Origin of the sequence: Bacillus sp. ISL-57, assembly GCF_018613135.1 — a bacterium.
GTDB classification, from domain to species: domain Bacteria; phylum Bacillota; class Bacilli; order Bacillales; family DSM-1321; genus Peribacillus; species Peribacillus frigoritolerans.
Window position 1 is genome coordinate 1 of sequence record NZ_JAGGQV010000030.1, and the last position, 49334, is coordinate 49334.

The window sequence follows — 49334 nt, forward strand, 5'->3', positions numbered from 1 at the left end:
GCTCCCGCTTCTGATGTCGTAAAGTCGTGGCTATGGGCTCCCGCTTCTGATGTCGTAAAGTCGTGGCTATGGGCTCCCGCCTCAGATGTCGTAAAGTTGTGGGTATGTTCCCCTGCTGGAGATGTGGTATAAATGCCGGAAGTGTTATTGGCTGCTGCTTGATTCCCGCCTGCCGGTTTATTAGTGGTTGTGTCGCCACGATCAACGTATTGGTGTGAATGTATTCCAGAGGGATTTGTCATCCCTGTATGCGTGTGACTTCCAGCTACATTCGTTGTTCCCGTATGCGTGTGGCTTCCAGCTACATTCGTTGTTCCCGTATGCGTATGGTCTCCAGCTACATTCGTTGTTCCCGTATGCACATGGTTTCCTGCTACATTCGTTGTTCCCGTATGCGTGTGGTCTCCACCCACATCCGTCATACCCGTATGCGTATGATTTCCTGCTACATTCGTTGCTCCCGTATGCGTGTGGTCTCCAGCCACATCTGTCGTACCCATATGTGTGTGGTCTCCAGCTACATTCGTTGTTCCCGTATGCGTGTGGCTTCCATTCACATCCGTCGTACCCATATGTGTGTGGTCTCCAGCCTCAGCCGTGTTTCCGGTATGACTATGGGGAGCAAGTTGGGATTTGTCTAGTTTTATTCTTTTATGCCCTCCCCTATCGCCAATTTCCGAATTTTCAGCTGTTCCCAGAACAAAGCGCTCCCTCAAATCCGGCGTTCCTTTCGTTCCATCACATAACAACCATCCTGTTGGAATATTCTTAATGGATCCGCTCCACATTACGATAACCCCACTCGGGATTCGTTCATGATTTGTCAATGTTACCCTCTCCTGAAAGCAATAAATTTTACTATATTTTATGCTAGGTAACACCTTTAGAGCTGGACTTTTTTGGTGAAATAAATAGATTGTTTATTATGGAGCATGAACACTTGGAGACGCCTATCCCTACCATAAGTGGGTGTAGGAGTAATGGAGATTCAGCGGGTTTAGGGCATACAGACATCTACATTCCAATGCACCTTTTTACGTCCCTTATTTTCTTCCAATCACTTTCAGGAGTAAAAAAACAAGGATGTAAAATCGAAAATATAAACAGTCTCCTTCTACATTTTTTAAAATGATCTTTGTAATTTGCAAGAACATGAATACCCACACTGGATACTATTAAATCGTAAACTTCTAAAGAAAAAAAAGGACTTTTATCTTAAAAATCAGGTAGAAAAATCTTTTTATATGTATGGTAACACATAAAAAAGCACCTGTTTAAGGTGCTAAGCTTATAACGTTTTATAAATTTGATTTTATAGACCAATTAGAGATTGCTTAGTATTTGTCAACTAGCGTAGGTTGCTACTCGCGGGGATCTAGCTGCCTTCCTTAATTTACTTAGAAGGCTCCCATTCACCTATAAAAAACGCTATCAGTGTTTAGCCTGCTTGGTCTTGACTACCCTACGAGACATATGTATCCCTTGCCTTGGGGCCTCCTTTTGTCTTAGGCCTTAGCCTTGTTCTCTTTGACTGCTTCTAGGTCTTGTTGTAATGTTCGAGTGATCACAGGTCGCTACTCGAGGCACTTTAGCTGCCTTCAGTACTATCCTAGGTTGTCCCTCATTCACCCCTTTATATATCTTTAGTTCTGAATGGTATGTTCTTCTCAACACATACGCTTTCATTCAAAAGAGATATGGTTCGTCTACTTCCCCATACTCAATACCCCATAAATGTCTTCAATCAAGTTTTTAACTCAATCAACCAGGCTTCCTATCTGAATTCCTTGTTGAAAAACTCAATTGGTCATAATTTTCACCAATGTTTTTACTACATCTTTTAGAACCTTCTAATTTTGTCGATAACTACTCGGAATTTGTAATTATTTCTCGGGAAATTGTTGAAATTTGAAAATAGTGATCCTGAATAGTTGAACAAAGGAATTTCTACTATTGATTTGATTGCCTAGGTTTAAATCGTTATTAACACCACAATATCGTATAAGAGACTAAAAAAAAGTAATGAAACCTTTTTCTTATTGAAGTAATATTTCTTAATGGATTTTTGTTGTTCAGTTTTAAGCTATGACATATCGTTTGTCAGTTAGTTGTTCATTTCACGCGTAGCTGCGAGTTTATTGGTTGAAAAATTTAGCTCTCTTTTAATTGAATGAAAACATGGGTTAAAATATCATATGTATCGGGTATCGCTATCTCTGTTTCTGGTTCCTTCTGATTTTTCCTTTTCTTGATACAAAGGTCTTTAGCTCTATCGTTTAGAGGGGCAGCCCGTATCGCGTAGCGCATTACGCGTTTCGATGTCGGATTGAACGAAGGTATAAAACTTCCATATTTAAACAACGGTTATACATTTCGCTCTAAGTTTTAAACATACTTTCGAACATAGATTTTGCATTTCCACTTCTTTGCCACTTCTTTTGAAGAGGATGCTCATTTATACCGATGTAAATCCTGTTGCATATCGGACTTCCCTTTCTATTTAAAGATGAAGGTTCTGTGGACTTATTTTCATGTTATATCGCCCAGCGATACGTAACATGGTAAAAACCGATAAGCCCTTTTATTGAGGAATACTATTAAGGATATGAATCTTGCGGAGCTGGGAAACCGTTGTTTTAGCTGAGATATATCGTTTGTCAGTGAACGTTCATTTCACGCGTAGCCCTGAGTTCATTGATTAAAACATTAAAGTCTCTTTTATTTGTTTGGAATTAAGGGTTAAGTTGTCATATATATCGGTTTTCGCTATCTCTGTTTCATTAGATTCATTTAATCTATCTTTTTGTAGATATGGCCTTTAGCTGTACCCTCTAGTAACTTGTCCGTATCGCTTAACGCTATCTGCGCTTCGATGTCAGATTGAATAAAGATAGGCAACCATCATCTTTAAAAACATAGCCAGTGGGTATTGCATCACATTCTTCTTCTACTTCCTTAGAAAGGAATACACGTTCATTCGGATGTATATCATGTTTGTATATTGAATTCCACTTTTCTATTAAACCTAAAGGTTTCGAACTTATTTGTAAGTTATATCGCCCAGCGATATGAAACACCAAAAAAATGCCGATCAATTCCTGTCTGGAGCGACTATAGTAAGGATGACACTTGTTTTGGAATACAAGTTCTCAACCGGCTCAACTCTCATTTTATTAAACTGCCTTTTTTGCTTGCGTCAAATTTTGCATTTTATTTTAGATGCATATCAAATATTCTTTCTTCATTCTGTTTTTCAGCTACGTAAATCATATTTGTCACTATGAATTTTTTATTTGTGGATTCGCATCTCAATGCTTTATCCATCATTATTTATTAAAAAAATATTTATCAAATGTTTCTACATCAATAATTCGCTTCCATAAATCAATACACTGCTAGACAAAAAACCTTAACAGGCACCTTATTTTCTGAATATGGAGAAAAGCCCCCGCCATTTTTCGGAACGTTTTTGTATAGTCACTTCTAAACGTCTATTAAATTCATTTTGTGAACTCCATTCTTTTTTCTGTTCGTCCCGCATATTTTGTATTTCTTTTTGTAAGAGTTCACTTTTTTGTTTTTCTTGTTCCAGCAATTTTTCGTAATGGGCATTTTGTTGTTCAGTTAATTGTTCAATTTTAGCATTAGTTCTTTGCGCTGAATTTCCAATACTAGAACTTATAACATGATGATCCTGCTGGAGCCGGGAAACCTTTGTTTTAAGCTCTGACATATCGTTTGTCAGTTGGACATTCATTTCACGTGTGGCTGCGAGTTCATTAGCTAAAAACATTAGGGCCTCGTTTAATTGATTGGGGTCGCGGGACAAATTTTCATATGTATCGGGTAGCGCTACCTGTGTTTCATTGGATCCTTCTAATCTTTCTTTTTGTTGATATACCAGGTCTTTCGCTGTATCGTCTAGGGGCTTGTCCGTATCGCGTAGCGCTATAAGCGCTCCGATGTCAGATTTAACAAAGATACGTCGATCTCCATCTTTCAAAAACTCATATCCATTCCGCTCTAAGATTTGACCATACTTTCGAACAGTTGGAGTTGCAATCCCCACTTCTTCTGCCACTTCCTTGGAAGAGAAAGCTCGTTCATTCAGTTGAATATCACGTCGCATATCGGACCTCTTTTCTATAACTAGTTGTATGTGTAGTCTACCTGACCTTAAATTTTCTGTCTAGATAAGTATAGCCCATCCAGAAGCCATTAGGGATAGCGATATGATTTCCTCTTCCTTTCTTCTGTTTCCATAAAGGATTAGATCATCTATTCGCTTATCTTCCTTCTCTTGCATAGCCTCTATCTACCCTTATCCATTGTGGATGTTACATCTGGTTGGGCCTGGCGCGTGGTCCCTTGCCTTTAAAAAACTGGCCAGCCCACTACTAATATAGCCCGTAACGTTCGATGATTTCCATCACTAGATACATGATATTCTATCATCGCAGGCTTTCTAGAATAACTAAGTTTGGACCGATTCTATTATTTTCCCACTAAAAAAAGCTCGACCCAAATGGCACATTATATGCCTTTGGGTCAGCTCATTCTTTCATTATTTCATCAGCTTTGCAACTGGCTTCGAAAGAAACAACAATACAATACCTAAACCAATTGTTACAAAACCAATCACACTGAAGATTTCCAGGTAACCTAAAGACTGCGTATATGCAGCTAATTGTCCAGCTACCATATTGGCCACTGCGGAACTTGCCAGCCATACTCCCATCAGAAGTGAGGCAAGCTTGATTGGAGCAATTTTACTTACCATTGACAAACCAACTGGTGAAATCATTAGTTCGGCTAATGTATGAAGGAAATACGTTACAATCATGAACAGGATGTTCACTTTCAGGGCTGTATCGTTTCCTGTGTACATGACGGCAGGAAGCAGTACTAAGAAACCTAAACCAACAGTGACTAAACCGAGAGCCATTTTCGTTGGGGTTTTTAAGTCACCACGTTTTGAGCTGCCAAGCTTGTACCATAAAGCAGACATAATTGGCGCTAAAATCACGATGAATAATGGGTTCAATGATTGGAACCAGGCAGTTGGAACCTCAAAGCCAAATACATTCCGATCAATTTGGTCATTAGCATACAATGTCAATGAACTCCCTGCTTGCTCGAAAGCGGCCCAGAACGCAATGACGAAGACTGCCAAAATCACGATTGCCGTTGTACGTTTTTGTTCTCTTTTCGTTAACGGTGCAGCTGATTTTTTACCAGCTGTAACATCCGGTTTGCCAGTAGGTTCTTTACCGATATCACCTAAATAGCGATTGCCTAATAAATTGAAAACCAACTGTCCTACAATCATGCCAATTGCTGCTGTCAAGAACCCATATTTATAGCTCATAAGCCCGACCACTAACGGTGCGAAAAAAGCGCCAACGTTAATACCCATATAGAAGATGGTAAAAGCCCCATCACGACGCGGATCATTGTCTTCATAAAGATCACCAACAATTGTCGAGATGTTTGGCTTGAAGAAACCATTACCGATAATCAATAAACCAAGACCAATGTAAAGCGCTGTCAAACTCTGACTTGCGAATAGCGAAAAGTTACCAAGCGCCATTAAAATACCGCCAATCGTGATCGCCAATCTTCTGCCTATGAAACGGTCAGTCAAGTATCCGCCAATCATTGGCGTAATATAAACGGCACCAGTAAAGAATCCGTATATGCCCATTGCCGCAGATTTGTCGACTCCAAGCCCGCCGTTTACAACCGTTGCCGTTAGGTAAAGAACAAGGATTGCCCTCATTCCGTAGTAGCTGAAGCGCTCCCATGCCTCAGTAGCGAACAGCATATACAGTCCTGGAGGATGCTTTTTCCTGGACTGGTTTGGCTGCTGAACTTCTTCTTTTAATAGTGCTTGCATAATAAAGTCCTCCTCAATATGGTTAACCACCAATCGTTACATTCACAAAATAATTGCATGGTCTTTATTTAATAGACAATTGATTGGTACAATGATGGCCACTCATGCCATCCAACTCACCATCGGTAAGCGTTTACATTTTCAAACTTTACACTGGTGCAAAAAGAATCTGATATCAAAATCTACATGAGCATTAACTTATAAATTCATTCATTTAACTTGAAGACATTCAATGAAGGCATTTATATTAGAATCTTTAGTGTTGTAAAATAATTTTATATTATCAGAATATATAAAAATACAGAAAAAAAAGAGAAAAAGTCTTGTTGCATTAACGGTCTGTGCAGCAACGGCGCTCCCCCCTTCATAATAAAAAAAAACTGCCTTGTATTAAGGCAGTTTCAGACTGTTGACAAACTCGATTTTAGTTAAGATGGCCTACATTTTTTTGAGAGATTAAAAATATGAACGTTGATTTTCACTCCAGGCACTCGCTTTCCGCGGGGGTCCGGGAGCCTCCTCGGCGCTCTTGGCGCCTGTGGGGTCTCCCTTCGACGCGTTTTTCCCGCAGGAGTCTCGTACCTTCCGTTCCAATAAATTTGTTGAAATATCAATTGGAAACCCTTTTGTTTACAAACTCAAACTGCCTTGTATTAAGGCAGTTTATTAATCAACAATCCATTGATATAAATTTTTCGGTCTTCCTATTTTTTGATAACTCACAATGGTTTCCACTTTTCCTTCATCAAGTAAGTGCATAATATATCGATAGACGGTCGGATAAGCCAAACCAACTTCTTTAGAAATTGTATCAACAGAAAAAGGTTCACGATTAGATTGTAGAAAATCACTAACGTGACTAAGTGTTCTCTTACTAATTCCCTTTGTTACAAAAACATCCTTTTCTTCACTGGATTTTTGCTGCGGAGCTGATTGAGTTAATTTTGCAAGGCGAGCATGCAGTTGAATTCTTGAAATCAAATCAGGTGCTTTTACTGGCTTTAAGGCAAAATCCGTTGCGCCTGCTTCAAGAAAGCGATCAGCGATTTCCTGTCGTTCATCGACTGTTAATACAAGAATCGGAACATCAGCATTAAGTTTACGAAGCTCACCCACTGTTTTTATTCCGTCCATTTCCGGCATATGATAATCAACTAAAACAACACCCGCCCCTTCTTCTGCAAATACATTTAACCCTTCTTTTCCGTTGTTAGCCGTATTTACATTCCAGCCGGCAAATTCACAAATTTCACTTAGCATATATTGAATTGATGCATCATCATCAATGACTAAAATGTTCACCTTGACACACTCCTCTCAGCAAGTTTAATCCAAATTATTGTCCCGTGCCCAAGCTTGCTGTCAACTTCTAAAGAGGCACCATGTCCTTCAGCAACTTGTCGTACGAAAGCTAATCCCATCCCTGGATGAGATTTCGTACTGAACCCAGCTTTCCATATTTTCTCCTGATCTTTAGGTGAAATCCCTTTCCCGTTATCTGATACCCCCAACCAAAGTTCATTTTCATAGGTTTTAACCTTAAGCAGAATCTTTCCATCTTCCACTCCATTCACTGCATCGTAGGCATTGTCAATTAAATTCACCAATGCCCTTGTCATTCGGATTTTATTAATGAAAATTTTAATTTCAGGATCTGTTTGAAAGTCTACCTTCAGATTAAGATTTGTCCCGCTCAGTCTGCTTGCTTCAACATATTCAACTAAATCTTTTATACGGCACCAATGTTTTTTATCATCATATAAAATCTCGGAAATCATGTCGCTAACGGATTGAATCGATGATGAAATCCTTTGACAATATTCCTTAATTTTAGAATCGTCCACTTTCAAACTAATTAAAGAATTCAGCCCCTCAATTGCTGTAAGAGGCGTTTTTAAATCATGGACCAGATATAATGCTTCCCTTCCTGATCTTGACTGCATTGCTTCCAACTGCGCATAATGAAGCTCTTGCTTTATCCGCCACTTTTGTTCAGCCAATGAAAAATACACAGCTAAAATAACAGCATTAATAACAAAAATTAAACACAAAGTTAAACTGTACAATGTTAAAGATTGCTCAAATCCAATTTGAACCGCTATATCCTTTAATTCCTTTGAAATCGACCCTTGTCCAAATCCATATTTAGACAAAGAAGGAATCTCATTCAGCCATTCGATCCCAAAGATTAATTGAGAACAAATAATCGTTTTAATAAAGGGCTTTAGCCTATCCTTTTCAAAGGCTTGCAATAATAAGATGGCTAACAACAATAACAACGCATATGCGCTAAATGAATATGTTAAAGAATAATAAGCATTTATCACGATATAGTCGAGGGGAATAACAATAAGAGGAATGACGATTTTTAACCATGGACGGTTTAAACGAACAGCGATTTCGTCCCCCAACAGCAGTGCACCAATATAATGAAACAAAGCTAAAACTGTATTTAAAGAAATTAACAAAAAAACGGCAAGCATTAGCTTATTTCCCGTTTCTTCACCTTCCCTTAATGAAATAAGCAAATCAGTAAGACCTATTTCGTCAGGACCCAACCACGACAGTAAGAATACCCCGAATAAAATTACGCCAATTTTCATCCATATTGTCCAAGACTTCATAAGACCAGCCATCATAATCATTTCACCTTTGATAGATTATTTGCTTAGAATAGAATGATAAAAAAATTTTCCCTATGTATTTAAAGTTATGTATACCCTTCCATATTCCATAATCTCATTATACGTAATTCATCGTCATTATGAAAATTATAAAAAAATGGGTTCTGGCGCAAAGATTCGATTTATCTTGCAAGTAATATCTAAATCTTGAACAAAGCATTATGTACTTGAATTGTTTTGTAACGTCATTTTTAACTGAGGTTTTATATCATTCACGGATGGCTAATATCCTATAGGTATGTCCCGTTTCAACGACCTAAGTTTTTCAAAAAAATTGCGCGTTCTGGGGTAAGAAATGCGCTCTAAGAGCCGGTGCCTTTGCATTAGGAAGATAATCGAAGGTAAACAAGAAATAATAAAAATTAATATACTTATCCCAAGCCTTCTCAATCAATAGAGGAAGGCTTTTTCGATGTCGCTAGGAAAACAAATTTATAGTAAATTTTATTTGTCAAATGGTAGAGAATACTACTGCTGATTGGCATGATCTTTTTTAAAATGAAAGAGATTTGCGTTGTGTACAATCTCTGTTATATAGTTCATGGTGATTTTTGCAGCCGTTTGAAAATCGTAGCTTTTGCGATTATTTAAAACATTTGTAAACATTCCCTGCCATACTAAAATGGTCAATTCATTAATCGCATCAACGTTTTCCTCTTTAATGTAGCCCTCTCTTAATGCAATTTCTAAAAAGGATCGGCCTCTTTTTGACACATTACGTTCGAATAGGATAGTCTTTAATTCTTCAGGAATGTTAATCAAATCAGACGGATAGATTTTATAATAGTCTTCAAGCAGCTTTTCAGGTTGATCGGCTAGGTCCATAATAAAAACCGCATGGAAAATTTGTGGTTGCTGAAAAGAGTGATTACAAAAACATTCCCATGCTAATAAGTACTTTTCAATTGGATCTTTTCCTTTTTCAATATAAACAGCTACCTCATCTGTGTAGCATTTCAAGAATTTCATTGAAGCGAAAAAAATCAAATGGGAGACCTCAGAAAAATAGTTATAAATGGTTGCGCTATTATAGCCCGCTTTATCCGCAACTTTCCTTATTGTTACATTCTCTAAACCTTCTTCTTCGATAATTTCAGCTGTTGCGTCCACAAAGTATTTCCACATGCGGCCCATTTGTATTTCTTTTTTTTTCATATCTATTCCCCTCACATTTTTAAAAGGATATAGGTCCATTTCAATCACTGAACCCTATAAAACAAAGCTTTCTGTATTCTTATCTATATATTATAGCGGCATGCTAATCAATAAAGTGCTGATGGATAAATTATACCAAACTATGGCATGGAAGCCGAAAGAACATTAGCCCACTATAGAAACGTATAAAAATAAAAAGCTGGCAAAAAACAAAACGTTTATCGCCAGCCTCTTTACATTTTTGGGGATCTATAAGAAAACCTCATTATTCTATCACTTGGCAACCTTTTAATCCTCTTGTTTTTGCTAACTTGCTTTCATTTCTCTCTTCAGATGCGCAATCTCTTTTCGTTTTTCTTTCGTTACTCTTTGCCAAATTATAGCCGTAATCAACCCAACAATCGTCAAGCCCAATAAAATCGTAAATAATACCTTATAACCTTCAGTACCACTCCAGTGGTCCAAACAAGCACCTGCAACAATTGGCATAAAGATTTCTCCGCTATACCCAATAATCATCAAGGGCATGGCAACTGTTCCTGTTGTTTCGACAGGATAGTCTCCTTCCACCAAAATAGCGAAGTGCGTTGCCTGTAATGCATACATTGATATATAAATAATCGCTATGAAAACTAACAGTAATAAGATGAAAGAAGGCTTTCCAGGTAATACGATGAGAGCAGCTAAACCGATTGCCAGAACACAATAGCCAATTATGACCATATTCGAAATACCAATTCGATCCCCGATAATGCCAGAGCCAAAACTTCCGATTGGGCGACAATATTGTGAAAAGTAACCCAAAGCAGCGGCAATTATTGTTGAAGCACCAAAGGCGGCCGTTGCATAAGGCGTAATATAATAGAAACTATTAATCATTGCATAAGACGTTAAAATAAGAATGGCTGCCAACCAGGTTGTTGGCATTTTGAGAATCCTCAAAAGTATTGCCCAATCAAATTTTTTATCTGCCTTTTCTTTTATTTCGTCACTACTGTTGTTACCATCCGGTTCCTTATAAAGTAACATAATCATAAACCCTAAAAGAATACACATCACGGAATAGAAAATAATCACAGAAGACAATGCCAGCTTGTCACTCAGTTGCTTTGCTAAAAAGGCGAAGAGTCCTAATACCAAAGCAGATTCGATAACTTTGGCAGCACCGCGTCCGCCTTCAAAAAAGCCGAATGCTTTTCCTTGTTCATTTTCAGATGCTAACGAACGGACGGCTTTTATTAACGCTACCCAAAATGTCATGATGGATGTTATACCCCAAGCTGCATAGATTAGCAGCAACACAGGGTAAGGGGGATACAATAGTAAAGCAAAGCCTAGAATCCCTGTCGCAAATAAGGATATGGATAACAAGTGCTTCGTTCTCCATCGATCTGCCACATACCCTCCAAAGATATAGGAAATTAAACAGCAAACTCCATATGCACTGCCAAGCGTACCCATTTGAGTATTGGTCAAGTGAAAGGCATTTAAGAATACATCATAATAATAGTTTCGAAAATAAGGCAATGTATAAATCATTTCACCTGCAATGATTAAAATGACTAGAGTAGGTATATTTTTTCTTAATTTCCCTTTCATCTCTTTTCCCTCCAATCCCTGGCTTTTTAAAGTCCTGAACGCTCAATCTTTTGATCCCAATTCTTATGAAATGCCGGTCGGCCGTTTTCTTTAACATCCATTTCCCCAACAATCATAAAGTTTTCTGCATCAGAAGTTTGGGTAACGGTAATGTCAGCGTCAATCCACCAACCCTCACGGCCAATCCTCATTTTTTGATAAATTGTATATTTCGCGGAAAGAGGATTAGCATTACTTAATGTCAACTCTCGTCTCAAATTGTGTTCAACCGTAACATCGATGTCATCAAAGCGATAGACCCCTTCACCAAATACCCCTCCAACACCATCGGTTATGCAAGTCCATGTATCCGTTAAAATATCGTATGTAATGGAACGATCGACTCTTCCCTCTGAAAGTATAGTTGTCGGAGTTAATGGAGCGCTTTGAGGACTCATATTCGGTCCAGATACCCGGCTACCTTTAAAGATTGGTAATGAAAACTTTGCGGTTTCAAGATTCAGAGTAAGTGTTGCATCCTCAGGCATTGGCCAAAACATTGGCCAAAAAGTTGTTGCAATAGACAAACGTATCCGGTGCCCGGCTTTAAATTTATGCCCGCAACAGTCTAAATTAACAAATGCATTTATCTTTTCACCAGGGGTTAACAAGTCTACTTGATCATGTCCATTTAAATGGGTTAAATTCATTACTCCATAAGAAACACGGGTAACGGCTCCATCTGGTGCCACATCTGATAGTTGTGCGAAGAGCATTGCCTTTGGTCTGTCACTTGTCGTTTGTACTTCAAATCTTGGATAACCAACTATTTCTAATGGGTCTTCTAAGACATCCCCTTCAAATACCATCGCCATCCCATCATCCAATCGTTGGTCTGACGGACTTTCCCCCGGTACTCCTGCACCCATCCATTCACCTGATAAAAGGCCGTGATTTAAAGGTGTTTTTAATAACACTCGCTCTTTTGTTTCATCTCTTTCTTCTAGCAATTTACCATGAGTCAATTGATAAGTTTGCGTTAGAACTTCATTTGATGGCCAGGAATCGAGTCCAACCCACTCTCCTTTACTTACTGGTTTAATGGAAGAAGGAGGCATACTTTCCTCAAGCCATACATTCACCATTGGTCCAACCATCGCATCGTTCTCTTTTCCTTTCAGCCAATGGTCCCACCATTTAACAGCTTCTTGCAAAAAGCCCATTGCTGGTCCTGGAACTCCATCATGAGGGTATACGTGTGCCCAAGGTCCAATAATCCCCTTCCTGGGAACTGAAAGCCCTTTCATTAAACTTAATACGGTATTCGTATAAGAATCTTCCCAACCATCGATTGCTAAAACTGGGACTTCAATGTCATCGTAATTTTCACAAACTGATCCATGCTTCCAATAAGCATCTCTCGTTTGGTGCTCCATCCATTGCGCCATCCATAAAGGCATTTCCTTTAATCTTTCCAGCCATTTTTCACGCCAGCTATCCCCAACTATATGAGGGTCAAGTGGACGCACCTGATAGGCCAGCATAATGGCCCCCCACCAGAAATTATCATTTAAGAGGCAGCCGCCTTTATAGTGGATATCATTGTTATACCGGTCATCGGTAAACCCGAGTGTAATAATTGCTTTTAAATTTTGGGGTCTTCTGGCTGCAACTTGAAGCGAATTAAAGCCCCCCCATGATTTACCCATCATACCGATATTTCCATCACACCAATTTTGTTTTGAGATCCAATCAATAACTTCCAGAGCATCATCTTGTTCTTGCTTTAAGTATTCATCCCTTAGCAGACCATCTGATTCTCCCGAACCTCTCATATCCACTCTCACAACAGCATAACCATGCCCGGCAAAATAACCATGCATCGGTTCATCTCTTGCCCTTGTACCGTCTGTTTTTCTGTAAGGAATATACTCTAAAATGGCAGGTACTTTTTGACCTTCCCTAATCTCAGGCAACCAGATACGACTTGAAAGTCTAGTTCCATCTTTTAAAACAATCCAAGTGTTTTCAATGGTTTCAACCGCATAAGGAAAATTAGTGATAATTTCTTTTTCTTTATATTCTGTTGACACTTTTCATCCTCCTCTTACTCATTTTCATCTGCCGTAAAGTGGTCATTATCTTTACTTTTAACTCACTATTAGCGCCTTTTATAAATTTTTAATCGTAATTACGAAACAATCAAAGTAATTTTATAATCATGATTATATTTGTGAAATTAGTATATCACCCGAAGATATGTTAAACAACTTAAAATTTTCAGAATTCTTATATTTAATTTTTACTTTACATAAAAAGAAAAGGCCTCCCACAGTAAGTTGTGAGAGGCCTTCAACTTTAAAAATAATCGCATGTTAGGTGAGCACTCATTACTGAATCGTCGTTAAACCCCTATATTAAGGGATCCAAGCGTTGATTATATCATGCCATATTTCAATGTCAGGTGAGCAAATAGGTGAGCATTTTCAATTATATTCTTATAAATAACTGGTATGAAGAACCTGAAAAAGCCCCCCTATTACAAGAGTAAGCATAAACCTAATCCTATAATATATCGGAAGGAGAAAAGATTATCATGAAAATGAAAAAATCCTTAAATCGAATTCAAACTGCATTATAAGGAAATTGAAACGTGTAGCTAAAGTAAAAAACATTGATTTAAATATTTATCATGCTAAAGAAGATACTTCAAACCTTGGCCTAAATCAAAATTCGTTAACATTTGCTTTTTATCAAGAAGGTGAAATAAATAAGAAACTAGATTTTATCGATCTCTCAGAAGATGATAATCAGATAGTAAGCCCGAGATGTGTTTTCAGGCAGTATTGGCTGCATTACCGGGAATTGGTTCTTTGACATAAGGTCCTGCGGGAGATTATATAGCAAATGAGAAGACAGCTAACCCTAAAGGAGAATGGGCATGTCGAACCAATAACTTACAGACAAAAATATGTGTAAACTACAAGTGAAATTTAGCAAGTGAAAACCAAAAATCATCGGAGTTATTTCCAAGGAAGTAACTCCCTTTTCTAGAACTTTGGCTTGATATTTTGACAAAACTCAGGCTTTGGCAATTCGCCCTTGCCTCATTAACTGCTTCAAAGTAATAGATAAATACCATTTCTATATTATTTCCTTAAAAATCATCTATATTTGATATTTGTTTAATCTCACATTGAGATATATAATAAAAAAAGAATGCGTTTTCAATAATTAAATACCTCGTTACTTCTCATACTATAAGGAGGATTTAAGATGAGCCAAGTAGAAAGAAAATCCAAAGTGCAGAAATTAATTGAGCAACAAAAATTCAATGAGAAAGACATTTCCAAGATGACAGATTCACAGATTGAATATTATCACTGGCTCTATTTTGATGACTCTGTTTATGATTATATGTAACTCAAATATAAAATGATAAAAAGCGGGAAAAACTTTGATAATTCATGGTTTCCCGCTTTTACTTTTATTCTTTAGAACTCCCCCATACCGATGCACAGAGTAGAATTAAACCACTTTACCACTGCTGGATTCACCTGATACATCTAAAACTATGGGCTTCATATCAAACTCATGCAAAATAACCAAGCAAAAGATGCTAGTAAAGGGAAAAAGGCCTTTGGATGATTCTTCACTAAGTTAAAAACATTTTCAATCCAACTTTCAACAGTTCCTTTTACTCGAAAAGACTCTAGTAGTTGCTGTTCCCCCCATCGCCCGAAACTATATGATATCATTCGTTGAAATTGGATGTATGAAGTTACCCTTTTAACAAATAAGAAAAGGCCTCCCACAGTAAACTGTGAGAGGCCTTCAACTTTAAAAATATTCACATGTTTGGTGAGCATTCATTCTGAATCCTCGTTAAACCCCTATATTTTAAGGGATTTAAGCGATGATTACATCATGCCGCCCATTCAATTAATAATTTAATAGGAAGTAACAAGGTAATAATATCAACACTTTTAGTCAAAGCCACCTAAAATAACTTCACATAGTGTCATGATATTTCAATGTCAGGTGAGCAAATAGGTGAGCATTTTCAATTATATTCTTATATATAACTGATATAAAGAACCTGAAAAAGCCCCCTTATTACAAGAGGAAGCATATTTTCAAATAAACCTAATCCTATACTATACCGGAAGGAGAAAAAATCATCATGAAAATGAAAAATTCCTTAAATCGAATTCAAGCTGCATTATTAAAGGAACACATAAATGAGTTTGAAGAAAAAGACGGCATTTTAACTGAGGCTTTCATTTTAGAAGGAACAGAAGATATGATTTTCTATGTTTATAAATCTCCATGCAAAACTGTGAAAGGTGCAATATTATTATAAAAATTGAGAGGAGATTTTATAAATGAACTTTCAAAAGATTCTTAATGGGTGTCTTGTTTTCTTCCTAGTATTGAATGTTTCAGCTTGTGGGAGTGATGATGTAAAAGGAAATGGTAAAACAACTCAATTGAGTCTAGAGGAAGCTGAGAAATTTGAAACAGGCTTTTTATATATAAGGTCACCATTTGAGAGCAGAAAAGAAGAAGAAGTTTTTAATATAAAGGAAATTGAACGTTTGGCTAAAGCAAAAAACGTTGACATAAATATTTATCATGCTAAAGAAGATACTTCAATGCTTGGTCTAAAACAGAACTCGTTAACACTTGCTTATTATCAAGATGGTGAAGTAAAAGAGAAACTAGATTTTATCGATCTCTCAGAAGATGACATTTATTTTAAAGTAGAAACATTTGTTCAAAGTCTGCAGCAAAAACATTCGAAATAGGTTAACTAAAATAAACTAAGTTAACTACTGAAATACGGGGATTTAAAAGTTAACTAGGAGGAGATTGCATGGATGAAGAGGTAGCAAGAATACTTGAAAAATTCTCTGATTTTCTTGAAGTAACGAATCCGATCAGTTATATGCTTCGTTGGATAGGATGGGTCATTATAAAAGGGCTTGCATGGCTTGTTGATTCCCTATCAAACATAACGGATTCAATCCTAGGATTAAAAATGTTTTATGACAGTGTTGAAATTACAAGTTTTGTAGAATTTCTTATTCCCCTTTCTGTGATATTGATGGGGTTTTCACTTCTCTACACAGGATATCAGCTCATTTTTCAAAAAAAGTTGGATCGTGAAGCCATTATAGTGAATGTTTTTTTGATAATGTTTTTTTTCGCTTTGATACAAGAAGGTATGGAAAAGGCAAATCAATTCACAGATAAAGCTATTCATGCTCTTGATGTTGTTGAAGAAGGTTCAATTAGTCAAGAAGTTATTAAAGACAATATAACTGACCTTGCTCAATTTGACGTAACGGGTTGGAATACAACTGAACTTAAACATCCGAACCGAATTCCAAAAGATCGAATTTTAAAAATTAATATCACACAATCTATTGATAAGGATTTTGAACTTGCTGGGGAAAAAATGACAGATACAGGGCGCGAGGTTTATTCTCATCGTTTGGAGTATGACGATGTAGGTAATGCCAAGAAGGTTAAATTAGATAATGGTTTCTTTACTACCTTTAAAGAAAAATATTATCGTTGGGACTGGAACTTTTGGACAATTGCAATCACTTTAGGAATAACGGCTTTTACAATGCTGATAATCGCTATAAAACTAGCAAAACTGTTCTTTGAGTTAACATTTAACTATGTATTAGCAATCATTATAGCCCCTGCTGATATTCATTCAGGGCAAAAGACAAAGCAAATTCTTCAAAGTATCCTAAATACTTTTCTAGTGACAATAATGATTTTCCTATCAATGAAAATTTATCTGATTGGTACAGAATTTATTAACGATAAATTGGATGGTGTCGCCTATTTAATTGCTTTATTTGCTTTCTCTCTTGCTGTAACTGACGGTCCCAATATCGTTGAACGGTTATTTGGAATTGATGCAGGACTGAAATCTAGCTGGGGAGCCATAGCTGGTGGTTATGCTGTTGCAAAAGGCGTAACCGGTGCAACAAAGGGTACTGCAAATACTCTGAAGGGATTATCAAGTGAAGGGAAATCGGCCGCATTGAAGGGTGTAAGTGGTATTGCAGGAGTTACCGGAATGGCACATGGCCTTAGAGCAGAAGTACGGGACCAACCCACAGAACGGACTTCGAATGGTTCTGAAAGTGGTCATTCTGCAGATTTAATGGCACAAGATCAAAATCAAGAAAAACAAAGTCCAAATGGTTCAGATGGTTCCAGAGAAATTGAAACTGGAACGCAAGAAGTTGCTTCCTCAATAGAACAAGAAATGGCAAAACAGCAACAAGGAGAAGGACAAACAGGAAAAGGGAAAGTAATAGGGTTGCATGATCAAATGGCTCTGAATGGTGTCTCCAGTAATGGAAAACGAAGTGCATCTGTAAACAGTGCATACTTCATACCATCTGGATCGCCAAGCCAAATGAATAATGGCGATATACAAAAAAATAAGAAAATGTCAGGTGACTACGACAGTTCCAGTCCTTCATTATCTTCCTTTTCACAATCAAATTATCCTTCGGTTTCATCTAAAATGCAAGGAGAGGCTAATATGAAAACACCACTACAAGAAAAAAGAACTGATCGAGAAACTCGTCATGTTGGAAGCATAATTTCTGATAATGTGCGGAACAGTCAATCAGTAAAAACGGTTAAACGCACCTATCAAATTGGTCAAAATACAGGCGAAATTCTAAGAAACAATATCGCTAAATTCCGTCGAAAAAACCAATAAAAAAGTGAAATGAAAGAGAAGATTCCCTTCTCTTTTTTTAAATAACATTTAATTAAATAGGGGGACGCGAAGGGGACATTGGTCGAAAATAGGGGGACACAAAGGGGACATTGATTAACATTTAGTGATATCACTAAATAACTGCTTTTTAATTATTATATAAGGCCCACATCAGTCCATCTGAAAAAGTTCAGGTATCCCACGTCAGCCCACCTATATCAATCAGGAGTCCCATGTCAGCCCACCTGAAAGAAATTAACGATATCATATAAAACACTAGGCTTTGCCTAGGATATCACCCTTGGTGATATCAGTTTTTCCTTATGCTCTTTCTCACTCTATAGCCTTTAAATCCAAATCTTGTATTCTACCCAAAAGGAGAGTTGAACAATGGATATTTTATTAAGAAATATAGATCCAGTAGCAATGAAAAAAATTGATGTAATGGCAAAAAGAAAATCAGTATCAAGGCAAGAATTTCTTAAATCAATTGTAGAAAAGGTTGCATATGAACCAGAAATAAATGAAAATGAACTCCGTTTAGAAAGTATAATTAAAATGCACTTTCAAATTATGAAGGAAGCAACAATTACAATTAATCGTTTTGAAAATTTATTAGTTGAATTAATGGAAGAATAAATATAGATCCATTTTCTCCTTTTTTCCTGAAGTTATCTTTTTTTAAATTCAAAGTAAAAAGAGAATGTAAAAGTCGAGGGCACACAAACATTTAACCAAAGGAGCAGGCAGCAGCTGTAAAATCCCAAAAGTACATCGCCCTATGAATTGTGACCAAAACCAATTTTTAGATATAAAAAAGACCTCCAACCAAAATGGTTGAGAGCCTTTGAAACGGTAATAGAATTGAGAACTGAGGTGCACGACGTGCGCCTCTTTATTGTTCATTTTTTAATAGACATTAGCCCTCGTATTCAATGTCAAAGCCTTTAATTTAACGAGTTTATTCTATTTAACATTACTTATCGTCTCTTTATGATTGTTCTCTAACAATTCGGACATCCACTACGATTACCATTTCTATTGTATATTCGTGCATCCCATTCGTGACTGCACTTTTTACATAACCACCAAACTTTAAAATGAGAGTTTGCAAAGTAAGCTTGCGGGCCCTTTTCATTTTTAGTTGGGTGCCACTCCTTAACTAGATCTGGATTTACAGCAGCTAAATTATTATCCGAATGCAACCTTCTATTCCCACAATCTGGACAGTTGTTGCCTCCTTGTGTTCTACTTGCAATTGTAGCAGGCCATTGATGCCCATGAATACAAACCCAATTTACTTTTTCATGACTTGCAACTTTAAAATTTTCTGGTTTTAAATCCCCATTCTTATGGAAATCCCATTCTTTTAAAAGTATAGGTCTAACATTGGCTAAGGAATTTTCATATTCCCAACGATCCATTAAATCTAAAATTGACACATTATCCCTTTCAATATTTATATCAGGACTTTGTTGAATATGATCAGTAAATATCCTTTCAAGACACGTTTGAAATGCTTTCATTGAATGATTTTTAAGATCATAAAAAAATGTATTCTGATTTGGTGATTTATATGTAGGACATTCCGGTTCTCGAATTCTAATGACCTTTGTATATGGCATTTTTTCTAGTAACGCAATGTCTTTTTTTATATCGCGCTTATAATCCTTATGATATAGACCTCCGTCATACTCAATTACTAACTTAATCGAAGAAATGTAAATATCCAAAACCATACGTGTGCCTAAAAGTCGTGTTTCCATCTCAACATCATCAAAATGTTTTTTTAAATAATAAAAAAGTGCATATGATTGTTTTGACACTTTCTTCGTTGTATTACACCTTTGACACCCTGTTCCACCACTTGTCCGATGTTTTGGAGTGGTTTTCCACTCATGTCCCTTCTTACATCTCCATAAAACCTTGTAAGATGAACCAGGTGTGACATCTTTTGCAGTCTTACTTTTATAATCAATACATTCAACCCATTCATTTGCAATATGTGGATAGAGATTAGCTAGACTGTTTGTTTCATTCACCCTTAAACCTCGACAGTATGGGCACCCACTACTCCTTCTTTTTCTAGTCATTTGTTTAATTGACATATCAAACGAATGACCTTTTTTACAAATCCAAAAAATCACAATATTGGATCCAGCAAGTACCTTATCTGGAGTTAATGAACTATTTCTCTCTTTGTCCCACATGGCTACTAGATCTGGTCTTCTTCCTAATAATGAACGTTCCAAACACACTTTTGAACCTTTGCAATACGGGCATCCTGTTCCATTAGATCTAGATGCTAATTTAGCCTCATAACGATGTCCCTCTTTGCATTTCCACCATACATCCTGTCTTCCTTTTGGAGGAACATCACTAGGCTTTATATCACCGTTTAATTCATAGTCCCATTCATTGGCCAATTCTGGATATTCACTTTCTAGGCTTTTCTTCATTTATTCCACTCCCCCAAAAACAGCCTCAGTTTATTCATATCCCAAATTTTCAATAATTAGACAATGGAGATGTGTCTTTCTTTTATTTTTTGTAGCTTTGAAAGAGGGCTTGAGCAAACACTAATAACCCTGATAAACAAAAAAAAGAGCCTGTAAATTAATCAAAACAGGTTCTTAATATTATTTATTCTTTTATAAAAAGGATTGATTTAAAAAAATACAAATAAACTTGAAAAATGAACAAATAGAATGAACCTGTTTTGAAAAAAGATTGATTATTTTCCTTACTATATAAAGAACTACCTCGGATATTCTTAAAAATTGCTAAATATAAAAGAGTAGGAAAGGATGCTCCCTACTCTTTTTATAATTCCAAAAGTAATTAGAAGATAATAAAAAGCAGAATTAATCATTTATTACTATAAGAATACGAGATTTAGTTACGAATATTTAGTTTTCACGAATCAATTTCAACAGATATTTCATTCTGTATGGCTACGTATAAATCAATATTTTCGTCTTCACTAATCACTGAAACAATCAATGAATATTGCATAGAAGGATCCGGTCTGTTCTTAGGGTTTTTAGTCCACCATCCGTGCTTTGGGAACACCGCAATGTATCCGCAGCTAGCTAACTCTGCAGCAGTAGTTTTCCAACGATCTGATTGGACAGTACCTCTGTTCCTACTCGTAGACCCTATTTCCCAGTCAATCCCGGATTTGAAACCTTTCTCCCCATCTTCTCTTTTCTCCTTGTTGATTCGCTTAAAAAACTCTTCATCTGATTCTGTTGGTCCCTGTAATTCCCAGGATAAAGATGCACCTTCATATGAATTTGTATAGAATTTAGGATTAGGTTCAATGAAAAATGATAAAGTAATTCTTAATTCCACTGAAGAAGATCCTAATTGTAACAGTACTTCACTTGGCCATGGGATTCTATAGTAATTCATGTCACGTACAATTTTTTTCTTACCACTTGATCGATCCTCATATCCACATTTAATTTCATCTTCAGCTATTAACGTTACTGCAGAATTTGCAGACTTACGAGCAAATTCCAAATCTGGAATACCATAACCAAAAGATCTAATCCGATCATTTTTACTAGGAAATTGTTGGATCATCGATTTACTCCAACTAGCAGAATGAATTAATAAACCCCTTATTGTAGCATTCCTAAGTCCTGGATTCTCGTACCAAACTTTAGCTAAGTAATTTGCAGCTTGCGGTGCTGCCATACTTGTTTGAGAAGTATTTACAAAAAGTTCTTCTAAAAATTTGTTATTAGTGGATAATAAACTTATTCCACCAAAAAAATCTTCAAACATATTCCCATTTACAATTACATTACCTGCTTCTAGAACAATTTCAGGTTTAATTGCGTGTTTTGTTGGACCTGTTGCACTATGGGGAGATAAACCTTCTCTTTCTGCTAAAATTTCGTATTCTTGGTAGTCACCTTCAAGAGGTATATGGTCTAATAACTTTGTGTAACCCCCAATGGTAATTGCATTTAAAGATTGTGCTGGGTCATCAATTTCAGTTGCCAAGTTTCTTGTCGGATACCCCTCTTTGTCTTTAGGAGAAACATTTCCTGCAGCAATTGTCATTAATCTTCCCTCTCCATTATTGTAACAAATCATATCAACCGCAGCCGACCAAGATGTTGGCTTCCCATTTAAAGGATCATCATGTTTTGCACCAATTGACATGTTAAATATTCTATTAATTCCGGGATTAGCCTCTTCAATTGTATTGATAGCATTAATAGTAGTCATTCCCCATAGATGTTCAGTCCCTATATCACCTAATGGAATTTTGACCGACTCTAAATAATGTGTAAGTTCTATAGGTCCTGTATCGGAGTGTTTAAGCAAATCTGTCAAGTCACCAAAGGCAGCTATACCACCTACTTCTGTTCCATGTCCAATTTCATCACCTGTTGAAGGGGAACTAGGGTCAATACTATGTAAACTATTAGTAGAAAATAATTCTTCAAGTAAGGGGTGACTATTATTAATTCCTGTATCTATCACAGAAATACGAGGTAACTCTCCTTTAGGATAATTTAATCTTTGGAGTAAATCTGAAACTTCAAAATTTTCAATCCCCTCTTTTATCATTTCATGAATTACTACTCTGGAAGGATTATGTATTTCAACTACAATGTTACTTTCTGTTACGAGCATTTCTAATTCACGAATTGTAGCATTTATTAAAACTACTTGTCTTTCTCCAAACTTTAATATATTACTAGAAACAAAAGAAGAATTAAACCGCTGAACAAGGGTAATAAATAAACTAATGCTACTTTCTGCTACCTGTTCCTCTAAAGATCCTCCTAGCAACCAAATTTCCCACCAAAACTTTTTGTCTTTATCGTCTGGCCAATAACTCTTGTCACCTACATAAAGCTCTTCTATCAAAGTCTCTTTAATAGAATCTATGCTAGCTACTAAATCATTGTTTTTAGGTTTACCATTTGCGGTAGTTTCTTTTTCATAAGCAGTTAGTTTTTTTTCAACAACATCAAATCCCTTTTTTGGAACTCTCGCAACGGCAAAAGGTATTTTTTCTCTCTCACCTTGAATAATTACTTCTACACCTGATTTTTTATCTCCTATAGATTCGAATTTTAGATCATGATTCTCCTTACCGTAAAATGTAACTAATGATGCTTCTTTTTTTTCAGTTTCTATTTTTAGTTTTTTTAAATTTTCTAGCTCTTTACGGATTTTTGACACATGTTCTTCTCGATTTCTAACTGGAACATTAAAGTCCATAGATACTGTTTTCGGTGACTTGAATTTTTCTCTTTTTACGCCTCTTAATATCAAATGATCTAAGTTATATTCTTTCATTAGTAATCCCCCAATTTTTAATTATTCGGATTCATTGATTTTCTCTCTATTATTGTCTTTTCAAGAATTTCTTGAGTTAAAGTTTTATCCCCAAAAAGTATAGAAGTCTTTATCCCCTCTGCTACTGCCTTTACTATTTCTGCATAGCTCATACCTTCAGAAATGCTAATCAATTCATTATAATTGTTGATCTTTGAAGGGAAGTTTTTTGTTTTTAGCTTAAGTAAGCTCATCGCCTCTTCTTTTCCTGGTTTAGGAAATTCTATTACATCATCAAACCTTCTATATAGTGCAAAATCTAACATTTCATTGTAATTTGTTGCTGAAATTATCAAACTATTCCCACTGAAATTTTCGAGTAAGATTAGAAAGGTACTTAATACTCTTCGTACTTCTCCTACATCTCTTTGATCTCCCCTTGTAGTACCTATAGAATCAAATTCATCAAAAAGATATACTCCTGGTGTATTCTCCATTGAATTAAATATACTTCTAAGATGAACTGAGGTTTCACCTAAATACCTAGAAATAAGTCCTTCTAATTTAACAACAAATAACGGTAATCCCAGTTCATTTGATAAAACTTTTGCAGACAATGTTTTTCCATTACCAGGTGGACCAACAAGTAATAACTTCTTCTTATAGTCTAGTCCATAAGAACTCAGTAAGTTATAACTTCTCCATTCAGTTAAAACTCGTTTTAATTTTTCTTTTGTGTCAGCTGATAGTATCATTTCATTAAATTTGTCTCTCGGATAACTAGATTGTAGTAGCTCTGACATATTGCTTTTTGGTAACGAAACTTTTAATTCAGGAGCAACTTTCCCAGCAGATTGTCCAAATGAAGGGGATACATTATCAATTAACTTTCTAATATCATTTGCTACCTTAACATGACCTGATGATGCTTCTTGAGCAGCAATTTGAAGTGCTACCTGTCGAAACTTATTATTGTCTCCAGAAATATGTGCCTTTATTAGTGCCTTTATAAATTCTGCCTTAGCCATTTTTATATTCCTCCTATGAATTAATAGGAAAGATCAATTTTTCACATTCGCATTTTACATTAACTTACATATAAATCAATATTATTTTTCTTAATAGTTTGAGTAGATCTCAAATACTTTTTATATAATTTTTTTTGTTTGATAACTAAAATGTCAATAAACCCAGCGTAATTAGAAGCAGCCTATCTGTAAGCAGCAAGAAGCCTCCTAAAAAATTGATACTTCATTTAAGTATTTCCTTAAGTATTCTTTCCAAATCAATCACTGTACATATAAATCTTATTTCACTGCATATTTTCTAGAAGTTTAATTATAGGTACATATGCAATTCATTAATACAAACATATTCACATTCATAATATTATAATAATAAGTAAAAATTAATTTACTTCTTAACTAAATTAATATCCAACTATTGTACTCATGCCTTATATTACTCCTATATATCTTTTATGAGAACGATTTTGACAAATATTCATTGGAACACCATATAAATGCCATACCCAAGATACTGCGAACCCTATAACCGCAATACCGAAATCTAAAAACATCTGCTTCTTATTTTCCTTTTAAAAAAAAATTTCAAATCCATCTATTATTGAACCAATCACTAATAAAAGAATTATATATTTTATGAAATTAAAATTAATATCGTTAATTAAACTTAATATTAAAATTAAGCCCACTGCTATTATCATTAAATATCTAATCAGTATAAATGGTTTAGTACTTTCTCTTTTTTCAAAAACAATCCCATTACAAACACCGCCTAATATATCCTGCCTTGTTAGTCAACTAAGGAACAGGCTATCGTGTCAGTACATTTAATCACTGTATTTTTATTATATCTCTTATGGAATTAACCTGCCCCTTTGGTTCCATAAGAAAAAGAAAAAGGACTCCAGAAAGTTAGTTAGGGGTAGCACTGTTTTACTGAAAGGATAATGTTTTTTTTCATTTTTGGAGAAATTCGTTTGATTAGGCTGATCGCAATATGGCAGTATCCCTAATACAAAATTAAAAGGAATGACCCTGTACAATACAGGATCATTCCTCACGAGTTGCTTATAAATATGTGTCTAACTTTGGGTTCACTTCAAGTTATACAGTTCTCTTTTACCACTATTATTTCAAAACAATTTAGTTTAACCAATTTTTAATATAATCAATAGGGAATTTTTTTTGAGATCTAAATTAGAAAGTTCTTCTTCATCAAAAGTATTAACTATCATTAAATCTCACTAGTCGATTGTCTTGATCACTATAATACATTTCTGGTATTCTTTTACATTCTTCACCCAACTCGTAATCAGTAATTTGATTCTTTTGAACTCTATTTAATTTGGAAATAATCTCTTCTTGAATCTCAGACATACAGCAAATATAACTTTACTTGTGTGGAACACTAAGTTTTTTTATACTTCAAAACTGTAATTTCAAATATTTCCTACGTATTTTTCGCCTAATATTAATACATAAAACTCGCTATAATATAGTAAACATAAAGTAGAAAACTAATTGTGACTAAGGAAATTGAACAGATATTTATTAATTTTGAATACCCTACCTTCTTAATAAGAAGGTAGATTAGTAAGAAAAGACCTAGAATAATCAATTGTATAATAAATGTTATATAGATATATGCTTTTAAAGACTCTCCTCCTCCAATGTACATACCTAGACCTACTACAACAATGCCTACTATGCCATATATCCCAGCAATACTATTTAGGTTGCTACTCTTAAATTTTACTGTTTGAACTGGAAAGAATGATATTCCTAACACCATGAAACTTATCAAAATATGAAGTAAAAATGCTAACACGATTATATCTCCTATCTTCTCCTAATCGCATTTGATGCTCTATATAATTTAGATTTTAGAGAATTTTTTCTAGCTTTTTTAATTCCTTGTAACCTTCTTACAGGTGTTTTTTTCAAATGTTTTTTAGGATTAGTTACTAATCTTTTAGAATGCCTTCCATATTGCTTAATATTACCAACCAATTTTTTCGATTTGCTTGCTCTCATTACTGCCTTTCCTTTAGAAATAAAACCCAACGCTCTACCTGCGCCTGTCCACATCAAACCACTACCAGCACCTCTTAGAGCGGCTTTCCCAGCACCTTTCCAAGTAGATTTCTTCCTATTTTTGTAATAATATTTTCCTACCTGCACAGCTGCTCCAATCCCAGCAGCTGCAGCATAATGCCAATAATGTCCGTCTGGATCCACCATCATAATCGGATTATTTCCAACATAATTATACCCATTTTGAGTAAGAATATCATCTTCATCACCAGGATCTGGATCAAGTGATAAAAAGACGCCATGGGTTGGCTGATAATATCTTGCCATTAAATAATAGAGACCCGTCTCTTCATCAAACTGATATCCCGCATAACGGAATGGGTTTTCTAGTGCAATACCGGTACGTTTTATTTCTAATGGATTCCCCCAATTATCATAAGAATAAGAAGCTACGATATTCCCAGATTTATCTGTTAATGCAACAACATCCCCACGTGGATTATAGTGATAGTAATAAGTGTCTAAAACGGATGTTCCACTATGTTTATTAAATGCAAAAAGTTGACCATCTACACCATACACATAAGATCTTAGTACTTGATCACTTGCATTCGTTTCATATAACACGTTTAAACTGTCTCCATCATAGATATAATTTGTAATGGTTCCCTTTACATTTTTCTGGATTCTTCTACCATCGTCATCATATTTATAATCTGCAAAAGGAGAGGTATCTCCTTTTTTATAAACGGCAATTAACTGATCAGCGGCATTCCATTCGTATGTGTAAGTACCATCTTCAAGTCGATTACCATTGGCATCATACTTTATTGTTTCGTTCCCATAAGTTATAAGTTGATTCATCAGATTATAGGAAGCCGTTATTGCAGGTTGACTACCCACCTTTTGAGAGATTCTGTTCCCGAATCCATCATATTTATACTCATTTATTGTTCCATCTTGTAATGTCTCATTGGTTAATTGATCAAGGGCATCATACGTAAACTGAGCAGTACTGCCATTATTATAGACGATTTCTGTTCGATTACCATTAGCGTCGTAGGTGTATGTTTCATCAATAACTGTTGTCACTGCACCTGTTGCTGCATCTACTTTATTCGTAGACATGGAAATGACTTGTCCAGCTTGATCATAGACGTATGTTGTTCCCACTCCATTTGCTGGTGTATAAGTTGTGACATTTCCAGATTCATCATAATCAAGTCGAAACGTATTGCTATTGTTTTTTACAACCGTGTTTTGTTCTAGTTTGTTATATTCATAACTAATGGTTTGATCCGTACCCTGGTGTGAAAAAGATGTACTTTGCAACTTATCAGAATCAGTTGGATAGTTCCATGATACAGTACCTAGTGTGGTATTATTCTTTTTCAACACTTGACTAGTTATTCGATTTTTCGCATCAAAAACTTGTTCTTTTTTCAATTGATTAATCGAATCTATTATGGATGTTTCATTACTATTTTTATCTTTTACAAATTCAAATGCTAGATCATCATTATAATAAATCTTATCGATACGGTCTGCATTATCATACGTATTTTTTATAAATTGCCCATTAGGAAGATGAGTTTGAACTAAATTGTCATTATCGTCATAGGTGTAACTTGTTTTTTGATTTAAAGGGTCACTTACAGATATTAATTTATTATCCTCATCATATTCATAGTTATATTCTTGTTTTTTACTCTCTGCAGTTATACCTTTTACTGTGTTATTCCCATTCTTATCATAATCATATGAAACAACTGCATCATTTGGTAAAGAAAGGGATTTTATTTGATTATTAGAATCATATGAATAAGTTTTTTTAGAACCTTCAGGGTTCGTTTCATTCATAATATTTCCAACTTCATCATATTTTTCTAATCTGACCCTTCCAAGAACATCCGTTGTTTTTTCAGCATAGTTCTTCTTCGCATCATATTCAACTGTAGATAAGACATTCCCTTCTATAAGTCGAAATGCATCAAACCATACTGTACCTATATTATTCCCTCTGAAAATACCATAAAAATCAATGGATTCTATTGCTTTTTTTGCATCAATGTAAAGAACAGCCCGATTCCAGTCCTGAGTGCCTAATGGGAACGGAGTGTTCCTAGATTCAGAGGTTCCATCCGCATATTTAATATTAGCCCAAATTGAATAGTCTGAATTTGAAACTTTCTCAACTGAATTCGTAACATTCTCGCTCTTAGAAACCGCAGTTAAACTAATCGGCTTAGGGTTATTTATTGACTGGTTCAATACGAAAGTCTGTCTATAATGAATTCGATCTTGAGTTGTTGAAGTTCTTACCATGTTGACAGATTGATTTCCATCATAGGACTCTGTATCCACAATACTTGCAGAACCTGAAGCAAGTACCCATCCTGTTTTCCCTTGCTCAAAACTACCATTGATAACTGGATTGTAAGAAGATGATACATCTGCCTTTTCTAATTGAATACGATCAAACCAAGCCTCACCGGAAGTAGTTGAATGATTATGATCAACCTCTAAATATAGGCGAACATTATTGACATTCGAAGCTGTCTTAAATGTGACTTGTCGCTTTGTCCAAGAATTCGTCCCTCTTAAAGCCGAATACTTATTGTTATTATATTGTACAAGTGTACTTCCATTTAATTGAGCAACATTCAAAAATGCTTTTGCATTCTTTAAATTATTAGTTTTTATATCTACACTAAAAGTATATGTTTGATTAGGTTCTACTGGAATTACTTGAGTATAAGATGAATAACCAAGCTCTGTTCCTGTAGTTGTAGATTGTGTCGTTAGTTTTAACGCTTGTTTTCCACCTAATGGTTGAAACTCTTTTTCAGGTGTTGTTACTAATGAACCTACACTACTATCATTTGAGTTAGTTAGCGTCCAACTATTAAGATTATCTTCAAAACTAGAATTCGTAACAAGATTGTTTGCCCCAGATAGAGCTGAACTTGATTCAATCTCATTTCCATAGTCGTCGAACTTAGATACAGAAGAAATTGCTCTTCCTTCATCAGTTTCAGAAGTAGGATTTAATCCATCATACGCAATGGTCGTTTTTTCGCCTTCAGTGTCAACCAACTCAACTATGTCATTGTTTTCGTTGTACTTGTAAGTCTCCGTTCCATAACTATCTGTCGTAGAAGTGATATTCCCATCTTTATCATATTTAAAGGATTCAGTAGCTGTTGAGCTAACATCTTTTGGATCCCAAGATTTTATTAAATTATTCCCTTGGTATTCATATTTTGATTCAAGGTTATAGTTTTCACCTGTTTGGCCAGGGGAGTATGCATCGATTTGCTTAACTGGATTAGCTGCAGCATTATATTCATAGAATGATTTATTTCCTCTTGGGTTCGTAACCGTTAATGTCCTCTTTGCCAAATCATAAGCAAACGTTGTGCTTTTTCCTTTAGGGTTTGTTACTTTTTGTATGCGTTTCTCACTTGTATTATATTCATAAGATGTTTCTACAAGTTTATCAGCAGTACTTTTTGGATCAATAACCTTTGATAGCAGTTTATTAGAATTATATTCGTACTTCGACACTTCATTATTAGAATTTGTTACTGAGATTAATTGATCATTGTTATAGGAGTATGAAGTTGAACGACCTTTAGGATCTGTAATTTTTGATACTAATCCATTTTGATATTCTAACGTTAGTTTTCTACCAGAAGCGTCTGTGATTGTTGTTAATTGGCCATCGACATATCCATAGGTGGTTTTGTTACTTTCCTTTTGTGCATCACGAATTTCTTTGATTTTACCAGTCGTTTTATCAAAATAAACTTTTGATTGATCTTTAGAAGTTAAAATAAAATCAGTAGTCGTATCTGTAAGTTCAAGATATACACCAGTAGGAGCCTCATATGTTCCATCGGATTTCTTTACAAAACTATGAATGCTTCCATCCTCATCAATAAATTTGATATAGGAAGACTCTAGTTTAATACTCATCTCAGCATCACTATACCAGCCTAAACCAAATAGCCCCTTAGTTGTAGACATACTGTTATAGGTTCTTCCAATACTTAATCCAGGTCCTCTACCGTCTATTGAGTAGTCTGTTTCGTCTATGATTAAGTTTCCTGTTGCAGCATTAACTGTTCCGTTATTTACACCGATTCCAGTCCAAAAATCTTCCATTCCTAAGAAATCTTCTGCTCCTGGAATGGTTGGTTTAAATATGCCTGACCAGCTACTTTCAGGGTGTCCAGCATCACTGAAAGCCTTAATTTTAAACCAATAGTTTGTCGAATTTGGATACGTTCCTTTAGAATTTCTATATACAGGAGAAGGATCTAAAGCCAGCTCAGTACCTTCGCCTTTTAGATTTAATTTATATGCACCTGCATCAATCTGAGCTTGTGTAGGCCAGAGCTTTTTATTTTGTGTAGTCCATGAAGTAGTATCTTTATCAACTGATGCTACTTCTTCATACTCAATTCCGTTGTATAGAGCAATTTTATAGCCATCTGCACCTTCAACGGGTTCCCAATCTAAGTTTACATAGCCGGATTTTTCATTCATTGTATTTGCGTATGGACGACCTGTTGGGGTTTTCGGTGTTTCCATTGGCATATAAATTTTTGTTGCCGTGGATTGAGGGCTGTCCCCACCTGGATAAACCGCCACCACTCTCACCCAATAATTTCTACTATTAGGATAAGTACCACCATCAGCTGCTGCATTTAAGTATACTGGATTAGGGTTGAATGCTAATTCAGTTCCTTTATTATCAGTACTTAAAGCATAAGAGCCAGAATCAATCTGAGTTTGTGTAGGCCATATTTTTTTCCCTTTTGTGCTCCAACTTGTTACGTCCCCCACATTAAATGCTGTATAATCCTTGCCATTATACAGTAATACTTTATATCCAGTAGCACCAGCAATTTTATTCCAACTAACGTTAAGATATCCAGTTTCAGTATTTGTACCGTTGGATGTTGCGGTTACGGTTGGTGCTGGAAGGGCATCATAATGGTAAGTAACAGATAAATAGGGTTTTAACGTCGAATTATCTGAAGAAACAATTTTCTTCCAGAAGTCTTGTCCATTACCGTTCACATGAAGTTTAAATCCATTATTGGCTTTTGTACCTGCAGCCCATGCTTTCACGGTATTTAACACATTAAACTGTACCCATTCATCTCTTCCTGCATTTATATTTCCAATATTCGTGGAACTAGGTTTATTGTCCCAGGTTAAGGTAGAAGCATCCCAATTACCTGACACCTCATCTAACCATAAACCATTCTTTGTTGTCGCATTATAAGCGTGTGTTACATAGACATTTAAAGTAGCTGAATCAATAACTGCTTTATCAATCTTCGAAACATTCTGTTTTAAGAACGCATAATTTGTGCCAGTTGTACTATCATAGGAACCAATTTTTAATACATATTGTTCTTTACTTGCATCCCACTTTTTCGTTGCTGTCCCGTAATTTGTTGTTGGGTAAGCACTCATGACAAATGCATCAGAAGCTGTAGCTAGAGATGTTGTAGGATCAATATACACAGGATATTTTCTTTCAGGGTCAGTTAACCAATCCTCATTAGCAGTTACCTTTAGAATATAGCCATCTTCAATTTTTTTTAAATGATATTCAACATCATCAGAACTCATAGTTTCTGTTGACAGTGGATCAATATTCGAATCTGTCATAAACGGTGCTGGAAGAGTAAATATTGTTTCGTCGTTCTTTTGATTTTTATAGAATGTTATTGAACCATCTTTTTCTTTTTCTGCTACTAAATCAGTTGTTAATTTAAAAGTAAAGGTGTTTATCCCATTATATGAATGTAGTATTATATCTTCCTTAACATTTTCATTAAATGTGATATTTCGTAAATCAATATCAGGAAAAATATTTTTATGATATATTTTATTATCTGTAATTGTTGATGCAACATCTGTAGCAGGTATATTTCCATCTTTCCCTGATGCTTCTAAAATTGAAAAGGAAACTGATTCATTTTCAATAGTAAACGTTGCATACTCACCATTATTCATCTTCTCTAAAAATGTTGAGTTTAATAATGTATTTTTTGTTTCTATAATCGTTTGATTTGCTACTTTATTTTCTTGTAAATCCGTAGAAACCTCTTGCCATTCCCCCTCATTCTCAATGTGTACAGGATCAAAGTATATGTTCTTTGTAAATGTACCATCACCGTTATCATACACTTTTGAATTATTTGTTCTTTCCTCGGGTAATTCTTTCTTCTTTTGCTTTTGGACAGTAGGTTCATTCTCTTTTTCATTTCCCTTTTTGTCTGTATCACTTATTGTTTGATTAGTTTCTGTTGTTGCTAATGCTTCATATGGAATTAATGTGAAGACTAACAAAAAAGATAATAACCAAATTAAGCATTTAACATACCTCTGTTTCCCCATGAATTTTCTCCTTTTTCTATATATTTGTAGATACAAGTGGTAATCCCACTATCGTAACAAAATTGTTAAAAAAATGATATATTCAATTAACAATTATTACATTTTCATGTAAATAATTAACTAGCAACTAATTTTGGTTCATCATTTCGATAGCCAAATCTTCGTCTTTTGGAGCTTAATTGACAAGTTTCTTCTATTTATCTTTTATTGATACAGATAGGTAAGGGTTTGAAATTATCGCTCCCTTTTCCCCCTTTTCACACCTTAGGTGCGACTTTCACCGCATACGGCGTTCCAACTAATCCAATTCATTTAAAGCACTTAGTAAGAATGATAGTGTTATAAGCTCGGTGAAAAGGCGTAAGAATTTACCGTAACAGTACGGGTGACGGAAGCCTACCCGCGGAGGTGGTGTAAATCATGATGCTTGAGATAGCTAATCTATAAGCAGAAAACGGGAACGGAGCTTCTTTTATTCGGTCTTGAACATATTTTCGTTTATCCTGACGTCACCTATAAAGACTACAAAACCACCATCCACTGCAAGGTCGATCATGCGACTTTTCAAAAGATAGGAGGATACAGTATCGAATGGAATTGTAGTACCAGGCAGGCAGCTCATCGAATTTTTATGGAGGCTTTAAAGAAGAAACAACTACGAGGCATAACAGATGGGGAAATATAGCCAAGCGAATCTCATCAATGAAGAACTATCACTTATAGGATCCACTAACTTTATCGGAAAAATGCTTCGTAAAATGAATAAATCATCCATGATCTTATTATCCATAGAGGTGATTCTACAAGATAATGAACGTTCAAAAGTATTGCAGCAGGCTATACAGTCATTAAAACCTACGTATAGAAGTATCGAACGTGAGGCTAATACTTGCAGTTACATAAAAATAGACTATAATTCACTACTTTGTATTCATTTAAAACATAGATGTATCAACGCTATTTTTGCTATATTTTAGGTGAAATTACAAAAATACAAGAAAAAAAAGAAACAGTAATATACTATAATTTAGCAGCACTAATAATAACAAAAAATCTATATAAATATATAATAACACTTGTAATTTTTGTAATCTTGTATTTATACCTTTAAAAAGGCTACTCTATCAACATTGTAAGGGTTACAAAAGAATACAAGTTATGTATCCTCATGTAACCCTTTTTGTAATTCAAAACTTTTTTGTGCTGAAGTCAAATCCCAACTTTTTGATAATATCTTTATTGATTAATATTCCTTTATGAGCCCTACCTCTTTTATTAATAGTTGTGTAATCGACATCCAGATCCTTATTTTTAAAAGTGACAGTAACATTTCTTTTCAACCAGGCAGATCGAATTTGTTTTGCATTTACCCCTAAACTCTCTTTAATGTAAGCAGGAGTTAAATATAATTCCCCATTGTGATATAGGGCACTTATAGTTTGTGTAGGTTCATATTCTACATATAATCTGTTTCGATTTGAATCAATCTCTTCAAGTAACTGTTCCAGTTCTAATAAAGGTCTATCAACCGCCTTGTTCTCATTTGATATATTGTAGAAAAGTGCCTCAAGAGCGTTTAAATCCACATTCAATCCTTCACGATTAAAAAGGTCATTTAACACCTTTCCAGTAAACACTATAAAAGAGTAATGAAGAGAAATTCTTCTCGCAACATCATTCTTAACTGATTTTTCCAAATACATTTTTCTGTACTCTTCAAATTCCCGAGAATAAATATTTCGTTTATCCTTCCAACGATTTAAGAACTCAATTCCAATCGCACCATGATTGTCGGTAAATGAGGTGTAAAGTTTTCCTGAAAAGCTTTCGTCCTCACCTTCGAACGAGAAATCAGTAATAGGAATTACTCTTGCTGCTACACCTTGAGCTTCTGCATAGGCCAAGATTTCATTTTCACCGGATGTTAACATAATCGATCTCCATGATGCGGTGTGTTGGCTGCCTGTGATACTTCCCCTTAGCTTTCCTATGTTATTCACAAATTGATAGATCATCGTTTGAATCATTTTGGTGTCGTTTACTCCATTTGAATCATCAAGTATCTGAGGATAAGAATTCAGGAATGCGGATCTTCTTTCAACCGCTACTTTGGTTACGTTAAAAGAGCCAATATACTCTTTAGGGTTCCCCCACACTGATGAACAGAGTAGAAGCAAACCACTTTTGCCACTACTGGATTCTCCTGATACATCAACAACTATGGGCTTCATATCAAACTCATGTAAAATAACCGAAGCAAAAGATGCTAGTAAAGGGAAAACAGCCTTTGGATGATCCTTCACTAAGTTAAAAACATTTTTAATCCAACTTTCAACAGTTCCTTTTACTCGAAAGGACTCTAGTATTTGTTGTTCCCCCCCATCTCTCGGAACTATATGTATGTCTTTAGTTGAAATTGGATGTATGAAGTTTCCCTTTACATCCCCCAGCCGATTTACCATTTTGACTGTCGGTATTTCGTTTAGTCCTATGAACAAATCAAAGTATTCAATTAGGTGTTTAGAGTTTGAATCATTGCAACTTAACCCTTTATCTGCAAGTGCCAATAATTCACGCCTTGAAGCTAACATACCCGCAGGAACAGTTTCCTTATAGTCCTTTCCTTTGTTACGCCAACTAATTTCATAATATATCTCGCTTTTTTCAATATGTTCCAAGTATTTAGTTATGAATGGAACATTCCTGCTCACAAAGACTTCAATGTCTTGAAATTCTCCGTAGACCTTTTTCACTTCTATTCTATAAAGTGAATCATGCTTAATTCGATATGGCTCAGGTATGACAAATCCCGGCACTTTATCAAAGTCATTGTTGCTTGATTCTGATTGTACCAACTGCTTTTTTCTTGTAGTAGACTCTAGTTTTCCAATACTAGCAATAGAGGCCTTTACATCATTTATAGTGTAGCTAACGTCTTTATCAATACAGAAATACTGGTAGATTAATAGCATGCTTTTCTCAACTTGCTCCATCGGTACTCCCGTTGATTTCAACCTTCTTCCAAAATCATAGAGTGATTGATTACGTGATCCATTTTGCATAGGAATTGAAAACTCATAACCTTTTGTCTTTTCAGCATTCCAAACTGGTCTTAAGAACCAAGGCAGTTCATTGGGGTGATCCGTTATTTGGGATATGAACCTACCTTCTGTGTTATAAGTCGGAAACACTATTAAACTATTAGTTGTGCCAACCCGAGTGTCTACTACAATCCCTATGGACGAAAAGAAATGACTAATCATTTTCACTTGAACGTTCTCATTAGAAGTTGCCTTAAAAATAAATTGAAAGCCCCTTGGTGTTTTGATTAGATGATGATGGACTTTTTCTCCTCTGAGCAACTCTACAAGATAAGAAGCATGCTCTAGAATATCTACATCGATTACAATAAAGCCTCTTGGGATTAATGCTCCAATCCACCCACCCTTTGATAGATGTTTTTGTATTCCTTCTTCAGTTAAACTTTCTTTATTTTTATATGACTCAAACGGTCTTTTAGCTGCACTATAGTTGGTATTCCCATTTAAATAACCTAGACATTTAATAATTTTCGCTCCTGGGAGAACTTTTTCTACACTTTGAGTGACTGATTTCCGATTAGCCATAGCACTTCCCCCTTTTATTTTTGCATTTGCTTATTCCTTAATTCGAATATAAAATAAGAGTGTAATGTTTTTTTGATGCCTATTAACTCACGCCTATGAGTTAGTGGGTTTTTTTGTGGTCTTTCTTCCATCACAAACACAACCATCCACAAATTATAGCTTCCGTTTATACTTCAAAATATCACCGCCATTGTTACGGACTTCAAGATAATATTTTTCCATAAACTCTTGTACTTCTTTTCTATTAAACAGCCATTTTGAACCTAATCGTACTTTGGGAAATTTCTCATCATATAAAAGATGCGATACGATTGTATTCCATGACATGTTCAAATAAGTTGCCAATTGCTTTGAGTCCATAAAAAACACTTCCATCTCAATCTCCTGTAAATGCTCTTCTACTTTCTGAAGGTAAAGTTCTTTCAATAGTTCCTGATCAATCTCAAAGTTAATCATTTCTTTTCCCCCTGTCCATTTTGATTACAATCGAAACTAATATGGTTGCAATTGTTTACAACCACAGTGTAAATCATTACCATAAACTTTGCAACCACTTTAACAAAATCGTTCACAATTGTGTTATTATAATGAAAACAGACGTGAAGGTAGGTGTGAAAAATGAAAAAGGTTAGTGCCTTTGGAGAGGAAATAAAGCGTATTAGAAAATCGAGAGGCTTGTCTATAAGGGTTTTAAGTGAGAAATCTGGAGTTTCTCATTCTTATATCTCTCAAATTGAAAATGGAAACAGAGATACACCACAACCAGAATTAATTAAAAAAATAGCAACCGGCTTAGGTGTAGACTACTTCGCATTAATGAGAATTGCCGGTTTCATGACACCAGATCGAAAAGAGTCAGATGACATTTCAGAGCTTTTGATTACTTTACCCATTGAATATAAAAAACAATTTATTGTTGAGAAGAAAGAAAATATTCCATGTCCTGATGATAACGAACCTTATATTAATAAGGCGACCCTTAGATCCGATATAAAGAGATTTCAATCTAAACTTGAGTACATGGTTCATGACATTTTTATATTTCTCCTTGCGTTACATGGTACAGCAGGTGACTTTTTAAAAATATTGAGATTGCATAAGAATAAAGACATCACCGAAATGGCTAAACATTTAAATACAGATAGTAAGACATATAAGTCACTTGAAGAAAACCTCAAAAGTAATTCAGCACTTCTAAAAGAATATGGAGAAAAGCTCGGAGAAATATTAGGTGTTGGAAATTTTGAAGACTGGCTAGAATTAGTAGCTTCAGCATTGATAAAAATTTTGCCTGTATCAACAATCGTCGGTGCTCACACAAAAAGTGATCTCGAAATAATAGAAATCAGTGTACCATCTGTCTATCAAAAAACAGATGAGAATGGAATCGGCTATTATATTACCTATACCGAGGAAGAATTAAAAAGAAATTTATTTAACCTTGATAATATACTCAACCAAGAAGTACACGATGTTTTATATAAAGATAAAGTGTTATCAAAATCTGAAATAGAAAAAGTAAAGACGATGCTGAAATTGTTATTGGAAGATGACTAATTAAAGGAGGCACATAATGGCTTACTTCCGTAAACGGGGGGATAAGTGGAGTTACACCGTCAACCTAGGCATAGACACTATTACAAAAAAACGAAAACAGATTACAAAATCAGGATTTTCTTCAAAAACAGCCGCTAAAGATGCAGCTAAAGAAATGGAATTCAAAATTTCTAGAGGAGAATTTGTACAAGATTCTAATATGAACTTTCATACGTTAGCAGAAAAGTGGCTTGAAAGTTATTCAACACAAGCTAAAGTAAGTAGTGTACGTGCTAGAACGAAAGAATCTAACGTATTACTTAAACAGTGGACAAACACACCAATAAAAAGTATTAGTAAGTCTGTTTATAGAGAATATTTAAATGAGCTGAGCAAAATGTATTCACAGAACTATATGGATGGGATACATACAACAGGCAGAATGATCTTCAAATTTGCCGTTGAGTCTGAATGGTTACAACAGAATCCGACAGAAAACTATAGCCTTCCTAAACAACAAGCTACTATTGAAGAAGTTGAAAAGGAGAATCTCAGAAAGAAATTCCTAGAAAAAAACGAACTTATAGGATTCTTATCCCTTGCTCGTATTGAAGGACTTAGTAATGATTATACGCTGTTTTCGCTGTTAGCCTATTCAGGCATTCGGATAGGTGAATCGTTAGCTCTCAAGTGGCCTGATATCAATTTTAGGAGTGGATCTATAAGAATTTCCAAGACTTTATATAATCCCACGAACAACAAGGTGAATTACACATTGCTTACACCAAAAACAAAAGGATCTATACGTACGATTAAAATGGACAATCAGGTCATGAAGTTGCTAAAAAAGCATCTACTACAGCAAAATAAAATGAAAATTCAAAACAGTCATCATTATATGGATGAAAACTTTGTCTTCACTTCACCAGAGGGATATCCATTGGTGCAAAAACTGCCTGCAATACGATTACAACGTCTTCTTAAGAAGTTACCGCATATCAACAAGGAAATAACGTTGCATTCATTCAGGCATACGCATACATCCTTACTGATCGAAGCAGGGGTGGGGTTGAAAGAAATTCAACAACGATTAGGACATACAGATATTCAAACAACGATGAATATCTATGCTCATATGACTGACAACATGGAAGAAAAGGCCTCCCATCAGTTCAGTAAACTGATGGGAGACCTTCAACTTTAAAAGATATTTACATGTTAGGTGAGCAAATAGGTGAGCATTTTTTTCTAAATACTCTTTAAACCCCTATATTTCAAGGGATTTAAAACCCTATTACATCATGCCGCCCATTCCGCCCATTCCGCCCATGTCAGGCATGCCCATGCCGCCAGCACCAGCAGGTTCTGGTTTGTCAGCAACGACAGCTTCTGTCGTTAAGAACATAGCTGCTACAGAACCAGCATTTTGTAGAGCTGAACGAGTTACTTTAGTAGGATCGACGATACCTGATTCGATCATGTTCACCCATTGTCCAGTAGCTGCGTTGAAGCCAGTGCCTACTGCTTCGCCTTTAAGGCGCTCTACGATTACAGAGCCTTCAAGTCCAGCATTGTGAGCGATTTGACGAACAGGCTCTTCGATGGCACGAAGAACGATTTTCACGCCTGTTGCTACGTCGCCTTCCGCTTGGATTTCAGCGATTTTATTGTATACGTTAAGAAGTGCTGTACCACCACCAGCTACGATACCTTCTTCAACAGCTGCACGAGTGGAGTTCAATGCATCTTCAATACGAAGTTTACGTTCTTTCAATTCTGTTTCAGTAGCTGCACCGACTTTGATTACCGCTACGCCACCAGCTAATTTAGCAAGGCGTTCTTGTAATTTTTCACGGTCGAATTCAGAAGTTGTTTCTTCTAATTGAACACGGATTTGGTTTACACGAGCTTGGATTTGAGCTGTATCTCCAGATCCTTCAACGATTGTTGTATTTTCTTTTGTAACAACCACTTTAGACGCACGGCCTAATGAATCGATTGTTGCAGATTTAAGATCAAGTCCGATTTCTTCAGTGATTACTTCGCCGCCTGTAAGTGCTGCGATGTCTTCAAGCATTGCTTTACGACGGTCACCGAATCCAGGAGCTTTAACCGCAACAGCGTTGAATGTTCCACGAAGTTTGTTCACAACAAGAGTTGCAAGCGCTTCGCCTTCTACATCTTCAGCAATCAGTAATAGCGGTTTTCCTTGTTGTACAACTTGCTCAAGTACAGGAAGGATTTCTTGGATATTCGTGATTTTTTTATCAGTGATCAAGATATATGGATTCTCAAGGACAGCTTCCATTTTATCTGAATCAGTAACCATGTATGGAGATGCATATCCGCGATCGAATTGCATACCTTCTACTACGTCCAATTCAGTTGTGAAACCTTTGGACTCTTCGATTGTGATGACGCCGTCGTTACCAACGCGCTCCATTGCTTCCGCAATCAGTTGGCCCACTTCTTCATCAGCTGAAGAGATGGCAGCAACTTGTGCGATTGATTCTTTGTTTTCAACAGGTTTGGAAATGGCTTTCAATTCTGCAATTGCTGAATTGACCGCTTTCTCGATTCCTTTACGGATACCCATTGGGTTCGCACCAGCTGTTACGTTTTTAAGACCTTCACGGATCATCGCTTGCGCAAGAACCGTTGCAGTAGTTGTACCGTCACCAGCCACGTCGTTTGTTTTGCTTGCTACTTCAGCAACCAATTTCGCACCCATGTTTTCGAATGCATCTTCCAATTCGATTTCTTTAGCGATCGTCACACCGTCATTTGTGATAAGCGGCGAACCGAATTTTTTCTCAAGAACCACGTTACGTCCTTTTGGTCCAAGCGTTACTTTAACTGCATCTGCAAGTGCGTCCACACCGCGAAGCATGGAGCGGCGAGCTTCTTCACTAAATTTAATTTCTTTAGCCATTTATAAGTACCTCCCTAAAATTTAAGAAAATTTTCGTTCAGTTAAGTATGATGTATAATTAGCCGATAACAGCTAGAATGTCGCTTTCACGTAAAATTAAGTATTCAGTGTCTTCGTATTTAACTTCAGTACCTGCATATTTTGAGAAGATAATTAGATCGCCTTGGGCAACCTCTAAAGCAACACGTTCGCCATTTTCAAGGACACGGCCAGTACCAACTGCTACTACCTTACCTTCTTGTGGCTTTTCTTTAGCAGTATCAGGAAGAACAATACCGCTTGCAGTTTTTTCTTCAGTTTGAACTAGTTCAATAATAACGCGATCACCTAATGGTTTTAACAAGTGAAACAACCTCCTCATATTCTCTTGATAATTTGTTTCATGATTATTAGCACTCTTCATCATCGAGTGCTAACACATTTATAATATTAAATAAACCGAGCCTTTTTTGCAAGTATCTTATTGAAAATTTTTTATTAATTTCTGATAAATTACGGGTAAACTACTTTAGCATAATGATTTCCTAAACATAGTCATTGAAATGTCATGTTAGGGGTACCTTTAAGTGGTGTTCTGCCCCAATTTTTGATACCATTTTGTAGTATGCGTTTATAGATTGTCCCCATGTCAGTAACATTCCAAGCGGATGGGTGACTATAAAAGGAGTTTTCATTTTTGAAAAAAGAATATTGGTTCGTCATCATCACTTATATTGCCATGCAATTATCCAGTATTGTCGGGGTACCCATTTTCATGCTGATCGGGTCTTATACAGGAATGCCGGCTGATGAACTCGAAGTGAAATCTGCAGCATACTGGATAGTTTTCAGTTTTCTCGCTGCCTTATTCTTGATTCTTTTTTTAATGAGAAGAGATATGAGGGAAAAGTTGGACACGAGAAACCAAACTTCCGTATCCATGTCCATATTATGGGCAATTGCAGGAGTATTCATGGCTCTTTTTGCGCAAAGCATTGCCGGAAGCATTGAACAAATGCTTGGGGTGGAGTCTGAATCTGAAAATACGCAGCAACTCATTTCACTCATTTACAAAGTCCCCATGGTCATTTTCGTCACTTCAGTAATTGGACCTATATTGGAAGAATTAATTTTCCGTAAAATCATTTTCGGATCACTTCATAAACGCTTTAACTTCTTTATTTCAGCTTTAATCAGCTCAGTTATTTTTGGCTTGGCGCATGGTGAATTTGAACATCTTCTTTTATATACGGCAATGGGCTTCACTTTTGCTTTCCTTTATGCGAAAACAGGCCGCATTCTCGTATCCATGATCGCTCATATTGCGATGAACACGCTTGTTATCATCCTTCAAGTGGTATATCGGGAGGATATTGAGAAGATGCTAGATACTGCACAGGCCTTCATCGGAGGTTTATTATGAAACGTCAATCACCATTATTCATGGGCATCATTTATGCAGGCTTAGGGGCTCTTTTTACCGCTATCGCAATTCAAACCGTCAATTCTTCAGGATGGGGACTCTTTGCCTACATACTTGTCCTGATTGCGACTCTTGATTTTGGATCGGGATTACGCATGATCATGCTGCACTTTAAGATTAAAGCCGCACAAAAAAATAAGAAAAAATAAAAAAACGCTGCATAGATGCAGCGTTTTTTCATTCCTCCAAAGCGGCTTCTTCCACTACCGGATAATGTTTCAGGAAGTAGATGAGCGACTGAAGTTCCACGGCCAGGTCAATGTGGTGGACCCTTATGGATGGTGGCACGGTCAGCCGTGCAGGTGTGAAATTCAATATTCCTTTAATGTCAGCTTTGACTAGGCGATCGGTTATCGTCTGGGCTACCTGTGCAGGCACTGTCAATATAGCTGCAGTAATATTATTTTCCTGCAATAGTGTATCGATTTGATCCATATGGTAGATGGGCACATCAGCTATTCGCTTGCCGACCTTTTCTTCAGAAACTTCGAAAGCCATTTCAATTTTTGTATTATTATTTTTCATGAAATTGTAATTTAAAAAAGCGGTTCCTAAATTTCCCACTCCGATTAAAGCGACTTTGGTCAATTCGTCTTGATCAAGTGTTTTTCTGAAGAAGGATAATAAATAATTGACATTGTAGCCGTAGCCTTTTTTCCCAAGCGCGCCAAAGTAGGAAAAATCACGGCGAATGGTAGCAGAATCCACTTTTACGGCTTCACTTAGCTCAGCCGAGGAAACTCTTTGTTTGCCTGAGGAATGTAAGTTCTTTAAAAATCGATAATACAATGGCAACCTTTTGGCTGTTGCCTGCGGTATCTTTGGGTCATGGTTCATTGTTCTTCCCCGCCTTCACACATGCTTTTCAACTTAATCTCTATCTGTTCGTTTTACTTACCTTTTATAATCGCTACTAGACACTCCGCCTGTTTTCTCCACTAAGAATGTAGGCCCGATCACCATTCCCTTATCAATGGCCTTACACATGTCATAAACAGTCAAGGCAGTCACGGATGCAGCTGTTAACGCTTCCATTTCCACACCTGTACTCCCTTTTGTCTTAGCTTCCGTTTCAATCCTAAGCCTATATCCTTGTTCTTCTTTTTCCCAATCAAAGGCTATATTGACCCCTTGCAGAGCAATGGGATGGCACATCGGAATTATATTGGATGTATTTTTGCTGGCCATGATTCCTGCAACTTGTGCAACAGCCAGTACATCACCTTTTTTCATTTTATGGTTCGTGACCAATTCATATATTTCATCATTCAATAAAATGCTCGACTGAGCCACTGCCGTACGGGTTGTTTCAGGCTTAGCACTCACATCGACCATTTTGGCCCTGCCCTGTTCATTAAAATGCGTTAAGTCTCCCATTTAAGTAACCCCTCCTAAATCATACACTATTATTCCACTTTATGTAACAGCTTTTCTTTCGGCTTGGAACCAAGCTGTTGCCGATAATAACTAAAATACGTTAAACTAACAGTAATCAATTGAGGTGAAATCTATGATTTTATTACAAATCAATCAACTATCGAAATATTATGGAGCTGAACTTATTTTATCAAATATGAAGCTCGAAGTTCAAAATAAAGATCGAATTGCCCTTGTCGGCCGAAATGGCGCCGGCAAATCCACTCTGCTAAAAATTATAGCCGGGCAGCTTTCCCATGATGGCGGTGAAATAATCAAACCAAAAGGCGTCACCATCGGCTATATGGCCCAGGATACGGGATTGGAATCCGAACTGACAATTTGGGATGAAATGCTCACTGTATTCACTGACCTTATAGAGCAGGAAAAGGAACTGCGTCGCCTTGAGGCTGATATGGCCAGACCTGACATCTTTGAAAATGAAACGGTTTACCAAAAAGTGCTGAATGAATACGACACTTTGATGGTGGCATTCAAAGAGATGGGCGGTTATCAATATGAAGCGGATATCCGTTCCGTATTGCATGGTCTTCAGTTTGCCGACTTTGACTATTCTACCCCAATTTCAACTTTAAGCGGCGGGCAAAAAACAAGGCTTGCATTAGGTAAGCTGCTTTTAAGGAAACCGGATATATTGATTCTGGATGAGCCGACGAACCATTTGGATATCGAAACCCTCTCTTGGCTTGAACAATATTTACAAGGCTACCAGGGAGCTGTCCTCATTGTTTCCCATGACCGCTATTTTTTAGATAAAGTAGTAAACCTGGTATATGAGATTTCCCGGAATAACATGAAAAAATACCATGGTAATTATAGTTCTTACCTAGAGGGAAAAGCGGAAGATTATGAGCGGGACATGAAATTGTTCGAGAAACAGCAAGGGGAAATCGAAAAGCTTCGCGATTTTGTCCAACGTAATATCACAAGGGCTTCCACTACTAAAAGAGCACAAAGCAGACGTAAACAGCTCGAAAAGATGGATGTACTGGACAAGCCGCAAGGTGATGAAAAATCCGCGAATTTTTCTTTCCAGATTGAAAGGCAAAGCGGAAATGAAGTTCTCCACCTCCAGGACCTGGCTATCGGATACGAAGGGGAAACGGTATCAAAGAATATTAATTCCCGGATGACAAAAGGAGAGAGCATAGCTCTTGTCGGCCCAAATGGAGTTGGAAAATCAACTTTATTGAAAACGATTATTTCCAAGCTGCCAGCCCTTTCCGGGGATTTCCGTTTTGGAACGAACGTAGAAGTCAGCTACTACGATCAAGAACAGGCTAACCTTGTTTCCAATAAACGCGTACTCAATGAATTATGGGACGACTATCCCCTTAAACCGGAAAAGGACATTCGCACCGTACTCGGTAATTTCCTATTTAGCGGGGACGATGTTTTGAAAACCGTTTCCACACTAAGCGGGGGCGAAAAGGCTCGGCTTGCTCTAGCCAAAATGATGATGCAAAAAGGGAATTTTTTAATCCTTGATGAACCAACGAACCATTTGGACCTCGATAGTAAATTGGTGCTTGAAAACGCATTGATCGATTATCCGGGAACTATTCTATTCGTCTCACATGATCGTTATTTCATAAATCGGATAGCAACGAAAGTGATAGAGCTCTCCAAAGACGGCAATGAAGAATTCCTCGGTGATTATGATTACTATCTCGAGAAGAAACAGGAGCAAGCGGAAATCCAAGCACTTGAACAGCAGGATCAGGCTAAAACTTTAGATGCGGCTGTGGAAAAAACAAATTACAAAATTGATAAAGAAGCAAAAAAGGCTGAACGCCAGCGAAAACGGCGCATTGAGGAAATCGAGGCAGCCATGGAGCTTCTTGAAACCGAAATAAACGAATATAATGACCTCCTATGTGATCCAAATGTTTTTCAGGACCACGAAAAGGTAATGGGAGTCCAAACAAAACTTGATCATGCACAAGAAAGTTTGGATCAGCTTCTCGAAGAATGGGCTGAACTGGAAGAATGACAAAAGACCGAGTCAATTGACTCGGTCTTTTTCTTTTCCTACCAAAGTGTCGCTTGAAAGTTATCCACAAACTTGTTAACAAACCACTTACCGCTCATTAGCCATTAATTTGAGTTATACACATTATCCACAGAAACATATCCACTTATCCACAAAAATACCCCTTATACACATGCAGGATGATTATCAAAAAAACTTTATCCACAGAATATTCTATTATTTTATTAACACAATAAAAAGACAGGATTCCAAAGTGCGGGATCCTGTCTTCTCTTCCATTAAAATGCTTCTATATCCAATCCAGGATTTCCGTTCAAATCCAAACCGGATCGCTTTCCCTTTTCAAACATGACACTGCCAGCAGCACCAATCATGGCAGCATTGTCAGTACAAAGATAGAGTGGCGGAATGGATATATCCATAGGTAAATCCTTAAAAGCTTCCGTTAATGCTTCCCTAAGGCCTTTATTTGCCGCAACTCCTCCAGCAAGCAATACCTGTTTCACATTATATTCCTTTGCAGCCTTCACAGCTTTCATTACAAGCACTTCTATCACACTTGCTTGGAAACTTGCCGCTAAATCTTTAGGTTCAATTTTTTCCCCGCGCTGTTCTGCGTTATGCAAAGTGTTGATTACCGCTGATTTCAACCCGCTGAAAGAAAAGTCATAGCTGCCATCCAACCATGCCCTGGGCAGTTTCAAAGTTGGTGAGCCTTCTTGCGCAAGCCTATCGATATGAGGGCCGCCAGGATAAGGGAGCCCCAAGGTTCGAGCCACTTTATCATACGCCTCTCCTGCTGCATCATCCCGCGTCTCCCCTATCACCTTGAAAGAACCTGGCTCTTCTAAAAGCACCAATTCCGTATGACCTCCCGAAACGACTAAGGAAAGCGCAGGATATTCGATCTCCTGAATAAGCCGATTTGCATAGATATGACCAGCGATATGATGCGTACCGACAATCGGTATTCCATGTGCGAAAGCTACAGCCTTCGCCGCATTAACGCCTATTAATAGTGCCCCAACAAGACCGGGGCCTTCTGTAACGGCAATGGCATCCAAGTCTTCATATGTCACACCTGCTTGCAGCAGTGCTTCTTCAAGAACAATCGTAATTTGTTCTACATGATGACGGGAAGCTATTTCCGGGACGACACCGCCAAAACGTTTATGGCTTTCTATTTGTGAAGCCACGACATTACTCAGTATCTCCGTACCATTTTTTATGACAGCTGCCGCAGTTTCATCGCAGCTCGTTTCAATACCTAATATAAATTGATCTTCTTTCATGAAAAATTCACCCACATAACATAAGCATCCTCTTGATTGTCTGTATAGTAATTCTTTCGGATTCCGCCCTTTTGGAAACCAAGTTTTTCATAAAGCGAAATGGCTACGGCATTACTGACACGGACCTCAAGTGTCATCCTCACCACACCCATTGAAATGGAGATTTCAATCATCTTCCTGAGCAAAGCTTCTCCAAGCTTTTGCCCCCGGTATTCTGGTAATATCGCAATATTGGTAATATGCGATTCATCAATGACGATCCAGGCACCGCAATAACCTGCGATTTTCCCTTCATCCTCTATCACCATGTATACAGCATATTGATTATGATTCAATTCATTAAAAAAAGCTTCCCGGCTCCAAGGCAAAGTAAAGGACTGCTTTTCCACGTTAAGCACTTGGTCGATATCTGCCGTATTCATCTTTCGGAACGTCAATGTTTTACTCATAATAATCGGTCGCTTTCCTTGTTTATTTCCCCTGCTGTTCAAGCCACTTAGCTTCTGCTTCAGCCATGCGGATATAATTCGGTACAAACTGGTGAACATCCACTTCAGCCTTATCAAGGCCAATGAAGGCCAGTTCGCTTGGCCTTGAATTATATGACTGTACTGGAGCAAATACCGCTAATTCGCCTAATGCATCGGTAATCGCATCCCGATGGATGTCTACATCTTGACCAACAAATAAAACAGGACGATTTAATTCCTTCAATTGATTCGCCCACTCAGAGGATAGAATATTACAATCTTCAATGACTGTCTTTAAAGAATCCTTTTCCATTTCATATAATCCAGTATAAATCTGCCCTCTTCTTGCATCGAACAAGGGAGATATCAACCCGTTAAAATAACGTCCATTAGCTGCTAAAACCTCTAAGCTGGATACGCCTGATAACGGAATCTGAAGCGTCCAGGCCAAGCTTTTCGCTATCGTCACTCCAATCCTGACCCCTGTATAGGAACCTGGACCTTGAGCGACCACTATCTTAGTCAATTCCTTAGGTTTAGTATCGCAGTCCCTCAACAATGTTTCAATTGCTGGCATTACCCGCACCGAATGATTTTTCTTTAGGTTCGTCGTATACTCACCAATTACTTGATTCCCGTTTACAAGTGCAATCCCTAATGTGAAATTCGATGTATCTATAGCTAAAACCTTCATCAAATAATCTCCTTACATAACTTTACATATCGTTCGCCTTTCGCTTCCAAAACGATACGCCGGCTTGTATCGCCCAAACGATAGATATAAATGGTCAAGATTTCCTCTGGGAGGTGATCCTTTATTAAATGGGCCCATTCAACGACAGTCACACCATCACCATCAAAATATTCATCAAAGCCTAAATCTTCTTCCGATTCACTTACCCGATAGACATCCATATGATACAAAGGCAAGCGGCCCATGTACTCCTTTATTATCGTAAAGGTAGGGCTATTCACCATTCTGGTAACACCCAATCCTTTAGCCAGCCCTTTTGTGAATGCCGTCTTCCCTGCACCCAAGTCACCTTCTAGAGCCAGCACATCTCCACTGGAAAGCTTTTGTGCCAATTTGTGCGCAAATTGCGCTGTTTCTTCCTCATTCTGAGAAATCCATTCAACATGTTGCATATATCAATCACCTTTATCATTATTAGGAAAACGTCCGTCCTATAGTTCATGTCGAGAACCATAAACGCAATATTATGGAACAAAAACCATTCTATATGTAGTTTACCTTGTTTCAAAAGAAGAAACAAATAAGTTAGGGACATATTATTCGAATTTCAGATAAAACAAAAAAACGAAACCTAAGTTTCGTTTTTTTCATGATTGCGGGGACAGGATTTGAACCTGCGACCTTCGGGTTATGAGCCCGACGAGCTACCGGACTGCTCCACCCCGCGACGGTATAAATGTTGCTTTTATAATTATAGTATTCCCGTTTATCCAAAAAGAATACAAAGATTATAGCTTGGCGGCGTCCTACTCTCACAGGGTGAAACCCCCAACTACCATTGGCGCTGAAGAGCTTAACTGCCGTGTTCGGAATGGGAACGGGTGTGACCTCTTCGCTATCGCCACCAAACATTTAATCTTTTAGCACATTTATTATCATAACATGTATGAAATCAAAATGCAAGAAGAAATTTTCATTCCTTCAAAACTAGATAATAAGAAGAAGGTATTTCATTTTTTAAAGCGTTGGTTAAGTCCTC

32 protein-coding genes, 1 tRNA gene, 1 rRNA gene and 1 pseudogene are annotated in these 49334 nt (G+C 36.6%); 11 read left to right on the top strand and 24 right to left on the bottom strand.

Translation table 11 applies throughout. The features are described 5' to 3' along the window. From J7I90_RS24760 to J7I90_RS24795, 8 genes and pseudogenes are all read right to left on the bottom strand, one after another. Positions 1 to 827, bottom strand: a pseudogene (locus J7I90_RS24760) (hypothetical protein); the annotation flags it as partial. Positions 828 to 3421: 2594 nt separating this feature from the next. After that, entirely contained in the window at positions 3422 to 4129 is a 708-nt protein-coding gene (locus J7I90_RS24765) for an SH3 domain-containing protein (RefSeq protein WP_214774296.1), read from the bottom strand. Between the two features lie 435 nt (positions 4130 to 4564). After that, positions 4565 to 5896, bottom strand: a complete 1332-nt coding sequence (locus tag J7I90_RS24770) for a peptide MFS transporter (RefSeq protein WP_098186332.1) — start codon at positions 5894 to 5896, stop codon at positions 4565 to 4567. A gap of 666 nt (positions 5897 to 6562) precedes the next feature. After that, on the bottom strand, positions 6563 to 7198 hold the full coding sequence (locus tag J7I90_RS24775) for a response regulator (protein ID WP_214774297.1): 636 nt from the start codon (positions 7196 to 7198) through the stop codon (positions 6563 to 6565). Then, positions 7195 to 8535 (bottom strand): sensor histidine kinase, encoded by a 1341-nt coding sequence (locus J7I90_RS24780; RefSeq protein WP_251025466.1) that lies wholly within the window; start codon positions 8533 to 8535, stop codon positions 7195 to 7197. The genes J7I90_RS24775 and J7I90_RS24780 overlap by 4 nt, the downstream gene beginning before the upstream one ends. Before the next feature lie 513 nt (positions 8536 to 9048). Then, positions 9049 to 9735 carry a TetR/AcrR family transcriptional regulator gene (locus tag J7I90_RS24785; protein WP_214774298.1) on the bottom strand — a complete coding sequence of 229 codons (687 nt, stop codon included), beginning with the start codon at positions 9733 to 9735 and terminating at the stop codon, positions 9049 to 9051. Between the two features lie 306 nt (positions 9736 to 10041). Next, positions 10042 to 11334 carry an MFS transporter gene (locus J7I90_RS24790; RefSeq protein ID WP_214774299.1) on the bottom strand — a complete coding sequence of 431 codons (1293 nt, stop codon included), beginning with the start codon at positions 11332 to 11334 and terminating at the stop codon, positions 10042 to 10044. Positions 11335 to 11360: 26 nt separating this feature from the next. After that, entirely contained in the window at positions 11361 to 13406 is a 2046-nt protein-coding gene (locus J7I90_RS24795) for a CocE/NonD family hydrolase (RefSeq protein ID WP_214774300.1), read from the bottom strand. Positions 13407 to 13959: 553 nt separating this feature from the next. Here J7I90_RS24795 and J7I90_RS24800 point away from each other — a divergent pair. From J7I90_RS24800 to J7I90_RS24825, 6 genes are all read left to right on the top strand, one after another. Further along, complete coding sequence (locus J7I90_RS24800) at positions 13960 to 14190, top strand: hypothetical protein (protein ID WP_214774301.1); 231 nt, start codon at positions 13960 to 13962, stop codon at positions 14188 to 14190. Positions 14191 to 14589: 399 nt separating this feature from the next. After that, entirely contained in the window at positions 14590 to 14736 is a 147-nt protein-coding gene (locus J7I90_RS24805) for a BH0509 family protein (RefSeq protein WP_127777491.1), read from the top strand. 760 nt (positions 14737 to 15496) lie between these two features. Then, positions 15497 to 15676, top strand: a complete 180-nt coding sequence (locus J7I90_RS24810; protein WP_214774302.1) for a hypothetical protein — start codon at positions 15497 to 15499, stop codon at positions 15674 to 15676. Between the two features lie 22 nt (positions 15677 to 15698). Next, complete coding sequence (locus J7I90_RS24815; RefSeq protein ID WP_214774304.1) at positions 15699 to 16121, top strand: hypothetical protein; 423 nt, start codon at positions 15699 to 15701, stop codon at positions 16119 to 16121. Positions 16122 to 16189: 68 nt separating this feature from the next. Beyond that, positions 16190 to 18070, top strand: coding sequence for a pLS20_p028 family conjugation system transmembrane protein (locus tag J7I90_RS24820; RefSeq protein ID WP_214774306.1), 1881 nt, complete (start codon positions 16190 to 16192; stop codon positions 18068 to 18070). A gap of 390 nt (positions 18071 to 18460) precedes the next feature. Continuing rightward, positions 18461 to 18709, top strand: coding sequence for a hypothetical protein (locus J7I90_RS24825; protein WP_214774308.1), 249 nt, complete (start codon positions 18461 to 18463; stop codon positions 18707 to 18709). Between the two features lie 365 nt (positions 18710 to 19074). Here the strand turns inward: J7I90_RS24825 and J7I90_RS24830 are convergent, their stop codons facing one another. The 6 genes from J7I90_RS24830 to J7I90_RS24855 form a co-directional block, all read right to left on the bottom strand. Next, positions 19075 to 20529: a zinc-ribbon domain-containing protein gene (locus J7I90_RS24830; RefSeq protein ID WP_214774310.1), complete on the bottom strand. Its 1455-nt coding sequence runs from the start codon at positions 20527 to 20529 to the stop codon at positions 19075 to 19077. Positions 20530 to 20986: 457 nt separating this feature from the next. Beyond that, positions 20987 to 23395: a S8 family peptidase gene (locus J7I90_RS24835; RefSeq protein WP_214774312.1), complete on the bottom strand. Its 2409-nt coding sequence runs from the start codon at positions 23393 to 23395 to the stop codon at positions 20987 to 20989. Between the two features lie 17 nt (positions 23396 to 23412). Further along, positions 23413 to 24402, bottom strand: coding sequence for an AAA family ATPase (locus J7I90_RS24840; RefSeq protein WP_214774314.1), 990 nt, complete (start codon positions 24400 to 24402; stop codon positions 23413 to 23415). A 1836-nt stretch (positions 24403 to 26238) separates the two neighbouring features. Continuing rightward, the gene (locus J7I90_RS24845) at positions 26239 to 32853 is read right to left on the bottom strand and encodes a DNRLRE domain-containing protein (protein WP_214774315.1); all 6615 of its coding nucleotides are present in this window, start codon (positions 32851 to 32853) and stop codon (positions 26239 to 26241) included. A 1187-nt stretch (positions 32854 to 34040) separates the two neighbouring features. Then, the gene (locus J7I90_RS24850) at positions 34041 to 36479 is read right to left on the bottom strand and encodes a DUF927 domain-containing protein (protein WP_214774317.1); all 2439 of its coding nucleotides are present in this window, start codon (positions 36477 to 36479) and stop codon (positions 34041 to 34043) included. A 153-nt stretch (positions 36480 to 36632) separates the two neighbouring features. After that, complete coding sequence (locus J7I90_RS24855; protein ID WP_214774319.1) at positions 36633 to 36935, bottom strand: helix-turn-helix domain-containing protein; 303 nt, start codon at positions 36933 to 36935, stop codon at positions 36633 to 36635. Positions 36936 to 37097: 162 nt separating this feature from the next. Here J7I90_RS24855 and J7I90_RS24860 point away from each other — a divergent pair, with 162 nt between their 5' ends. After that, entirely contained in the window at positions 37098 to 38036 is a 939-nt protein-coding gene (locus tag J7I90_RS24860; protein WP_214774321.1) for a helix-turn-helix domain-containing protein, read from the top strand. 16 nt (positions 38037 to 38052) lie between these two features. Next, on the top strand, positions 38053 to 39219 hold the full coding sequence (locus J7I90_RS24865; protein ID WP_214774323.1) for a site-specific integrase: 1167 nt from the start codon (positions 38053 to 38055) through the stop codon (positions 39217 to 39219). A gap of 90 nt (positions 39220 to 39309) precedes the next feature. Here J7I90_RS24865 and groL read toward each other — a convergent pair whose 3' ends face one another. Beyond that, positions 39310 to 40947, bottom strand: a complete 1638-nt coding sequence (gene groL, locus J7I90_RS24870) for a chaperonin GroEL (protein ID WP_053533467.1) — start codon at positions 40945 to 40947, stop codon at positions 39310 to 39312. 58 nt (positions 40948 to 41005) lie between these two features. Beyond that, complete coding sequence (gene groES / locus J7I90_RS24875) at positions 41006 to 41290, bottom strand: co-chaperone GroES (protein WP_034306337.1); 285 nt, start codon at positions 41288 to 41290, stop codon at positions 41006 to 41008. A 333-nt stretch (positions 41291 to 41623) separates the two neighbouring features. Here groES and J7I90_RS24880 point away from each other — a divergent pair, with 333 nt between their 5' ends. Continuing rightward, positions 41624 to 42349, top strand: a complete 726-nt coding sequence (locus J7I90_RS24880) for a CPBP family intramembrane glutamic endopeptidase (protein WP_214774325.1) — start codon at positions 41624 to 41626, stop codon at positions 42347 to 42349. Next, positions 42346 to 42558: a YdiK family protein gene (locus J7I90_RS24885; protein WP_034306342.1), complete on the top strand. Its 213-nt coding sequence runs from the start codon at positions 42346 to 42348 to the stop codon at positions 42556 to 42558. Before J7I90_RS24880 ends, J7I90_RS24885 begins: the two co-directional genes overlap by 4 nt. A 28-nt stretch (positions 42559 to 42586) precedes the next feature. Here J7I90_RS24885 and J7I90_RS24890 read toward each other — a convergent pair whose 3' ends face one another. Further along, positions 42587 to 43246: a redox-sensing transcriptional repressor Rex gene (locus tag J7I90_RS24890; protein WP_034306345.1), complete on the bottom strand. Its 660-nt coding sequence runs from the start codon at positions 43244 to 43246 to the stop codon at positions 42587 to 42589. Positions 43247 to 43303: 57 nt separating this feature from the next. Next, complete coding sequence (gene moaC / locus J7I90_RS24895; RefSeq protein ID WP_214774327.1) at positions 43304 to 43786, bottom strand: cyclic pyranopterin monophosphate synthase MoaC; 483 nt, start codon at positions 43784 to 43786, stop codon at positions 43304 to 43306. A gap of 133 nt (positions 43787 to 43919) precedes the next feature. On the opposite strand from moaC, the gene J7I90_RS24900 reads away from it, so the two are divergent. Continuing rightward, positions 43920 to 45839, top strand: coding sequence for an ABC transporter ATP-binding protein (locus J7I90_RS24900; protein WP_214774330.1), 1920 nt, complete (start codon positions 43920 to 43922; stop codon positions 45837 to 45839). Positions 45840 to 46117: 278 nt separating this feature from the next. Here the strand turns inward: J7I90_RS24900 and tsaD are convergent, their stop codons facing one another. From tsaD to rrf, 6 genes are all read right to left on the bottom strand, one after another. Beyond that, a complete protein-coding gene (gene tsaD / locus J7I90_RS24905) occupies positions 46118 to 47131 on the bottom strand; it encodes a tRNA (adenosine(37)-N6)-threonylcarbamoyltransferase complex transferase subunit TsaD (RefSeq protein WP_214774332.1) in 1014 nt (337 codons plus the stop codon). Next, positions 47128 to 47580: a ribosomal protein S18-alanine N-acetyltransferase gene (gene rimI, locus J7I90_RS24910; RefSeq protein WP_053533463.1), complete on the bottom strand. Its 453-nt coding sequence runs from the start codon at positions 47578 to 47580 to the stop codon at positions 47128 to 47130. The genes tsaD and rimI overlap by 4 nt, the downstream gene beginning before the upstream one ends. A gap of 22 nt (positions 47581 to 47602) precedes the next feature. Further along, on the bottom strand, positions 47603 to 48295 hold the full coding sequence (gene tsaB, locus J7I90_RS24915; RefSeq protein WP_063595440.1) for a tRNA (adenosine(37)-N6)-threonylcarbamoyltransferase complex dimerization subunit type 1 TsaB: 693 nt from the start codon (positions 48293 to 48295) through the stop codon (positions 47603 to 47605). Further along, positions 48295 to 48747 carry a tRNA (adenosine(37)-N6)-threonylcarbamoyltransferase complex ATPase subunit type 1 TsaE gene (tsaE, locus tag J7I90_RS24920; protein ID WP_034306358.1) on the bottom strand — a complete coding sequence of 151 codons (453 nt, stop codon included), beginning with the start codon at positions 48745 to 48747 and terminating at the stop codon, positions 48295 to 48297. Before tsaE ends, tsaB begins: the two co-directional genes overlap by 1 nt. A gap of 201 nt (positions 48748 to 48948) precedes the next feature. Then, positions 48949 to 49022 (bottom strand) — tRNA-Met (locus J7I90_RS24925). 66 nt (positions 49023 to 49088) lie between these two features. Continuing rightward, a 5S ribosomal RNA gene (gene rrf / locus J7I90_RS24930) occupies positions 49089 to 49204 on the bottom strand. Positions 49205 to 49334: the final 130 nt, after the last annotated feature.

Bases quoted from the DNA above. Each gene is read 5' to 3' on its own strand.
- J7I90_RS24865 (WP_214774323.1), top strand. From the start codon at position 38,053: ATGGCTTACTTCCGTAAACGGGGGGATAAGTGGAGTTACACCGTCAAC.
- groL (WP_053533467.1), bottom strand. From the start codon at position 40,947: ATGGCTAAAGAAATTAAATTTAGTGAAGAAGCTCGCCGCTCCATGCTT.
- J7I90_RS24765 (WP_214774296.1), bottom strand. From the start codon at position 4,129: ATGCGACGTGATATTCAACTGAATGAACGAGCTTTCTCTTCCAAGGAA.
- J7I90_RS24835 (WP_214774312.1), bottom strand. From the start codon at position 23,395: ATGAAAGAATATAACTTAGATCATTTGATATTAAGAGGCGTAAAAAGA.
- J7I90_RS24845 (WP_214774315.1), bottom strand. From the start codon at position 32,853: ATGGGGAAACAGAGGTATGTTAAATGCTTAATTTGGTTATTATCTTTT.
- J7I90_RS24900 (WP_214774330.1), top strand. From the start codon at position 43,920: ATGATTTTATTACAAATCAATCAACTATCGAAATATTATGGAGCTGAA.
- J7I90_RS24805 (WP_127777491.1), top strand. From the start codon at position 14,590: ATGAGCCAAGTAGAAAGAAAATCCAAAGTGCAGAAATTAATTGAGCAA.
- tsaB (WP_063595440.1), bottom strand. From the start codon at position 48,295: ATGAAGGTTTTAGCTATAGATACATCGAATTTCACATTAGGGATTGCA.
- J7I90_RS24780 (WP_251025466.1), bottom strand. From the start codon at position 8,535: ATGATGGCTGGTCTTATGAAGTCTTGGACAATATGGATGAAAATTGGC.
- J7I90_RS24855 (WP_214774319.1), bottom strand. From the start codon at position 36,935: ATGATTAACTTTGAGATTGATCAGGAACTATTGAAAGAACTTTACCTT.
- J7I90_RS24890 (WP_034306345.1), bottom strand. From the start codon at position 43,246: ATGAACCATGACCCAAAGATACCGCAGGCAACAGCCAAAAGGTTGCCA.
- tsaD (WP_214774332.1), bottom strand. From the start codon at position 47,131: ATGAAAGAAGATCAATTTATATTAGGTATTGAAACGAGCTGCGATGAA.
- rimI (WP_053533463.1), bottom strand. From the start codon at position 47,580: ATGAGTAAAACATTGACGTTCCGAAAGATGAATACGGCAGATATCGAC.
- J7I90_RS24830 (WP_214774310.1), bottom strand. From the start codon at position 20,529: ATGAAGAAAAGCCTAGAAAGTGAATATCCAGAATTGGCCAATGAATGG.
- J7I90_RS24820 (WP_214774306.1), top strand. From the start codon at position 16,190: ATGGATGAAGAGGTAGCAAGAATACTTGAAAAATTCTCTGATTTTCTT.
- J7I90_RS24785 (WP_214774298.1), bottom strand. From the start codon at position 9,735: ATGAAAAAAAAAGAAATACAAATGGGCCGCATGTGGAAATACTTTGTG.
- tsaE (WP_034306358.1), bottom strand. From the start codon at position 48,747: ATGCAACATGTTGAATGGATTTCTCAGAATGAGGAAGAAACAGCGCAA.
- J7I90_RS24850 (WP_214774317.1), bottom strand. From the start codon at position 36,479: ATGGCTAATCGGAAATCAGTCACTCAAAGTGTAGAAAAAGTTCTCCCA.
- J7I90_RS24860 (WP_214774321.1), top strand. From the start codon at position 37,098: ATGAAAAAGGTTAGTGCCTTTGGAGAGGAAATAAAGCGTATTAGAAAA.
- J7I90_RS24810 (WP_214774302.1), top strand. From the start codon at position 15,497: ATGAAAATGAAAAATTCCTTAAATCGAATTCAAGCTGCATTATTAAAG.
- J7I90_RS24885 (WP_034306342.1), top strand. From the start codon at position 42,346: ATGAAACGTCAATCACCATTATTCATGGGCATCATTTATGCAGGCTTA.
- J7I90_RS24825 (WP_214774308.1), top strand. From the start codon at position 18,461: ATGGATATTTTATTAAGAAATATAGATCCAGTAGCAATGAAAAAAATT.
- J7I90_RS24770 (WP_098186332.1), bottom strand. From the start codon at position 5,896: ATGCAAGCACTATTAAAAGAAGAAGTTCAGCAGCCAAACCAGTCCAGG.
- J7I90_RS24790 (WP_214774299.1), bottom strand. From the start codon at position 11,334: ATGAAAGGGAAATTAAGAAAAAATATACCTACTCTAGTCATTTTAATC.
- moaC (WP_214774327.1), bottom strand. From the start codon at position 43,786: ATGGGAGACTTAACGCATTTTAATGAACAGGGCAGGGCCAAAATGGTC.
- J7I90_RS24815 (WP_214774304.1), top strand. From the start codon at position 15,699: ATGAACTTTCAAAAGATTCTTAATGGGTGTCTTGTTTTCTTCCTAGTA.
- J7I90_RS24840 (WP_214774314.1), bottom strand. From the start codon at position 24,402: ATGGCTAAGGCAGAATTTATAAAGGCACTAATAAAGGCACATATTTCT.